We start from the raw sequence: 48,262 nt of genomic DNA, 5'->3' as shown, positions 1-48,262 counted from the left end.
GCTGATGAAAAGAGCCAACTTTGGACAGCTTCTGTCGATACAGCAACAACAACCATTTGGGCACAGTTTAAAAACGTAAACCCCAATAACGAAATAACTGAAATCAACGTTCGTGAAACTGTATTTTATCCCGACCAACCATTTATAAATTTTATTACAGTTCGTGGCTTTACTATGGAACAGGCCGCTACCAACTGGGCACCACCTACAGCAGAACAAATGGGATTAATCGGTACACATTGGAGCCGGGGCTGGATCATAGAGAACAACACTGTTCGTTACTCAAAATGTGTAGGCATAGCATTGGGTAAATATGGCGATGATCATGATAACAATCAGACAGAGTCTGCAGAAGGTTATGTAGGTACCATTAAAAGAGCATTAGCCTTTGGTTGGAACAAAGGAACCATTGGGGGGCACATTGTTCGTAACAACACCATCTCCAATTGCGAGCAAACAGGTATTGTGGGTAGCATGGGCTGTGCGTTTAGTATCATAGAGGGCAACACGATCCATGATATTTTTATTAAGCGCTTATTTAGCGGATACGAACAGGCAGCCATTAAATTTCACGGCGCCGTAGATGTGCAGATTCGTCATAACCATATTTACAGGAGCAACCTGGGAATTTGGCTCGATTGGATGGCCCAGGGAGCCCAGGTAAAGAATAACCTGATGCATGATAATGACGAGGATATTTTCCTGGAGGTAGATCATGGACCTATGCTGGTCAGCAATAATATCTTGCTGTCTAAAACAAACCTTCTTATGAACTCAAGAGGGGCAGCTTTTGTTCATAACATTTTTGCCGGTAAAATAAATGTGATCAACTATGATAGCCGTTTGACACCCTATCATAAACCTCATTCTACTTCCCTTGTCAGCCTGCACGACAATCCAGGTGGTGATGTTCAGTTTGTGAATAACCTGTTTGTGAGAGATGGAAATGCCCGGGAATACAGTAAGGCATTGTTGCCGGTTGTCTTCGATGGTAATGTATACACGAAAGGCGTAATCAGGGCTGGAAGCACCGACAATCAAAAGAGGTTTGGAGAGATGAGTAAAAGCGCAAAAGAGCAAATGAAAAAATATCAGGACCAACAGGCCATAGAAAGGAATGCTTTGGTCATCAATGACTATGATGCCATGGCAAACTTGACAGCCGAAAACGATGGTATGTACCTGGAAATTTCATTGGACAAAAATTGGCTGAACGGGCAAAAAAGAAAGCTGGTGACTACCGAAACTTTGACCAGGGCTCTTGTTCCGGATTTGCCTTTCGAAAACACAGATGGCTCGCCATTAAAGATCGATACAGATTATTTCGGCAAAAAGCGTAATGTGACTAATCCCTCGCCTGGTCCATTTGAAATCAGGAGCAGCGGAAAGCAAAAAATTAAAGTATGGTAAATACTCATATAAAGTTTCAATCAATAATCAATAAGTTATATAATGATCTCCAAAATATTTAAAGGCCAATTATTGCTGATTGCATTATTGGCCGTTACAACTAATTTAGTTGCGCAGGCTGATTTTAAAACCGATTATTTTAAAATCCATATAGATGGTCGTGGTTATATCACCAGCATGAAGAATACAACGGTTCATCCCCATAAGGAATTTAGCCCGGCGGATAAGCCATCACCTTTATTGAGCCTGTACGATGGCGGCAAAAAGGTTTATTATGAGCCGGTTAAAGCAACTTATAGCAAGGCAAAGAAGGAGATCACTTTAACTTTTTCAAACCAATCGGTTGCCCGCATCGGCCTGGTCGCACAGCAGAAATATTTCAGGATGACTCTTTTGTCCCTGGCACCACGCAAAGGGATCGAAGGCATTCAATGGGGTCCTTATCATACCAATATCACCAATCTTTTTGGCGAAATCATCGGTGTTGCCCGCGATACCAGTGATGCGGTAAATTACGCCATAGGTATGCTCGCCCTGAACGATAATACTTTGGGTGGCACTTCTGACCTTCAAGGTGATGCAGCCCCTTTTCAGTATATCATCCACAGTCCGGACCCGAAGCTGTATCCATTGCCCGGAAATTTGTATGAAGGGCAGGTATTTACATTGGGAGGAAATGGCATCAGCGATGTTGCTTTTTATGCGCACAAAGAACCCTATTATCGTACATTGTACGGTAATGCAGCAGGGGTTGATAAAAAAGGACGAATTTCTATTTCTTATCATTCTAGAGACCGGTCGCAGAAGCGGGAAATTTATTTTTCATTGATACCAAATATGCCTGCCAACAAACCCAATCACATCGATGTTCAGCCCTTGCCGGGAGTGGATTATATAGGTTCGTCGGTAGCATTATGGGGCAGCCCCGATAGCACTGCATTGATGAATGTTGTAAAAAACATTGTTTTATCCGAAAAATTACCATATCCCACCATCAACGGTAAATGGGTAAAAGACCCGGCTGCATTTGTTCCCGATGCCATTACCAGCGGAAATATGTACGACAGCATCATTTCCTATACGGACCGCTTAGGCTTTAAGGCAATCAGTTTATACGACCAGGGTTTTTTAAGACCCGACCGTGGCAATGAAGGTTATATCGATGGCAAAAATTTCGGGAAAAAGCCTTTGAAGCTCACATCTGGAAACCTGTCGCACAAAGAGTTTTCGGAAATGGCTGCGAAGTATGGAATTATGATAGGCCGTACGCCTATCACCAATTCACTGGCGCCGGGCACTAAAGACGCCAGCCCTATTCCCAGCGATAGCTTGTGCTATCAGCAAAAACGATTGTTGGTAAAAAGCATTGATGCGGCAGATACGATCATCCTTGTTAATGACCCAAAATATCTGGAGGAAATTGCCAGTTGGGAAGGGCATTGTGCTAACTTAAACATGGTGAAAATCGGAAAAGAGCTAATTCATTATATGGGCGTTTCAGATAAACCACCATACCGCCTTTTAAATGTAAAACGTGGCTATTGGAAAACATCTCCGGAAAGCCATGCTACCGGCGATACGATTTACAAGCTGCAGGTAACAGTTAATTACGGTTACGACGGGCTTATACCCAACATGCAGTTGCAGGATAAAATAGCAGAATATTACGCTGAAGTATGCAAAATCAATGGATTAAGCTACTACGATTTCGACGGGCAGGAGTTTTTGTTCAACAACGGGCATGGCTATTACTCGGCTAAGCGTTTCTTTGGGAAAATGTTTGAAAGGGCGGCTGCACTTGGCGTTCCGTACATCCGTTTTACAGGGGCTACTTTGTCAGAAGGGTCATGGCATTATCAAAGCATTTGGAATGTTGGTGGCGGCAAAAATCTTTACGATGCCGATACCCGGGAGTGGGGCAGCACCACTAGCCAGGGAAAGGACCTGAGAGATGTAACATACGCCAACTTTTTCCCGGCAGGCATGGGCGGCAATTTCCCTATTAAAGCCAATTCAAAAGTTGAACAATACGAGCATATACAAGCAATTTCTGTGGGTGTTGGAACAACATACAGTTTGCATCTGAACCAGAAAGATGTTGAAAGCTGCCCTCAGAAGGATGCTATTTTTAAAACGATAAGAACCTGGGAGAATGCAAGGGCTGCCAATGCTTTTCCAAGGTGGGTTAAAAAAGAGTTGGCAGATGCTTCGCAAAGTTTTCGTCTGGAGGAAGTTGATGCCAATAACTGGAATTTGTATAAAGTGAATGCCGATGGATCTGGTAAGCGATTCTTTGTTGCACTGAAAAGAGATAAAGCATATCCGCTTTCAATCAGTCATGCAACGGCATCAATGAAATAAAATGGCACTCTGGTGGACTCAATGATTCATTGAAAGCCATGTGCAAAGACAAACAGGGGAGTGGTGAGTTGGACAAGCAGGATTTTGACGCTGCATCCAGCCATCACTCCCAATTTGCTTTGAAAATCCCTGTGGCTCGCCCTAAAATAGATACCGACTATTTGCCATCATAGCAAAAAAATCTGACAATCCATGAAAATGAAACTTTTCCCCACATTCCTGTTCCTCGCTGCTGCGATGTCGACCTTTGCCACCGAGTTCCATGTTTCTTCGACCAAAGGCAACGACGCTTCGGATGGCTCTGCCCAAAAGCCCTTCAAGACTATAATGGCCGCTGCCAACAAGGCCATGCCCGGCGATATTATAACTATTCATGCAGGGATCTATCGCGAAACGGTTGCCCCACCGCGTGGTGGCGAATCGCCATCTAAGCGCATTACCTATCAGGCCGCCAAGGGCGAAAATGTCATTATCACCGGCTCGGAACCGGTCACCGGCTGGACCAGGGAGCAAAGTGACACATGGAAAGTAGTCATCCCTAACACCTTCTTTGGTGACTACAATCCCTTTGGTGATTTGATCACAGGCGACTGGTTTCACCCGCAGGGACGCACGGCTCACACTGGTTCTGTTTACATCGACGACCAATGGCTCAAAGAAGCCACCGCTCTCGACCAAGTGCTCCAACCAGCCACTGGCGCTCTACTCTTCTTCGCTGAGGTCGGTTCAGAAAGCACCGTCGTCCACGCCCAGTTTCCCGACAAGGATCCGAACAGGGCGCAAGTTGAAGTGAATGTCCGCCAGACGGTCTTCTACCCCACAAAGAACTTTATCAACTATATCACCGTCCGGGGGTTCATCCTGCAAAACGCCGCGCCCAACTGGGCGCCGCCCACCATTGAGCAAAAGGCGATCATCGGCACCAACTGGAGCAAGGGCTGGATCATCGAGAACAACCTCATCCGCAACTCCGCCTGCGCCGGTCTGTCGCTAGGCAAGTACGGCGATGATTGGGGCAATAACGGCCCGGGTTACAAGGACTGGAACCTGACCATTGAACGCGCCCTTAAAAACGGCTGGAACAAGGACTCCATTGGCCACCACTTAGTGCGTAATAACGAAATCCGCGAGTGCGACGAAGTCGGCATTGTTGGCGCCTTCGGTGGCGCTTTTAGCATCATCGAGCGCAACCACATCCACGATATTGCCGTGCGTGGCCTCTTCGGAGGCGCGGAACTCGCCGGCATCAAATTTCATGGTGCGATCGATACCTACATCCGCGACAATTGGATTCACCACTGTATTCGCGGCATGCACCTGGACTGGATGACGCAGGGTACGCAAATCACCGGTAATCTCATGCACAATAATGATGGCCGGCCTTCCGGCAAGGTCGGGTTCTACGAAGCTGGAGGTGGGCAGGACATTTTCCTGGAGGTCAATCACGGCCCCTGCCTCATCGCCAACAACATCCTGCTGTCTGGCCAATCGATCTTCAATGCCGCCCACGGCACCGCCTTCGTGCACAACCTGATGCGCAAAGTTGATCCATCCTTCGACCGTTGGCTTCCCCGCAAAACTCCCTACCTCCTTCCGCATGGCACTGCTATTGCCGGTCAATACGACAACCGAAGTGGGGATGATCGTTTCCTCAACAATATCTTCATCGCTCCCACTACGCTCGCGCACTACAACACCTCTTCGCTGCCGATGACCATGGAAGGCAACGTCTTCACCAAAGGTTGCCTCCCTTCAGCACAGGAGAAAAAACCGCTGCTCGACTCAGGTTTCGGACCCAAACCCGCCATCGAAATCCGCAATGGCCAAGCCTGGCTCCGCCTTTCTTCCAGCCCCGCGTGGGTGATGGAACAAAAGAGACGCCTTGTGACCACTGAGTTGCTGGGCAAGGCTATCGTTCCGCAACAAGCGTTTGAGTACAGCGATGGTTCGCCGTTGTGTATTGACACCGATTACTTCGACAGAAAACGCAAAGCCTCCAATCCTTTCCCGGGTCCCTTTGAAACACCTGTGAATGGGGAGATTAAGGTATGGCCGAAGTGATCGCATGTAGTATACAGCCAGCCCTTTGCCCAAACTGTTTGAAATGAAATTGAGAAAAAAATAAATTTAAACATTTAGCATGATGAGTCGAACAAAACTGGTTTTGATTGCGTTGCTGCTTTTCAGTACTGCTGGAATGACAGTTTGCGCACAGTCGATTGCTCAAAAAAACAAACTGTCCGTGCCCTTTGAAAAAAACGACAAGGTGAAAGAGATCATTGTCGTCTTTAAAACACATTTCGATATCGGTTATACGCACAGCGTGAAGGACATTGTGCAGTACTACCGTACTGACATGATTGATAAAGCGCTCAAAGCCATGGATGCATCACGGTCCATGCCCACAGAACAACAGTTTAAATGGACCTGCCCCGGATGGGTAATGTCAAAAGTATTGGAGCCCTGGCCTGGACAGACAGAGGAGCGAAGAAAAAAATTGGATGAAGCGTTCAGTAAGGGAAGATTTAACATTCACGCAATGCCTTTTACTGTGGAGACCGATGCATGTGAACCGGAAGTGCTGACACGGGGGCTTGGTTTTGCATCAAGACTTTCAAGGCAATATCATCTTCCGCTTCCACAGGCTGCAAAGGTTTCTGATATGCCTTCTCACTCGGGAGAGTTGGCAACTGTTCTTGGTAATGCAGGGGTAAAGTTCTTACATATAGGATGTAACTGGCCAAGTGGTTTTGTGCAAACGCCAGGTCTTTTCTGGTGGGAAGGACCTGATGGCTCAAGGGTGCTCACTTTATATTCGAGCATTTATGGTACCGCAACCGGGCTTAACTGGCCGCACGATTGGGGAAAAGGCGAACATTTTGTGGGGCGTGGATTGCTGCCGCCTGCCGATTGGCCCTACAAAGTTTGGCCAGCCATCTTAGTGACGATGGACAATAGCGGTCCTCCCAAAGAGAAGGATGTGAAAGCGTTATTTGATGAAGCACAGAAAAGGCTGCCTGGGGTAAAAATACGGGTGGGGACCATGGATGATTTCACCAAAGCCATACTTGCCGAAAATCCTAAGCTTCCTGTTATTAAAAAGGAAATGCCCGATACCTGGATTCATGGTATTATGTGCGATCCGAGTGGCTCGAAACTGTCAAGGGAAGCCGCACCATTATTAGCTTCTGGTGAAGTATTGAACACCCAGTTGAAAACCTGGGGATTACCGGTATCGTCTATTGCCGATTCGGTGGCCAGGGCTTATGAGCAGATGGCCTTGTATGCAGAACACACCTGGGGTGGATCCGCTTCTGTGAATCAGTATGGTGAAGAATTTAAAAAACTGCCAGCTTCAAAAAATGCCAACCTGGAAGCATCCTGGGAAGATAAAACTGATTATGTCCGTAATGCCTGGAATATTTCCAATCACATGAAACAGGAAAACCTGGAATGGTTGGCCCAATCTGTAAAATGTGATCCCAATAGTGTTATTGTTTATAATCCGCTGCCCTGGAAACGTAGCGGTATAGTGGATGTGAACGGGCAACAAGTTTTTGTAAAGAATATTCCAGCCAGTGGATATACTACAGTTTCCCTTCCGGGTAAATTCAACGTGAAAACTCCGGCAAATGATTTCATCGAGAATGGCTTCTATAAAATAACATTTGATGCCGAAAGAGGTGCCATACTGTCTCTTGTGGACAAGCGTACCGGATATGATTGGGCTGCTAATATTTCTGGTTGCCAGACAGGCCAATATTGTAATGAACGATTTACTTACGAGCAAACAGCAAGGTTTACGGAAGCATACCAGCAAAAGCGTGCATGGAATGCATTTGGCGTAAGCGGTGATTGGCTGCATCCAGGCATTGAAAAGCGCGGTATGATTTCCGAAAAAACAATCCCTTATCGCATAGCATCACCTGCAGGTGGGAAACTGAATATTCAGTCCACTTCATTAAAACAAACAGCAATATTGGAAATGCCGGCCGATACTGCCAACCATTTACCTGCCTCAAGATTGACTGTAACCCTCGTTGATGGCCAACCTTATTTGGACATGGAAGTAACCATTCTCGATAAGGCGAAGGACAATTGGCCGGAAGCCGACTGGCTGGCCCTTCCATTCAATATTAAGGATCCTGTTTTTAAAGTGTACCGCCCGTTGGGAATAATGGACCCTGCGAAGGATATTGTAAAAGGAGCGAACAGGCACCTGTATTCAGTTGGGCAAGGTGTTACGCTGACGGATGCAAAAGGTAGGGGCATAGCTGTGGCCCCACTCGACCACCCGTTGATCAGTTTGGATACGCCGGGCTGCTGGAAGTTTTCACTTGATTTTGTTCCTAAAAAGCCGGTAGTGTATATCAATTTATACAACAATCAATGGAATACAAATTACCGGTATTGGTATCCGGGTTCCTGGAGTTCCCGTGTCAGGATCTGGACATTTGATAACAACACACCCAAAGATGAAATGATGTCTGTCCCCGCATTGGAAGCACGCAATCCACTGCAGGTGATAGCCCCTGAAAAGAGCACAAGTAAGTTGCCTTCGGCACAAAAAGGAGTGGAGTGTTCCCGGAAGGGTGTGCTGGTTACAGCATTTGGTGAAGACCCCGATGGTAATAAAGGCACGCTGTTGCGTTTATGGGAAATGGCTGGGCAATCAGGTGCAATCACGATTGCATTGCCCGGGCAGCAGTTCACTAAAGCCACACCAGTAAACCTTCGTGGTGAAGTGACCGGCAAGCCCATCAAGATCATGAACGGAAAATTCAGTTGTTCGATTAAACAATTTGGACCGGCCAGTTTTATCCTGGAATAATGCAAAAACAATTAAATTTCCGCAGGTCCCTGCATTCAGAAGTTCGGTTCGTTTTGTGGTGATCAGCATGCTAAGATGGCACATGGAAAAAGAAAAAGCCGGGAGGTTGCAACCTCCCGGCTTTTTTATGTTAAATGCAACTAAGCTGCTGTTGCTTACTATTCTCTTCTACTCTCAATTGTGTAAATGAAGCTATCTGCTTTATAGAAACCTAAATTATATTCTATGGGACGTTCCACCTGGTCAAAAACAAACCTTTTTCTGAGTAAGATAGGACTTCCCTGGTCGAGTTGCAGTTTACCAGCTATAAATTTGTCAGCAGATCTGGCACTGATTTCTTCCTTGGAGAGATTGGCAACAACGTGATAATCCTTTTCCAGGATTTCATAAAGTGGCCGTTTGAAATCTTCATCTCCGGTAAGTCCAATACGGGGATGAAAATAGGACACAAAATAAACAAATGGTCCTTCTGAACGCCCTCTCAATCTTTCAAGTTTTAATACCTTTTTGTTCCCTTTTATTTCAAAGAAATTAGCAATTTGCTCATCTGGCTTGACCCAACTGATTTTGAGTTCAAAATTTTTAATCGGTATACCCCGTAACGCCATTTCCTGCGAAAAACTTAGCCAATTCAAAGCTTTTGAGCTAACGATATTATTAACCTTAGTTCCCAACCCTTTTTTCCTGACAAGCAAGCCTTCATATACCAACTTGTTGATGGCTTGTCTCAAAGTTCCTCTTGAAATAGTAAGCTTTGTTGCTAACTCGATTTCATTGGGCAGGTTTTTTCCTTTCTGATATTGTGGCTGCCTGATAATTTTTCTCAGCAGTTCCTCTGCCTGGATATGTAACGGGATAGGGCTACTATGATCAATTTTAATTTTCATATGTATTCATGAAGATACAATATTACTTTTTTTGGGGAATTCTAATGAAACGAAACAGAATGCTTGAAAAATGAAAAACCTCAGGTTTTATGTATATATGTATATACATTTGAAATTGCTTTTGATTTAATTAATAAAACATGAAGATTGCTAAGCTGCCTTTTTGGATTTTTCTTTTGGTTGCCTCGGTTTCTGCTGCCCAGGTGAACAACAAAACCTTTAATCCATCTGCATTCGTCGACCCGCAAATTGGCTCTGTGCACGGCAGGTGGTTTTTTTATACGCCTGCTTCATTACCTTTTGGTATGGCAAAGCTGGCACCTCATACCAATGCTTATGGAAGTAAAGGCGGGTGGCAGCCTTGTGGCTACGATGACCGGCATACTTCCATTGAGGGGTTTGGTCATTTTCATGAATTTCAGATTGGCGGACTGGTTGTCATGCCAACCACAGGTGCTTTGCAAACCATTCCAGGTTCGCTTGAAGACCCCGATGCAGGGTATCGTTCCCGGTTTGATAAAAAATCAGAACATGCAGAACCGGGATATTATTCAGTCTATTTAAAAGACTATCGTATTAAAGCCGAGCTCACTGCTACTGAAAGAGTGGGATATCATCGTTATACTTTTCCTCAATCGAAAGAAGCACGGATTATTTTTGATGTAGGGCACCGCCAGGGAGAAAGCAGTGATGTAACCGAATCCATCATCCGTTTATCCGGAAAAAAAGAACTGGAAGGATCCATAGAAACCTATCCTGAATACTTGAAGTTTTGCGATCCCGGGAAAAGAGTGAGGATGTATTTTGTTATTCAGATCAACAAAGAACCTCAGTCTTTCGGAACATTTACCGATTCAGTTGCTTCCTTCAATCAAAAAGAAACAAAAGGGATCGGTAATGGAATGTTTTTAACCTTTTCAACTGTAAAAGATGAAATGATCGAAATGCGGGTTGGTCTTTCGTACACCAGCATCGACAATGCAAGAAAAAATCTGCAAGCCGAAGCTGCAGGACAAAGTTTTGATGCAGTTAGAATAGCAGCCGGCAAAAAATGGAATGAAAAACTGGGCAGGATTAAAGTAGAAGGAAAGGATAGTATCAACAAAGTGAAATTTTATACAGGTCTTTATCATGCACTTCTTGGAAGGGGCCTGGCTAGTGATGTTAACGGACAATATCCCACAAATAATGGCAGCATTGGCCAGATTCCTTTAGATAAAAGTGGAAAACCCACCTATAATCATTACAATACCGATGGCATTTGGGGCGCCTTCTGGAACCTTGGCCAATTATGGGCATTGGTTTACCCGGAATATCAAAGCGAATACATGCAGTCGAACCTCGACTTTGCGCAGGAAACCGGTTGGATGCATGACGGGGTAGCTGCAGGTGCCCATTCCAACGGTGTGCTCACCAATTTCTTCGGGCTCATGCTTGCAGCAACGTACAACTGCGGCATCAGGGATTTTAATATCAACAGCGCTTATGAAACTGCGTACAAAAATGAAATAGGATACATCAACCGGCCCTTTGGTTCCGGTAAATATGATTTGCATTACCTGGTAAATGGGGGCTACATTCCAGCCAGGGATACAACTATATCGAACGGGTGGGTGTTTAATTTCGGCGCATCGCACACACTTGAATTTTGTTTTAGTTCTTACGCTGTCGCGCAATTTGCCAAAGCAATCGGAAAGCAGGATGACTATAACCGCCTGATGAAACAGGCTGCCTGCTGGAAAAACCTTTATGATCCGGAATCAAAATTCATTCGACCAAGATATGAGAATGGAAAATTTATCGACAGCTTTAATGCCATGCAGGCTTGGAGAGGATTCCAGGAAGGAAATGCCTTTCAATATACTTGGTACGTGCCGCAGGATATAGCGGGTTTGATGAATGTGCTGGGTAAAGACACTTTTAATGCACGCCTGGAGAATACCTTTACGGAAAGTCGAAAATCAACCTTTGGTGGCGGAAAGGAAATAAACAGTTTTTCAGGACTTGAAAAATTATACAACCATGGCAACCAGCCTTGCCTCCATCAATCCTGGTTGTTCAATTATTCCGGTAAACCTTGGCTCACCCAAAAATGGACACGTACTATTTGTGATGAGTTTTATGGAGCAGATCCTTTACATGGTTATGGTTTTGGACAGGATGAAGACCAGGGACAGTTGGGCGCCTGGTATGTGATGGCTGCCCTGGGTTTGTTTGATGTGCAGGGCCATGCAGCCATGAACCCTACATTCCAGTTTGGAAGTCCCTTATTCGATAAAGTAACCATTGAACTCGACCCGAAATATTATTCGGGCAAAAACCTGGTTATTGAAACCAGGAATAATGCGAAGCAGAATATGTATATACAATCTGTGTCGCTCAACAAAAAGAAACTGGAAAACTGCTGGATCGATCGCAAAAAATTGACAGAAGGTGGTGTGTTAATGTTTGATATGGGGCCGAAACCGAATACTGCATTCGGTATTCATACGCCTCCTCCTTCGATGAGTACAGACAAATAACCAGCAGTTCTTTCTGTATATAGGAAACAGGTAGTTGGTGATGGTTGTGATTGATGAATACATACAACATTCAAAGAAACGTAGCATTTAATTTCAATATTGATTGTAATGACAAGAGTAAAAGTCTTATTGCTTCTTATGGTATTATCAGCGTCTGCCGCAATAGGGCAGGAGCGAAAGGATAATAACCGAACCAATTCAAAAGTAACCGACATATGGGTGGTATTCAAAACCCATTTCGACCTGGGGTTTACTGATCTGCCGGAAAATGTATTTAAACGGTACCGGGAAGAAATGATGGATAATGCACTGAAGGTGATTGAAAACAGCGAAACGCTGCCAAAGGAAAAACGTTTTGCATGGACCGTTTCCGGCTGGCCCTTACAGGCACAGATACTCGGCCCACTGCAAACGCCTGAACGGAAAGCAAGAATTGAAAAGGCAATAAAAGCAGGAACACTTGTAGTTCACGGCCTTCCTTTTACAATGCATACGGAGTCGCTGGATTATGAAGACCTGGTGCGGGGATTGGGCTTTTCTTCTGCGGTTGCAAGGAAATACGGACTTCCCTTACCCATCAGTGCTAAGATGACGGATGTGCCAAGTCATTCCTGGATCATGCCCACCTTGCTGAAACATGCGGGTATCCAATTTTTACAATTGGGATGTAACCCGGCGAGCCAGTATCCAAGATTCCCGGAACTCTTCTGGTGGGAAGGAGCAGACGGTTCAAGAATACTATGTAATTACACTGCAGACTATGGATCTAGTATTCGGCCTACAACAAACTGGCCTTGTAAAAATTACCTGGCCATGCAAATGACAGGCGACAATCATGGTCCGCCCTCTTCACAGGAAATAGATAAGCTCCTTGCTTATGCAGAAAAGGAACTGCCAGGTGTGAAAATACATTTTGGTACGCTGGATGATTTTGCCAAAGCTGTTTTAGCTGAGAAACCCCAATTGCCTACTGTTAAAGGTGATTGTCCTGATACCTGGATTCATGGCCTGCAATCAAATCCACAGGAAACAAAAATTGCAAGAAATATCCGTCCACTGGAATCAACCCTTGATGGGTTGAACACGCAAATGAAATTTTGGGGTATACCTGTTGCCTCAGTTTCAACAAAGCTGGCAAAAGCTTACGAACAAAGTCTTTTGTATGCAGAACACACCTGGGGAATGAATGCTGAATACGGTCCCCGTTACAGCTATGGTGATGCATGGAATAAATGGATGGCGGAAGCTGCAGCAGAACCTCTTCCGGAAAACGCCAATTATGCAGCGCTGAAAAACAGTAATGCACATAATACAACAACTGGAAGTAAAAGAAAATGGCTTCGTTCTTACGATGATAAACGTCAATACATTTTGACAACAAATGAGATTGTAAGTAAAGATCTCAACTCTGATCTTGACTTATTGGCAGCTTCTGTGAATAAAAAAGGAAAACGTGTTGTTGTATATAATCCCCTGCCATGGAAAAGATCAGGGATGATTGCAAACCCCTGGGAGACAGGAAAATATTTTTATGTGAAAGATGTAGCAGCTTCAGGTTACAGTACGTTCTCTTATGATGAATTGAAGGAAGGAGCTATTACCAATGATGAACAAACTGTTTTCAGCACTCCTTATTTCAAAGTGGTTTTTGATGTAACAAAAGGAGGCATTGCCTCTTTAATTGAAAAATCAACCGGCCGTGAATTGGTTGATCAATCATCGAACTATGTGATCGGTCAGTTTTTACATGAGCGCTTCAGTTCAAATGAAGTTGACAAATGGTTTAATGCATACAGCCGCATCAAGGGCGGATGGGGATTAAATGATCTTGGCAAACCCGGAATGCCTAAGGCTGATAAAATACCTTACTTAGCTTTTACGCCCAATGCTTGGAAACTGAATGTTACACATTCTGATGTTGCAGATATTGCTACGTTAACTGCTGTAACAACAGAGGGCTATGCCAAGGGGTATACTTTGACGTTTACGTTTCCCCGAAATGCTGCTTATGTTGATGTAGATTGGTCGGTGGATTCGAAAACACCCGATAAACAACCGGAAGGAGGATGGCTCTGTTTCCCCTTTAAAGTCGAAAAACCTACGTTCACAGTGGGACGCCTCGGAGGGGCAATCAATCCTGCTACAGATATTGTTCCGGGTACGAACAGGTATCTCATGGCAGCAACTACAGGTGTATCCATTACGCAGGCCGATCAATCGGGTGCAGCAATCGCATCAATAGATGCACCATTGGTGAGCCTTGGTGAACCAGGCCTATGGAAGTATTCGATGGATTATGTACCAACTACTCCATCTGTATTTGTGAACCTGTACAATAACATGTGGAACACCAATTTCCCATTGTGGCAGGATGGCTCATGGACTGAGAAAGTGCGTATCTGGCCGGTGGATCAGCATACCCAAACTGTTGCCAATCTGGCTCAATACGGATGGGAAACCCGCCTGCCATTGTTAACAGGGGTGGCAGAAGGTACACCCGGAAAATTGCCAGCAAATAATAGCGGGGTATCTGTTTCCAGGAAAGGTGTTTTAATAACTGCATTTGGTGAAAACCCTGATGGCGATGGAACAATCCTGCGCTTGTGGGAGCAAGCAGGTGTTTCTGGTAATTGCACTGTGAATTTCGGTAATGGAAGTAAAGTGAAAGCCGTGGTGCCAATTGATTTGCGTGGAAATCAAACAGGTAAAAAAATAACAGTGAAGAACGGAATTTTAAATTTTAACCTGGATAAATATGCGCCTGCATCATTCCTGCTTGTTTATTAAATACTCCACTATGCACAGAATACTATCATTGGGTATCGTTTTCCTGTTCGTGTTTTGCAGCCTTTTCGTTTATGCCGGTCCTGGCAGTATTGCCAACAAGGCAAGGGTTACAGCTTCATCCGAAATGGCCGAAAAAGGAAAAGCTGCAAATGTTATCGACGGAATGATCCGAACCAATGGCAAAGGCGAATGGGTATCAAAAAGCACCGTTACCTTTTGGGGGCATATTGATTATCCATGGATACAGTTAGATTGGGAGAAGCCACAGTCCATCAATAAAATTATATTGTACGACCGGGCTACAGAAACTGCACATAATGCAGGCGGCGTGCTCATTTTTAGCAATGGAACCCGTATACCTGTTTTTGAAATACCCAATAATGGCGCTCCCAAAATAGTTGCTTTCCCGGAACAAACCGTTACCTCGGTTCGTTTCGAAACGACTGATGCGGACGGGCCCGCTATAGGTTTATCTGAGATAGAAGTATACCCATCTCCCTCGCAGATTTCGGATCCTGTTTCCTGGGTTGATCCTTACATTGAATCGGCCCGGGGCCGCTATTTTTTCTTTGTTACCGGGAGCCAGCCCTTTGGCATGATCAGCGCTGCTCCCTTAACGCGGAACAAGAATCAATATGGAGGCGGGTATAATTACAATTCAACAGAAGTACTGGGCTTTCCGCAAGTGCATTGCTGGATGCTTTCGGGTATCACACTGATGCCCACAACAGGGGCTGTTGATCCCAATAAAGGAGAGCAGCAATGGAAGTCTAAATTTTCGCATGAGGCTGAGATTGTGCAGCCCGGTTATCATCGGCTTTACCTCGACAATTATAACACATGGGTGGAACAAACCGCCGGCGACCGGGTAAGCTTTTACCGTTTTACTTATACCAAAGATGTACGCTCCAATATTTTAATTAACCTGGGTGGCTATGTAGGGGAAGCTACGATGAACGATGCAAGAGTGCAAAAAGTAAGCGATACCCGTATTGAAGGCTCCGTGAATACAACCGGCAGGTTATGGGGTGGCCCGGAGAATGTCCGGATATATTTTGCGATCGACTTTGAGAAACCATTTGAAAAACTGAATGGCTGGGATGGTAAGCAAGAGTTGTTGGATGTAAAATCGTTAACAGGTAGCCCTGAGAAAACTGCAAAAAACAGTGGCCGTATGAGTTATTATGATGCGCCTACCACAGGGGTATCAGCTCAATATCATGTAAAGGCCGGGGAAACGGTTCAGATGAAAGTTGCAGTTTCTTTTACCAGTGTTGACAACGCAAGGCGCAATCTGGAATCGGAATGCAGGCACTGGGACTTTGATCAACTTCGTGAACAGTCTCAAAAAGAATGGAACGAAATGCTGGGCCGCATTGCTGTAAAAGGAGGAAGCGCTAATCAAAAAATAAAATTTTATACAGACCTCTGGCATGCCTTGCTGGGACGGCATAAACTCGATGATGTATCTGGCGATTATCCCGATAATACCGAAGGGGAAAGACGGGGAAGTTTTACTGTGAACACTAAGTTCAAAATAAGAACATTGCCCAAAGACCAAAACGGCAAAGTGAAATTTCACATGTACAATTCAGATGCGTTTTGGTTAACCCAATGGAATTTGAATGTGCTTTGGGGATTGGCCTGGCCCGAAGTGCTCGATGATTTTGCAGCATCTTTGATCCAATACGCCGAAAATGGAAAATTATTGCCGAGGGGGCCCTGTGCTGGTGGCTATTCTTATATCATGACGGGGTGCCCGGCCACCAATCTCATCACATGCGCTTACCAGAAAGGAATACTTACAAAGAAACCTGTTGCAACGGCTTATGAAGTAATGAAACAAAATCATGCGCCGGGCGGTATGATGGGCGATAAGGAACCAATGGAGTTTTATATCAAAAACGGTTATTACCCATCAAATGCAGGCATCACACTCGAAATTGCTTTCCAGGATTGGGCATTGGCTCAAATGGCATATAAGTTAGGTAAGAAAAAAGACGCTGAATATTTTACGAAACGATCGCAAGGTTGGACAAAGCTTTTTGACCAGGACCAAAAGTTGATCTTTCCGAAAACAAAGGAGGGAACCTGGGCGCACAAAAATCCATTAGATGGTAATGGCTGGGTAGAGGCGAATGCATGGCAGGCAACATGGTCGGTGTCACATGGCATTGACCAACTGGCTCAAATGATGGGTGGTACAGATACGCTTTGTAAAATGCTGAACTATGCATTTGAAAAAGCACAAAGCCAGGATTTTGTATTTGGTTATAGCTCGGGTTATGTAAGCTATGCTAATCAGCCAGGCTGTTCAAACGCGCATGTGTTTAATTATGCAGGACGTCCTGATTTGACGCAATACTGGGTGAGAAGAGTAAATGAACAGGCCTATGGTGCTGTTACACCAGATAAAGGATATGGAGGGCATGACGAAGACCAGGGGCAGATGAGCGGCGTAAGTGCCTTGACATCTATCGGGTTGTTTAGCTTGAATGGAAATTGCTCCATCAATCCTGTATATGATATTACCAGTCCTGTTTTTGATGAAGTAGTGATCAAGCTCAATAAGGATTACTATTCAGGAAATGAGTTTGTGATCAAAACCAATAACAATTCCAAAGCAAATTGTTACATACAAAAAGCTTCCTTAAACGGAAAGGATCATAACCAGTTCTCCTTTTCACATGCCGATTTTAGTAAAGGTGGGCTATTGGAATTATGGTTGGGCGCACAACCCAATCTATCCTGGGGCAAAGCACCTGCTCCTTCACAGAGTAAGAAAATGTTTTAAACACTGATTGAATAACGCGACGAAAAAAGTATGGATATACGTGATATTTTAAAACAAAGATTAGTTATTGTCATTTTGACTTTGTTGTTAGCGCCGGGAACAATGTTTGCGCAGCACCAGGGAGTAAAGAATGCATTGGCCGTACAATCACCTGCCCCTTTCTTTCCAATACCCAACACAGCACAATTGCGTTGGCATAAGGCCGAATATCTCATGTTCGTGCATTTTGGCATGAAAACATTTTATCCCAGCGAAGATCACATGGGTTATGGCATGGAAGATCCTCAGCGATTTCTTCCTGCCCGCTTCGATGCCCGCCAGTGGACGGCTGCAGCCAAAGCAGGTGGATTCAACGGCATTGTGCTGACCAGCAAACACCATGACGGATTCTGCAATTGGCAAACCCAAACCACCAGCCATAGTGTGAAAGCCTCCCCCTGGAAAAATGGCAAGGGGGACGTGGTCAAAGAAGTGGCCGATGCTTGTCGGAAGGCCAACATGCAATTTGGTCTTTATGTCTCCATCATCGATAAATACTTTGAGCGTAATGGAGCAACAGGTTACGAAACCTATGGGGATTATTATTATGCACAGGTAAAGGAACTGAGCACTCGTTATGGCAAGATTGACGAATATTGGTTTGATGGCTTTAATGCCGATAAGTTGAAGATGGATTATCCAAAAATTGGCCGCATGATCGCAGCCGCCCAACCCGAAGCTGTGGTCTATGATTCCCGGGTGCTTGTCAATACCCTTCCGGACCGCTGCCTGTCCTGGCCGGGAGCCCATGGCGCCATTCAGCCCGACCAGAACTACCGGCAGCTGATAGGCGATACCCTGCGCTGGTACCCCAATGAGCCCTCCATCATCCTGCAGGGCAATTGGTTTCACAATGGCAAGCCTGCCGTAGGCCTTAGGCAGATGCAGGACTACTACCTGGGCTCTGTAGGCTATGGGGTGACGGCCCTGATGAATGTATCGCCCAACAGCGATGGCTTGATGGATGAGGCTACCGTGGATACCCTGAAAGAATTGAAACACTGGGTGGACCAGTTGCACCAGCAGAATCCTGCTTTATTCAAAAAGGCACAGTCATTATCAGGTTGCAGGGGCAACAGTGCGAAATATGCAGCCAGCAAAGTCAATGACAACAACTATGATAGCTATTTTGCCTCCGACGACAGTGTAACCACCGCCACCATTGATATTGAGCTCGGCAAGCCAACAAAGATTGATGGCTTCATTTTGCAGGAATATATCCTCCTGGGTCAACGGGTGGAAGACTACAGTATTGAATGCCGCGTTGACGGCGAATGGAAACCTGTATTTGCAGGCAAAAAGATTGGGTATAAGCGAATTATTCTGGCAGGTAGGGTATCAGCTAAAGATGTAAAATTCCCGGTGTCGGATGCTGTTCGGCTTCGAATCAATAGGGCAGGGGCATCACCCCTGATCAACAATTTCCAGGTCATCAGTTTGTAGGACTAAAACTATTTTAAAATAGGTTGTACGGATATTAGTTAGCAATTCACGTTTCACTACCAAATTACCGCACTATGCAATATAAATCTTCTATTTATCGCTGGGCGATTTGCTTATCAGCAATACTATTACAACAGCAAAGCATGGCCCAAAAAACCGGCATGAACGAAATGTGGAAAGGTGATGCCCGTTTACAATCTACCGATAGTGCCCGTGGCAAAATATTCCGCAACGGACGTTATGCCATGTTTATTCATTTTGGATATTTCTCCCACTTAGCCAACAAGTGGAATGGGAAAACCTATTATGGTATTGGCGAATGGTTGATGAATGAAAATATGGCTAAAATCTCTGTAAAAGATTATATGGCCAATGTGGGAGACTTTAATCCTGCAAACTTTAATGCAGACAGTATTGTGGCGGTGGCGAAAGATGCCGGCATGAAATACATCATCATCACCAGCAAGCACCACGATGGCTTTGCCATGTTTCACTCCAAAGCCACCAAATTTAATATCGTTGACGCCACTCCTTTCCGCCGGGATCCTATGAAAGAACTTGCCCTGGCATGCCAAAAAGCAGGGTTGGGTTTTGGATTTTATTATTCGCAGTATCAGGACTGGACAACCCCCGGCGGTGGAGGCGGCCCTGCCACAGACGAAAACGGCAAAGCTGTAAGCTTCGATGAATATTTTTATAAACGATGCCTGCCCGAAGTGGAACAAATAACCACAGAATATGGGCCTCTGGCATTGGTGTGGTTTGATACACCGGGTGGTATTGGAAAAAAGTATGTAGAGAAGCTGGTAGAAGTGGTGCATAAAAATCAACCGGCAGCTTTTGTATCGGGTCGGGTGGGTCATGGCCTGGGCGATTATTCTACCTTAGGCGATATGGAAGTGCCCAGGAAAAATGTACCCGGCCTTTGGGAATCGGTTGATGTAACGAATGATTCCTGGGGCTATGCCTGGTATGACAACAACTGGAAATCGCCAAAAACGATTCTTACCAATACCCTTTCCACCATTGCAAGAGGCGGTAACTATATGCTCAACATCGGCCCTAAAGATGATGGAACTGTAGCTAAGCAGGCAGCAGCGGCGCTTCGCAGTGCCGGTAGCTGGATCAAACGCTACCCGGAGATTGTATATAAGAGCAGCGCTTCACCCTGGAAACATGCATTGCCCTGGGGCGATGCAGTTGTAAATGGAAACAAAATTTCGTTATTGGTATATGATTGGCCTTCCACAGGCAAATTATATGTGCCGGGTTTGCAAACCGGTATAAAAACCATTCAGCTTGTAAATAACGGCAGAAAAGAACCCCTGAAATATCATAAAGACAATAACTGTGTTGTAATTGATCTGCCTTATAAAGCCCCTGAAAAGCTTGTATCTGTAATTGAGCTTGTAGCCAACGATACACCCAGGGCAGATGAAACACAAAGCATCGATCCGCAACATCCCACACTGCTGGATGCGCTTTTTGCCAAAGCAGATAATGTTGCAAAAAACGGTGAACACTGGATGGAAAAATTTGGCGAATGGAAACATGTGGACAGGTTTATTAATTGGAAACCCAATGCTACAGCTAATTGGACAGTAGATGTTCTGAAGCCGGGATATTATCAATCATCGCTTTTTTATACAGGCAAAAGCAGGTTGGTATGGCGAATAGCGATGAATGGAGATCAGTTTATTCAAAACCAACAGAGCGCATCGGCTGTGTACAACTGGTACCCCATGGGCTGGTTGTATTTTGATAAACCTGGACGTTACACGCTTTCTGTATCGCTGATGGAAGGCGAGGGTAATACCACGAGTCTTGCTGCATTAAAATTGGAGCCCTTAATTTTTTAAAACTAATTAGATTATTGAAGGATGACTCCGGTTTCGTCGGACAATGCTCAAAAATATACCTCTTAATAATAAAAGTTTAGTAAATGATGATAAATACAAGTAGCTGTTTTCAAATGTTTTTAATACGTAAAAAAAGTATTCGCGTTATACCAATTGTTTTATTTGCTTTTCAGGCAAACCTGTATGCGCAGTCACATGCAAAAAATACAATAGCAGTCGGAAACACACACAAACAGTCAGTAAGTGGTGGCGATGTTAAGGATGCAACAGGTCGGTGGGTGGCCTGGTCGGAAAAACCGGCAATTGCCTGGGAGGATGCCTTTGTTACCGGTAACGGCCGTCATGGCACCATGATGACCGGGCCGGCTGGAAACGAACGGCTTATTTGCGTGCACGAAGAATTATTTATACGGGCATGGGATCGTAATAAGATCTCTGTAGCTAATATCGCAGGCTTATTGCCCCAGGTGCGGGCCATGGTTGATTCCGGTAAGCTCACGAACGCAGCACAACTGGCAACGAAAGAAGCAAGAAATCAATTGACCAACATGGGAGCCCCGCAGGTATGGCCGCTTTCGCCTCATCCGGCTTTTGATTTGAATTTTCCGGTACAGCATTCAGGAACGATCACTGCTTATCGCCGCCAGTTGAATATGGAAACGGGAGAAGTGCAGAGCTCTTGGAAAGATAATGAAGGAACAGTTGAACAATCCGTTTTTTCTTCACGCACCAATAATATGAATGTATTACGCATTCGTGGTATTGGTGGCAGAAAACTATCGGTTACACTTAGCCTTGATGAAACTCCGGGCAGGCAGGGCGACATGTATGGCACTGATGTTACAAAAGCTTTTCGTTCTATTAAAAACGGAGCAGATGAAAACGGATGGCTAACATATCATGCGCAATATGCTACTGACTCTGGCGGGTATGAAGGCTTAGCCCGTGTTACTGCTAAAGGGGGGCGATTAACAGTAGTGGATAACCGACTTCAAATTAAGGATGCACAAGAAATTCTGGTAATCTTGCGGGTTACGCCTTTACAATACGGCACAATTACACAGGAAGTAGCGGTACGTAATGAACTGTCTCAATTACCGGCATCGTATGAGCAGCTAATTCAACCGCATGCGAAAGCTCATGGAGAAATGTTTCGCCGTGTAGCACTTGATTTGGGATGTGCTAAACAATGGGCCGCTGTTCCTACCGAAACAATGCTCCATGAAGCACATCAAAAAGGGGCAACGCCATTCTTCCTGGAACAAATGCACGCCATGGGCAGGTATTTGCTGATTTCTTCCTCAGGTAAATTCCCTCCTCCCTTGCAGGGAATTTGGGGTGGTGGCTGGAAACCGGAATGGATCGGTGGCTTTGTGTTCGATTCAAATATCAACCTTGCCATTTCAGCTATTTCAACAGGTGATCTGGCTGAATGTGCCGAATCGTATTTTGGCTATGTGGAACGGCTCTTGCCTGCCTGGCGCCTTAATGCCGCTAACTATCTGGGTTGTCGGGGTTTTCTGGTACCACACTACAGCGACCCTGAAAAAGGTTATCTGAATCATTTTGTGGCAGAATATCCCTGGATGTATTGGCCCTCAGGTGCAGGATGGAACCTGATGCCTTTCTATGAACATGGTATGTTAACCGGCGATACAACTTTTCTTCGGAAAAGAGTGTTGCCTCTTTATTTGGAGATGGCCCAGTTTTATGAAGACTATCTTACAAAAGAGAAAGACGGCTTGTATCATATTTCTCCGGGCATCTCTCCTGAAAATTTTGTTCCCGGCAGCAAAACAATTCTTGCTAAAGATTGCACAATAGATATCGCAGTAGCTCGTGAAGTGTTTGAGCACTTACTTCGAATGGGGAAGATGTTCAACCTGAATAAACAGGATATGGACAAATGGCAGCAGTATTACGATAAGATCATTCCGTACCGCATCAATGCAGATGGTGCCTTGGCAGAATGGGCCGGCGCAAATTATCCCGATGTCTATAATCATCGGCATAACTCTCATCTCTATCCTGTATTTCCTGGAACCGAATTTTTACAACCAAACAGTGACCCTCAATTATTGCAGGCCACACGTGTGGCACTTGCCAAACGGTTAAAGTTTGATACAGAGTCGGCACATGGATTAATTCATATAGCGATGATGGCTGCACGCCTGCACGATACACAAGCTATTGCTACTAACCTTACCCGGTTTGCTCAGCGGAATTATGTATATACGGGGTTAACTACATCCCATAACCCCAACCATGCAATTTTCAACTTGGATGCAGCATTGAGTTTACAGCGTCTTTTTTCGGAGATGGTAGTGTTTTCGCAACCAGGCCGCATTGAGTTTTTACCTGCCTGTCCAAAAGATTTCCCTGCAGGTCAATTGTCCGGCTTGCGCATACACGGTGGACATAAACTGGATATTGCCTGGTCTGGCGGACAACTCAAATCCGCAACAATTTATGCCGGTAAAAACGACAATTGTGAATTCATTTATGGAAGTAAATCAAAAACCATCCGGCTTGTGGCTGGGACCAAATATGTATTGGATAAACAATTTAATTTGATACGTGCCATAAAATAGTTCGAAATAAGTAAAGTTGATGGAATAAAATGTTTGAACATAAAATTGACCAGGGCAAAAAAGGTATCAGTTTAAGTCAAAATAATTGTTGTTGGTAGCCGATGTTAAAATGAACTTCGGTTTTATGCAGTAACCTGCGCCCACATTTATTAATAATAATTGATGATAACTTATAACATGAAATCAGTTGCCCAAAAAATACTTCCGGTATTACTGCTGATAGTATCTTTTCAAGCTTCATCACAAAGCAATCCTGTATCGCCAATTCCAATACCCTCAGCGCCTTCTAGTTTACTGCCTGGAAAAAAAGCACCTGCAGTAACTGATATCTGGGTGGTATTTAAAACCCATTGCGACCTGGGTTATACCATGTCTGCCGGGGAAGTCTTCAAAAAATACCGCGAAGACATGATGGACAATGCCATCAAAATGATTGAAGCTGACCGGTTAAAGCCGGCAGAGGACCGGTTTAAGTGGACCATTGCGGGCTGGCCTATGGCAGGCGCTATATTAGGACCGCTGCAAACACCGGAGCGACGCGCCAAAATAGAACAGGCCCTTCGGGAAGGTTCTTTTGCAGTGCATGGCTTGCCTTGCACAATGCAGACCGATGCTTTTGAGCTGGAAGATTATGTGCGTGGCTTGAACTTTTCTTCCAGTTTAGCACGCCAATTCGGGCATCCTTTACCCATTGCAGCAAAAATGACCGATGTGCCTGCTCACAGCTGGTTGTTACCAACCCTTTTGAAGAATGCTGGTATTAAATTCCTGCAAATTGGGGCCAATTATTCTAACCGAACTCCATTGTTACCACAATTGTTCTGGTGGGTGGGGCCCGATGGATCCCGTATTCTTTGTAACTATACCACTCAATATGGGTCTGATATGACACCGCCTCAAAACTGGCCCTCCAAAAACTACCTGGCTGTTGTGATGACCCATGATAATGAAGGTCCTCCCTCCCCCAAAGAGGTGGAAGCCGTAAAAGCAAAGGTGGCCAGCATGAAAGGTGTAAAGCTGCACCTGGCAACACTGGATGAATATGCAAAGGCGCTGCTGGCCGAAAATCCAGATCTCCCGGTGATTAGAGGCGATATGGCTGACCCTTGGATTCACGGAATGATGTCTATGCCTCAAGAAAGCAAAATAGCCCGTAATATCCGGCCATTACAACCTGCAGTGGATATACTGAATACGCAATTACAGGCATGGGGTGTACACACAAGCCCAATGGCTTCTTCTTTAGCAAAGTCGTACGAGAACAGTTTGTTGTATGGTGAGCATACCTGGGGAGCTATGACGCCAGGCTGGGGCTTCTTTTCAATGGATGGAAAAAACAGGGGCACAGAAAGATATCTGTATGGCGATGCATTTTTGAATGCCCGGAAAAATGGTTTTTACCAAAAGTTTGAAGCCAGCTTTGAAGACCACAAACAGTACATCAAAACGTCTGACAGCATCGTAACAGGGGCATTGTCAGAACGACTGCGCGCCCTTGCACAATCAGTGAAAGCGGCTGCCGGTGAGGTCGTTGTGTACAATCCACTGCCCTGGGCACGGTCAGGAATAGTTGAAGTAGACGGCCGGCAATTAATGGCCGAAAATGTACCGGCAAGTGGCTATAAGACGATTCCCTTGAATCAGTCTGCCACCGCTTCTGCCTTGGATGCCATTACAAACACCTTACAAACACCTTACTTCAAAGTGCAGTTCGATCTGAAGCGCGGTGGAATTGCTTCTCTTATTGAGAAGTCTACCGGAAGAGATTGGGTGGATCAGCAACAGCCTTATGCAATGGGGCAATATCTGCACGAGCAGTTCAGCAATGCCCAGACACTGGATTATTACAATCGCTATTGCACAATGAACAATTCGGCCAATGCTACGTTGAAACCCAATATGCCCAAGGATGTGCCTTATTCCATGAGTAGCCCTGTTGATTGGACACTCACGCATACGCATACATCTGTAGCTGATGTGGTTACGCTTACTTCCAGAAGTTTGCCTTCCATTGCGCAATCGATATCGATCAAATTTACTTTTCCGGCAGAGCAACCTTATATGGAGGCAGAATGGACGATAACGGGTAAAAATCCAAATACCCTTCCCGAAGGCGGTTGGCTCTGTTTCCCCTTTAAGGTAACCCAGCCTCAATACCTGGCGGGCCGCATTGGCGGCGCCATGAACCTGGCTACCGACCAGATCACTGGAGGCAACAGGTATTTGTATGGCATTAATACCGGCACAGCGATAACTGCTCCTGATCACACAGGTATGGGGCTTTGTGCCATTGATGCACCCCTGCTTAGTTTCGGTGAGCCGGGCCTCTGGAAATACGATTATGATTATTTCCCCAAAAAACCAACAGTTTTTGTAAACCTGTACAACAACATGTGGAATACAAATTTCCCTTACTGGACCGAAGGCTCATGGAGCGAGCGGGTGCGCATTTGGGGCATAAAGCCGGAGGAAAAGCCTGCAGAAAACCTGGCGGTGAAATCATGGGAAGCCAGGGTGCCCTTACTGGCGATTGCAGCCAGCGGAAAGGGAGCGACGCTGCCTGCGCAGCAAGCAGGCATTTCTGTGTCGCGTAAAGGCGTACTGGTGACTGCCTTTGGTACCGACCCCGATGGCAATAAAGGAACCCTGCTACGGATCTGGGAGCAGGCCGGCATTACCTCGCAAGTGGATATAAAACTGCCGCAAAATATGCAACTGAAATATGCCACTTTGGTCAACCTTCGTGGAGAACCAACCGGCAAAAAAATATCCATCAGGAAAAATACATTATCTGTTTATTTGCACGCAAATGAACCTTTGAGTTTTATATTAAAATAAATATCTGTCAAACCATACCGCTTGAATATGAAGAGAAACCTTTTATTTACAATCCTGTTAGTAGTATTCGCAATCTCCGTTTTTCAATGCACGGTTACAAATAAAGTGGCTAGTGTTGAAGAACCAAAGCAAAAGTCCCTGCGAAGAGACTCGAGTGGGAGAATTATTATAATGACCAACCCAAGTCCAGCCCATCTTTCCCCACAGGATGGCCTCAATAGTATTTATGTTCCCAAAGGTTATCATTTGGAACTGGTAGCCAGTGAACCAATGATCAAGGAGCCTGTGTCTATTGTCTGGGATGGTAACGGAAAAATGTATGTAACTGAAATGCTCACATACATGCAGGATGTAAACGGATCAAATGAAAACGCCCCTGTTTCCAGGATTTCATTGCTGGAAGATACAAACGGTGATGGCGTGATGGATAAAAACTCTGTTTATATCGATAGCCTTTTGTTACCAAGGATGATGCTTTGTGTAGGAAAGAAATTGCTGGTAAGTGAAACCTATACCAACGATATCTGGTCATACGAAGACCTTGATAACGATGGAAAGGCTGATCGGAAAGAAAAGGCATTCGGCAACAGTACACCCAATACGGCTAATCTGGAACACCAGCGCAGCGGGTTGATTTGGAACCTGGATAACCGCATATATACTACCTATGAAAACCTTCGCTACAGGTATGTAAATGGAAAACTGGAAGCAGATACGCTGCTGACTGGTGCAGGCCAGTGGGGACTGGGTAATGATGATTATGGAAGACTGTTCTACTCTTCAGCAGGTGGTGAAGTGCCTGCTTATAGTTTCCAGCTAAATCCCAGGTATGGCAGTTATGATGTTAAAGAACAGTTGGAAGGCGATTTTAATGCCGTATGGCCAATTATAGCAACGCCCGATGTGCAGGGAGGATATGGTCGGCTGCGCCCAGACTCTACCTTGAATCATTTTACCGCAAGTTGCGGGCAATCTGTTTTCAGGGGAAATGCATTGCCTGCCGACCTGAAAGGCGACCTGCTGATTTGTGAGCCCGTAGGCCGCTTGATCCGCAGGGCAAAAGTGAAGACGAAAGATGGGATAAGCATATTGAGTAATGCTTATGACCACGAGGAATTTATTGCTTCTACAGATATGAACTTCCGTCCGGTGAATACCATTACTGGCCCAGATGGTTGCCTTTATATCGTAGACATGCACAGGGGAATTATCCAGGAAGGTAACTGGACAAAAGAAGGGAGTTACCTGAGGCCGCAGATTGTACATAAAGGGCTGGATAAAAATATCGGCCACGGTAGGATTTACCGTTTGGTACATGATGAATTTAAACCCGGGCCAAAACCTGCTATGCTGCAGCAAAGCAGTTCTGAACTGGTAAATTATTTAGCACATGCCAATGGCTGGTGGCGCGATAATGCACAGAAGGAATTGATTATCAGGGGCGATCGTTCAGTAATTCCCGCATTACAAAAAATGGCAAAAGAAAATACGGATCATCTAGCGCGCATTCATGCTTTATGGACGTTGGAAGGTTTACATGCAATGAACCATGAATTACTTTCACTGGCATTAAAAGACAACGATGCCCGTGTAAGGAAAACAGCCATCCTCCTGGCAGAAGAATTTTTGAAAAAGCAGGATGCTGGTACATTGAATTTATTAAGTGGTTTGGTGAACGATCCTGATGCTGATGTACAAGCGCAATTGGCGGCCACCCTTTCTTATTTTGGCGGAAATGAATCCACTGCCTTACTGGAGAAATTGCTGTCGAATGCGGGAAACAAACTGAATCTGGTAAGTATTTCAAAATCGGTTCAGAACAAAAAGGAACAAAAAATGTATGGATTGAACCTGGCTGGACTGCAGGGGGCTGATAAAACAATGGTTTTACAGGGTCGCGAAATTTTTCAGCAGGTATGCGCTACCTGTCATGGTGGTGATGGCAAGGGCATTTCAATTGGCGGCAATCCCATGCCGGCACCGCCATTGGTCAATTCAAATAGGGCAGGAGATAAAGCTAAACTGATCAACATATTATTAAATGGCTTGACAGGGCCGGTAAATGGCAAAACTTATTCAGATGTGATGGCTCCTTTAGGTGCTGCCAACAGTGACGAATGGGTAGCTAAGGTGTTGAGCTATGTACACTTCCGTTTTAGACCTGCTCAGGCTACATTCAGCACGATCAATCCTGAGGAGGTAAAAAAAGCTAGGACTACTGCGCAAACACGCACAGCGTTTTGGACAATTGAAGAATTGGAAAACAAAAGCACAGTGCCCGCCACATCGGTAGCTAAATCCACACCCGTTACTGCATCCGGGCCGGAAAAGAAAAAATCAACTGTGGTAACATCGGTTGCTAAATCAAAACAATTACCAATGGAAGGAAAGGCTTTAATAGCTAAGCAGGATTGCAGTGCCTGTCATAGGCCGGATGTGAAATTGGTTGGCCCGTCCTATAAATCAATTGCACAGAAATATAAAGCCAGCGACGCTACTGTAAATATGCTTGCAGCCAAGGTAATGAAAGGCGGGGCCGGCAATTGGGGACAAATACCAATGACGCCGCATACAAACCTGTCTGCTGCCGACGCAAAGAAAATTGTACGTTATATTTTATCCCTTTCAGGAAATGGAGGATAGAGGGTAAAAATAGGGGTTGCCAACTTTATGAGGCTTGCTTTTATCTGGCAGCGATGAATAAAGTTGGCAACCTTTTTATCTGTATTATGCTAGAGCCTCTTTTTCTTCTGTTCCTCTATACTGTTTTACAAAATCTCTTGGAGAAAGACCTTTTATGTCTTTGAAATGTTTGTTGAAATTGGAAATATTGTTATATCCACTGTGGTAACATGCTTCAGTTACATTGTGTTTTCCTTCAAGCAATAGTTTGGCCGCATGCCCTATTCTTACTTCCTTGATGAAATCTAATAATGTGCGGTTTGTCTTCGACTTAAAGAAGCGGCAAAACGCGGCTGGTGACATCGGCAGGATGTCGGCAACTTCCTGTAAAGTAATTTCCTCCCTGAAGTTGTTGAAGATATGATCAAATACCTTATTGATTTTCTGTGCTTCACCCGAATTTTCAATGGTATTGAAATAAGGAGAAGATAATACCTTGTATGAGTCGGATTGAGCCAGTATGTCAAGCAATTGTAACATCATTGCGGCCCTGGTCAATCCTGTTTCAAACAGCATTTCCTTCATTAATATTTTTGCTCTTGTCACAGCACTACCCGAAAAAGAAATTCCTTTTGCGGCTTTGATAAACATTTCATTCAGTTGTTTCGCTTCCGGCTTTTCAAGTAATTGCTGTCCCAGGAAATCGGGGAAAAAATGTATAACGGTAGCTTGCGGTTGGTTCATTGGGTCCAGCGCCTTATAATATTGCCAGCAATGAGGCAGGTAACTACCGAGCATCACCAGTTCTGTACCTTCAAACTCCTGTATGTGGTCACCTATAAAACGTTTGCCACTACAATTTTCAAGTAATGCAATTTCAAAGTTAATATGTGATTTCAGCGATGTGTACTTTTTTATTTCTATCACATCCGATCTGACGGTAAAGGATTGATCTGCGGGGAAGGTGAAATTTTCATAAATGTATTGCATAAATCAATGGCATATTAGATGAACAACAAATGCTAGGTTTTCGATCTGTGATAAAATTATGGAAAAATTCAGCAATCTGCTATGATCAATATGGTGTAATTATATGTCTATACATATAAACATACAATGTAGCCTGTACACTTTCCTTCAAATAAACCTCAAAATGTCAAAGCTCTGCAAAAATAGCATCAGTAATTGTTAAAATAGTATTAGTTTGTCGGCGTCTGGTGGCCCATCTTGTACGCTTTTACTGATGGGCTGGTTAACACTGGTTATTCGCTCACAGGAGATGCTGCAGCGAGTGGAACCAACACGGTGACTAAACTTTGGGATAATACTTATGGAAATGCAGCAGCGTCATTTAAAACAGCAAACGGTACATTGCCCCTAAATTTTACTTTTGATATGGGTGTTACCCAAAAATTGAGCAAGCTCGTAACCTGGCAGGCAACCGACCAGCTCTATACTGCTCAAGCTGTGAAAAAATTCGAAGTGTAGTGCTACTACTCCTAATCCTGACGGATCTTGGACCGGCTGGACCTTATTAGGTACATTCCAATCTGTTAAGCCATCAGGTTTGGCGACAGGAACTAATGTAACCGATGTTGAATATGCAGCAGCGGGTGAAACGGTTACAATCCCGAATACAATGCCTGGTGTAAGGTACATTCGGATAAAGGTGCTTGAAACATGGGCTCCTTCACCCACGAATATTACCATGGCAGAATTGGCTTGTTGGACATCTGAAAATTAATTCTTGCTGCGCTCCATCCGCGCATTATAATGAGATGGAATGCAAAATCCTGTGTTACACCAACACAGGATTTTTGCTTTATAATATAACCAGCAATAGGTTGGGAGGGATGCTTTTAAACACAAAAAGCGCATATACATCTTATTTATACGCACGATAAAGTATAAGTGTTAATGCCCTGCAAAAATAACATTGGTATTTGTTAAATTAACATTATAATAGCAGTGTCTGTTGTTTGATCTTTAAGTCGTTAAATGATTGGTGCATAAACAATGGTTGATCACCTTTCATATTTTAAATATTAAACCCCTTATGATGAAGCAAAGACGATTGCTCTTATGGATGCTGGGATTCTTATGCCTGGTATTTCAGGCAAGCAATTCCTACGCCCAGGAATTGATCAATGTACAAGGTACTGTCAAAGACAAGAAAGAGAAAACACCCCTGGCTGGTGTTACGATTACTTCACTTACAGACAAGAGGCAGGCTACTGCCGCAGACGCCAATGGTAATTTTCAGATCAAGGTTCCGCTGAACAGCAAGCTTGCGCTGACTATGACTGGCTATCAGGCAACAACTGTGGTGGTAAAATCCCGTCAGCTAATCATCGAAATGGAGGCAGTTGCCGGCGCATTGGATGATGTCGTTGTCGTAGCTTATGGTAAGCAAAAGAAAACCGAAGTGGTAGGCTCTGTAACGACCATAAAACCCGCTGATCTGAAGATTCCTGCCAGTAACCTTACCCAGGCTTTCGCAGGAAAAATTGCCGGTTTGATTGCTTTCCAAAGCAGTGGCGAACCTGGTAAAGACAATGCCGACTTCTTCATTCATGGTGTGACCACTTTCGGTTACAGGAAATCGCCTTTGATCTTAATTGATAATATCGAGTCATCAACCGACGAACTGGCCCGCTTGCAGATAGACGATGTCTCCAACTTCTCGATCATGAAGGATGCCGCGGCAACTGCCTTGTATGGCGCAAAAGGTGCGAATGGTGTGATCCTGGTCACTACAAAAGAGGGTAAAGAAAGCCCCGTAACAGCTTCTGTAAGGTTGGAAAATTCTTTGTCCACGCCTACACAAAATGTACAACTGGCAGATCCTGTTACCTACATGGAGTTGGCCAATGAAGCCAGTGTTACCCGCAATCCTTTAGCAGGATACCGTTACCAGAAAACAAAGATCGAAAATACCAGGTTGGGTACAGACCCCTTGTTTTTCCCGGCAACAGACTGGCAGCAGATGTTGATCAAAGACTATACAAACAACCAGCGCGCGAACTTAAACTTAAGTGGTGGTGGTAAAGTGGCCCGTTACTATGTGTCTGGTAGCTATAACCAGGATAATGGTATTTTGAAAGTGGATAAAAAATCCAACTTCAGTAGTAATCCTACCTATAAAACCTATTCATTACGCAGTAACATCAATATCAACCTGACGAAAACCACAGAATTAAAAACGATGATCAGCGGTCTGTTCACAGACTATATCGGGCCTGTTACAGGTGGTAGCGCCATTTTCGCAAAAATAATGCAGACCAACCCGGTACTGTTCCCTGCTTATTATGAAACAACCCCTGAAACAAAATATGTAAAACATATTATGTTTGGTAATTCCTATGATGGCCGCTACAACAACCCTTATGCGGATGTGCAAAAAGGTTACCAGCAGCAATCTGCATCTACCATCAATACGCAGATTCAAATCAGCCAGAATTTGGCTTTTATTACAAAAGGCTTGAGCGCCCGCGGCCTTGTTAGTACGCAGCGTTATTCTTATTTTGACCTGAATCGTTCCTATGTTCCTTATTATTACGTGGCGTCCAACTATGATTTTGCTAAAAAAACATACAGTCTGAATCCCATCAACATGGTGGCTACGCCGGGTGTTATTGCCCCTGTGGGTAATCCTACCTTGAACTATGTGCCGGGCGCTAGGAATGCGAGCTCAAACTTTTATAGCGAGTTGGCACTGAATTACAGCAGGGTCTATAAAAACGTACACAGCGTAAGCGGTACTTTGGTGGGGATTGCCAAAAGCAGCCTGTCTGCAAGCGCCGGAAGTCTGCAGGAATCACTTCCTTTCCGCAACTTAGGCGTGTCGGGCAGGCTTACCTATGTGTATGATACCAAACTGGCAAGTGAATTCAACTTCGGTTATAATGGTTCCGAGCGTTTCTATAAAACCCACCGCTACGGTTTCTTCCCTTCTATAGGTGTGGGATATACCATTTCCAATGAACAGTTCTGGGATAATTTAAAACCTGTTATCTCAAAATTGAAGTTGAAAGCAACGCATGGCCTGGTTGGTAATGATGCAATAGGCACCGCAGCGAACAGGTTCTTCTATTTGTCGGATGTTGATATGAATAGTGCAGCCAGGGCCTCCTCTTTCGGGCTTCTTCAGAATGGTTTTGCACTAAACGGTATTTTGGTCAACCGCTATGCCAATAATGACATCACCTGGGAACAGGCACAGAAATCCAATCTGGGTGCAGAAATGACACTCTACAAAAATTGGAACATGAATGTGGATGTGTACAAGGAAAAAAGAACCAATATCTTAATGCAGAGGGCCTCTATCCCTACAACAATGGGATTGCCGGCAAGCGCCCTGGCTTCTACAATGGCCAACGTGGGTGAAGCTTCTTCCCAGGGTGTGGATTTCGATATGGACTACACTTATTATGCAAAGAGGAACTTCTGGGTAAAAGGTATGGCCAACTTTACCTATGCAACCAACCAGTTCGATGTGTATGAAGAACCAGAATACTCTTACGACCTGGATGGTAAAACAGTAGTGCTGGACAACAAAACACATACAGGAAAAAACATAGCCCAGAATTGGGGATACATTGCGGAAAGGTTGTTCGTAGACGACGCAGAAGCTGCCAATTCGCCGAAACAACAATTCCCGCTCATTGTAGCCAATGCAAATACCCAGTATGGCGGTGGCGATATCAAATACAGGGACCTGAACAATGATGGTAAGATTGATGAATTGGACATGGCCCCTATAGGTTATCCTACCACCCCTGAAATTCAATATGGTTTTGGAATGTCTATGGGCTATAAAGGCTTCGACTTTTCTGTGTTCTTCCAGGGTACTGCCCGCAGGTCATTCTGGATCGATCCGGTGGCTACCTCTCCATTTATCGACGACCAGCGTCAGCTCTTACAAGTCTATGCCGATAATCATTGGAGCGAAGACAACAGGGATATTTATGCTTTGTGGCCTAGACTGAGTACAGATCTGCGCAACAACAACCTGCAGCCAAGCACCTGGTTTATGCGCAGCGGTTCCTTCCTGCGTATCAAGCAAGCTGAGGTAGGGTATACCCTTCCTGAAAGTTTGAGAAGAAAATTCAGGCTGTCTAATGCCAGGTTCTACCTGAACGCAAGCAACCTCTTCACATTCAGCAACTTTAAATTATGGGATATCGAAATGGGGGGTAATGGTTTAGGATATCCGATCCAACGGGTCGTGAATGCGGGTGTAACATTTTCCATTCGATAAAAAAATGTCAGCAGCATTGCGCTGACGAACTGTAACAAAAGTTGAATAATTGATTAATAAGTAGTTTATGAAACGAACAAAGAATAAACATTCTCATTATAATAAAGCTTCTTTTACCAGGCTGAAAACCAGCTATGTACATCTAAAATGGACACTGTTGGCAAGTGTCCTGGTACTGGTAGTGAGTTCCTGTAAAAAATACCTGGATATTGTGCCTGACAATATTGCGACCATCGACCAGGCTTTCGATCTGCGGGCCAGCGCCAAAAAGTATTTATTTTCTTGTTATTCCTACCTGCCTATGGCCAATGGGGGCGGTTTTGATAATGCCGGCAACGTCAATCACACAATTATAGCGTCCAGGGAAACATGCACGCCCAATCCGGGGATTTCTCCCATGGACGGCTTCCAGGCTCTTATCAATATGACCTATGGCTTGCAATCCTCAGGCTCGCCGGTAGCTAATTATTGGGATGGCGAAAATGGAGGTACACCCTTATTCGGCGGTATCAGGGATTGTAACATCTTCCTGGCCAATATAGACCGGGTACCAGATATTACAATTGATGAAAAAGCGCAATGGACCGCTGAAGTGAAGTTTTTAAAGGCCTATTATCATTTCTTTTTAATGCGCATGTACGGTCCTGTTCCGGTGATGAGAAAAAATATTGAAGTCTCAGCGGATGTGGATGCGGTAAAAGTAAAAAGAGAACCAGTAGATACCGTGGTCAATTATATTGTGCAACTCCTGGATGAAGCCACACCTGATTTGCCGCTCATGGTATCGAACCAGGTGGAAGAATTGGGTAGGGCTACAAAAACAATGGCATTGGCCGTGAAAGCCCAGACCCTGGTATTGGCAGCAAGCCCATTGTTCAATGGAAATGCGGATTATGCTGGCTTCAAGGATAAAGAAGGGCAGCAGTTGATAAATGCTACTTATGATGCGAAGAAATGGCAAAAAGCAGCCGATGCATGTAAAGCGGCAATCGATATGGCCAAATCTGTGGGCAATCAATTGTTCTATTTTACCAAGCCATTTGATATACCATACATAAGCCCTGCTACCCAAACATGTATGAACATACGCGGGGCCATCACAGAAAGCTGGAACCCTGAAACCATATGGGGGGCTGCCAACCGCACTTGGTCAAATGTTCTTCAGAGTATGGGCTGCCCGCGACATGATTTGAACGGAAATAATGCCGCTCTTCTGGCAGCAAACATCAATACCTGTGAATCGTTCTATACAAAAAATGGCGTTCCCATTGATGAGGATTTCTCCTGGGATTATGCCAACAGGTATACAGCGCTGAAAACGATCCCAAGGTCTGATAGCAGCATTCTAAAACCCAATTATGTTACTTCCAGCTTCAATGTGGATAGGGAATTAAGGTTTTATGCGGATTTGGCTTTTGACGGGTCTTCTTTTTTTACCACAGGTAGAACAGATGAGAAAAATTTAATGTACATCAATACCATGTGGGGCTCTGTGTCTGCTAATTCAGCCTCTCGTGCTTCGTTTACCGGGTACTGGCCCAAAAAATTGGTTAATTATAAAAATAGCGGGACTACGACGCTCTCTTATGTATGGCCCACGATTCGTTTATCTGAATTGTATTTGATGTATGCCGAATCTTTAAATGAAGTGGAAGGTCCTTCCAATAAGGTATACCAATGGGTTGATTCCGTGAGAACCCGTGCAGGATTGAAAGGGGTGGTGGAATCCTGGCAAAATTTCTCCCGCCAGCCAAACAAGCCAGCTTCTAAGGACGGTCTGAGAAGCATTATTCAGCAGGAAACGATGAATGAATTTATGTTCGAAGGCAATAATTTCTGGAATGAGCGCCGCTGGAAAAGGCTGGACCTGATGAACCGCCCGATTACTGCCTGGGATTACCAGCAAAATACACCGCAGACCTTCTATCGTTTAAAAACAATCTATACACCTTCTGATACTTATCGGGATTACTTAACACCAATAAAACAATACAACCTGTTTGTCAACCACAACCTGGTTCAAAATCCTTTGTGGTAATAGGAATAAATCTTTTCAAACTTATTTCAATGCTTGAAAAATGAAAAAAATATATTGTATAGCAGCAATTCTATCGATAGCGTCTATTGCAGGGTTTTTATTTTCCTGCCAAAAGCTTTCCGGCGATGAGCACGAGGCTTTGTTTAAAGACGGTAAAAAACCATTGCCTGTCTCGAATGTACAGGTGAAGAATCTTCCCGGCGGCGCCATGTTGACTTATGATTTGCCCAATGATCCTTCCGTATTATATGTACAGGCCGACTATGCCGTAAACAGCAAAACAAACCAGCAAAAGAAAGTGTCCTATTATGTAGATTCTATGCTGGTAAACGGATTTGAAAAAGTTGGAGCCTATACGGTAACCCTGCGTACCGTGAGCCGGGGCGAGGTGCTATCAGATGCCGTTACCGTTACCGTAAATCCGCAGACCCCTCCTTATGTGAGCATCAGGCAGACTTTACAGTTGTTCGCCGATTTTGGAGGTGTCAATGTTGCCTATCAGAATCCCGATGAAAGTGAAGTGGGGATTGTAACCCTGGTGGATACGGCCGGCAAAGCGGAATATATCTATACGGAATATACCAAGAAGAAAGAGGGGAACTTCTCTGTTAGGGGCTTCTCACCCAAAACAAGAAAATTCGGCGCTTATGTAAGAGACCGTTGGGGAAATTCTTCAGACACAGTGTGGGCAAATATAACATCACTGAATGAAGTGGAACTCAGTAGGACGATCATGAAAGGCCTTTATCTGCCAGGCGACCAAACGGGTTGCTGTGGTGCTACTTTAGCCAGGCTGATCACAAATAATGGAGCTGTCGATGCCGCTCAATGGGGAACGCCATTAGCTACTGATTCTTTGCCTGCACGCATCACATTTGATTTGGGAGCTACCGTAAAACTAAGCCGTATCAGGTGGTGGATGAGGAAAAACGGTACAGCGGAGTTTATCAATGGAACGCCCAAGTTCTATAAAATATATGGAAGCAACAACCCTAACCCCAATGGTGCTTTGGATAATTCGTGGGTGCAGTTGGGTGGCTTATACGAATTGGTGAAACCCTCAGGCTTGCCATACGGGCAACGTAGCGCGGCGGACAACCAGGTGGTAAACGACGGTACCGAAGTGGTATTTCCGCTGCCTGCCGTTTCTATGAGGTATTTCCGGGTGGTAATGCTTCAGAACTATGCGGGTTCTTCTGCTATGGATTTTGCCGCCTTTAAATTCTGGGGCGATCCGAACCAATAGAATGGAAAACATAAAATTTAGGGTATCTAAATGAATTAATGATTAAAAATCAGAGAATGAGAAATAAATTTTTATTACTGTTACTAAGTAGTAGCATGATAATATCCTGCTCAAAAATGGATAGCTCCTATGAAACTTACCTGAAAGACGGGGAGAAGTATTATCCTGGAGTGCCGACTAATATTGAGATCCATACCGGCAGAAATAGGGCAGAGGTGCAATTCACTAAATCTGCAGATCCTAGTGTTGTCAAATATATTATTTATTGGAACAACAGGTTAAACAGCAAGGAAGTGACACCCAAAGCCACGAACACGATTGAAAAAGTAATCATCCCGGACCTTGCTGAAGGGTATTTTAACTTTGAAATGATCGCGGTAGACAACCAGGGAAATAAGTCACTTTCTTCATATGCAGGTGGGAATGTATATGGCGCAAAATATGAAGCTAACTTATACCCTCGTATTACGACAATCACCAACAGTAAGGACGGGTTGATCGTAAACTATGCTGCAGTAGATGCGACAACCATAGCTACAGATTTATCCTACACAACCACCGCGAATACGGCTGCTACCAGGATAATGAAGACCCTCAGCAATGTAAAAGATACATTAAAAGATGCCAAGTCTACAGTTGATGCTATACAGCTAAAAACAGCCTACTTACCAGCCAAAGCAATAGATACTTTTTATGCTATGCAAACGGTCAACGTTAACCTGGCTGCCGGGGAGTATACTTACCAGGGTACCGTTGCCGATTATACAACTGCGGCAATTACAGCACCGGCAACCTGGAATGCAAGATGGCAATACACAGGCGTAGCCCGCCAGTTGGTGTTATTCAGCGTAGATAATAATAGTATCACCCAACGGATCATGAATGGCACGTCTGCGTCTACTTATGGCAATTTTGGCGTGATAGTTAATTTCGATCAGAACTATAATGTGGTGAGCATTATTAATTATTATGGACAGCCGCATTCCACCGCCGTTGGAGGTCGTTCTGCTATTTTGGATCCTTCAGGGGTCAATAAATTCGATCCGGTTACCAAAGTGTTAAAAATTAAATACTGGTTGGATGAAATTGGTACTACATCCTCCCAGGCGCCACACAGGGCTTCGATGGATAACACCTTTACGTTAAAGTAGTCAGATGTTCATTTGATCATTCTTTCGTATTAAAAATTAAAGGCTACCCAAAATCGGGTAGCCTTTAATTTTTATTGGCAATGCCTGTCCATCTGTACCAATATGGATATTCAGAGTATGAACCTGGGTTTTCAGGGAAATCCAAAGCCATTTTACAATAGTCCTTTTTCTGATGGCAAAACAGAAAATGTTAAAGCGCTGCAAAAATAGCATCAATAATAGTCAAATTCGGAGTAGTTAGGCTGCCTCTGCATTTAGACCTTTATTGTGTTAAATGAAGGGTGGATAAACTATGGGTTGATCACCTTTATTTTTTTTGATCACTAAACTATTTATGATGAAGCAAAAACGATTGCTCTTATGGATGCTTGGGTTCCTGATCCTGGTATTCCAGGCCACGAATTCCTTTGCACAGGAATTAATCAGAGTAAAAGGTACTGTCACAGACAAGGCACAGAGATCTCCGCTCGGTGGTGTGACAATTACACCAGTAGGTGGTAGCGGTAAGGCTATTGCTGCCGATGCCAATGGTAATTTCGAGATCAGCGTTCCGCTGAACAGCCGGCTTTCAATCACAATGACCGGTTATCAACCAATTACAGTGCAGGTAAAATCCGCTAAGCTCAGTATCGAACTGGATGTAGCAACCAAAGACCTGGATGATGTAGTAGTAGTAGGTTACAGTAAAGTAAAAAAAGAACTGCTAACCGGTTCTGTTGCAAGTATGAAAATGAAGGAAGTTGATTTGGAAATGCCAACAACATCTGTAAGCAACCTCTTGGCAGGTAGAATGGCAGGTGTAAATGTGGGTACTCCTAACGGTATCCCTGGTTCGGCTGCAGGTATTTCAATTAGAACTGGAAGTTCATTTAATGCACAAAACGTGCTGTTTGTAATTGATGACAAGATCAGCGGGCAAGGTGATTTTAACAACTTAAGCCCTAATGAGATTGACAACATTACAATTCTGAAAGACGCGGCTACTACGGCAGCTTATGGTTCAAGAGCTGCTGGTGGTGTAGTGGTGGTAACCACCAAAAGAGGAAAGGCTGGAAAAGCTACTTTTAGCTATTCCTACAACACCGGTTATGACAAACGCACTAAAAATATGCCCTTGACCAGCGCTGTTGATTTGGGCCGGATGTATAATGTTCAATATGGTTCAGTGAGTGGAACCGTTCTTTGGCAACAATCCGACTTTGACTTTTATAATAAAAATGATTTTGGTGGTGGCTACGGTTATGGCTTTAATATGTTGGACGATATATATAGAGATCCATACACAAGAACACAAAACCTCAGTGTTTCTGGCGGCTCCGATAAAATTAAATATTTCGTGGGCGGCTCTTATGTAAAGCAGGAAGGGTTTATGAAAGGTTTGGATTTCAAAAAATACAACCTCAGGGCCAATGTGACTGCTAATTTGACGAATAACCTTGAGCTTTTTGTAGGCGCTACAGTGAATAACAACCTTACATACGGCATCCCAAATACATGGATAGGCGATGCATCTGGTAATTACGCAAAACTATTGGTATGGCAGCCTTTTTATCCTTTATACACTAAATCGGGAAAGCCGGTTGACTATGGATGGATTGGTAACATGGGAGCTGAAGTAAATGGCTTGGGTGGTTATAGCAATAACAATAACCTGAAGCCTGTATTTACATTAAGTGGTACTTATAAATTACCTATAGCTGGTTTGAAAGCCAAGGCCAATTTTGTAAAATCCTACACCAATTACAGGAGTAAAACTTTCGTGAAGCACTACCAGGTAGCTATAATGAAACAAGTTACCCCTTATGTATGGGGATTGGAAGATAGTGATATTACTGGCTACAGGTTCTCTAATCAGAACTTGGGCGATGAATATCTCTCACAGGAAATGACATGGAGTAATGATCAGCAATTAAACCTGCAGTTAAATTACGACACCACTTTTGGAAGACATCACGTGAGTGGAATGTTGGCTTATGAAAGACAGGAAGCTCAGGGCGCTGGAATGGCTGGCAGTGTTAGTAAATTTCCTTTTTATTTGAATGATCAGTGGTGGTCAACCAGTACGAATTCAGCAGATGATGGCGTTTCAAAAAGCAAAAATTACTCGGACTATTTAAATGGTCGTAAATCATGGATCGGTCAATTCTTCTATGATTATGCCGGCAAATACATGGCAAACTTTACTTATCGTTACGATGGTTCTATGCAGTTTGCTCCTGAAAATCGTTGGGGTTTCTTCCCTTCAGGTTCTGTAGGTTGGATCGTTTCCAAAGAGAACTTCTTCAATGTTAATGGAATTGAAAATTTGAAATTAAGAGCTTCTGCAGGTCTGGTAGGTAATGACATTGTTGGTGGCTGGCAGTGGCAGCAAAGCTATCAACAAGGCTCTTCCTTTTTGTATGGCAACCCAACGGATGTAAGTGCAGGTCTTCAATATGGTGCGATTGTGAACCCTGATCTTACTTGGGAAAAATCGCTCAATAAGAACATTGGCGTTGATGTTAATTTCTTAAAACATTTCAATGCAACCTTGGAGTATTGGTCTACCAATACCTATGACATCTTAGGGGCAAGAAACTTTACCAAACCGCCTACATTTAGCCCGGCTTTGCCTTCGGTAAATTATGGTAAAATGAAAGCGCAGGGATATGAGGCTACCTTAGGTTATAACGATAAATTTGGTAATGTTAATTTCAATACCAACCTGGTCGCTTCTTTCGGTAGTGCAAAATTTGAAACGATAGATGAAGCCCCTACTTATGACTGGCAAAGAAGAACTGGTCGTTATAATAATTACATCGCTGGTTATACAGTTGATAAAATGTTAAGATCACAGGCTGAGGTAGATGCTTTCATGCAGGCGAATCCTACTTATAAAGCATTTGGATCGGTGCCTAAGGCTGGAAACTTTGTATATAAAGATTTGAGTGGACCTAATAGCAAACCTGACGGTATCATTGATAGCTGGGATCAATCAGTTCTTAAGGATAGAAATAACCCATTGGTTATGGGATGGAACTTGTCAGCTGAGTGGAAAGGTCTGAGCCTGTCGGCTAATTTTAGTGGAAGTTTAGGACAATGGAAATCGTACGGCGATTTGACTGGTGGTGTAGATTGGAACCGTGTTTGGAAAAATTGGGCTACCGACAGCTGGACTCCGGAAACGCCAAATGCGACGTTACCTGGTAGAATTTGGGCATACAATAGCCCTCAATATGGTATGAACACCGCCGGCAGTAATTTCTGGTATGCAAATTCCAGTTTCTTACGCTTGAAATTCCTGAATCTTGGTTACAGCATTCCAAGAAATCTGTATAGTAAACTGGGCGTTCAAAACATCAGGTTCTATGCATCCGGAGCCAACTTATTCGTGATCAGCAAGTTCAATAAGAAGTACTACGATCCTGAATTGGGTAATGGCGTAGCATTCCCGATCATTAAATCATTTAATGCTGGATTTAATGTTTCCTTCTAATATTTCAAGTGAAAACAAAGTGTATTATGAAAAGAATATCAAATAAATATATACTCATCCTCTGTTTGCTGGCGATGGCATCAGCTTGCAAGAAAGGATTGGATTACAAGGATCCAAACTCAATTAGCCCTGATAACGTATGGAAGGATGCTAATATGATTAAAGCATACCTGACTGACATTTATGGTATAGCAATGCCGGGTTGGGATCTTTCCAGTGGCAACAACACCGACGAGGCATATAACTCGCCTACAAGCATGACAGCTTTTTCAAGAGGTATAATATCAGTTGATCAGACGAATACGTCAATGAATTATACCGTTATTGATAAATCTAACTTTTTCTTGGATCAGTTAGCCACAGTTCCGGCAACTGTATTGGATCCTGCGGTAAATGCCCGTTATCAGGGCGAAGCCAAGTTCTGGCGCGCATGGACATATTGGAATATGGTAAATGCAATTGGTGGAGTGCCTTTGATTTTGCATACACAGGATGCTACCAATTTTAGTAGCTTAAAGGTGCCGCGCGCAAAAACATCTGAATGTATTGCGCAAATGGTAAAAGATCTGGACAGTGCAGCATCACTGTTGCCGGGTTCCTATACAGGCGCTGATTACGGCAGGATCACCAAGGTGGCCGCTTTAGGTTTGAAAGGCCGCATCCTGATGTGGTGGGCAAGCCCGGTGTTCAATCCAAACAACGATCAGACCAGGTGGCAAAATGCTTACAACGCAACAAAAGCTGCCGTTGATGCCGCTACTGCTGCCGGTAACGGGTTGGTGGATAACTTCCGTTCTATTTGGTACAATAGGAACAAAGAGCAGATTATGGTGCGTCAGTATGATTTTAGTAAGGCGAACGGCTATGTCCCTTTCAATAACGTGCGACCAATACCGTTTACCAATAATGCGACTGATAATAATATGCCTCAGTTGTCTCTCTTAATGGCTTATCCAAAAAAAGACGGAAGCTTTTTACAGCTTTCCGATACGTCAAACTTCGATCAGTTCATGACCGATTTCTATGCCAATCGTGACGATCGCTTTTATGCAACAATATATAGCGGCGGAACCGTTTATCCCACACCGGATATATTTATTGGAGAGACCACCAGGTCAACATATTGGATGGCTTGGGCAATGAAAAATGGAGGAATTAGAACAGATTCCAATATCAACCGGGTAATTTATCCTGCAGGTGCTTCCACAACCAATTACTCTTCTTTCAGATATAGAAGAATTGATACAACGCAAACAGGTCCTCAGTCAGCGACTGGTGTAAATGGAAATACAATGTGGTGGGTGCCTATGCGTTATGCTGAACTGTACCTGAACTATGGCGAATGCGCCAATGAAGTGGGTAAAGGTGCTGAAGTGTTGCAAGTGTTGAAAGACATTCGCAAACGTGCCAATATCATAGCAGGTGCAAATGGCAACTATGGTATTACAGCTTCAACGCAAGCTGAGTTCAGAACAGCGATTATGAAAGAGCGCCAGGTTGAATTAGCATATGAAAATTTCCGTCTGGGTGATTTAAGAAGATGGAAAAGATATGATGTGTTAAATGCACAAGGCACACGGAAGCTGTTGATCTTGACTTTGAAAGAAGGAGCTCCGTTACCTGGAAAAACACAAACCATCATGGAGCCTGCGGTAAGAGCTAATTTTAAGTTTACTTATGTTAGCAATTTGGATGGCGCTGGTTATAGTTACAATTATGACCTGAATCATTGGTTCAATGCATTGAATCCAGCTCAGATGTCAACAGAACCAGACCAATTACCACAAAATAAAGAGTGGGGTGGTACTTTCGATCCGCTACAATAATTTTTTCTTATATGGCAATTTTAGATTGATTAAAAAAACGAAGGGGCTTTCTAGCCCCTTCTCTTTTATGATCAGGGCTTGTTATAATAGTCCCTCCTCATATTTCAATTCTGAAATGATTTATTGGTCCTTTTGCGTCAAGGCAAATGACAGAGAAAACAATAGCGTCTCATGTGTTAATTATAGTTTGAAAAAAGAGAAGGGGCTTTCTAGCCCCTTCTCTTTTTAACACCCTCTGTCATTACTTCAGCTCTAATTCCATGCATTAGATTGATTTATTATGTCCTTTGATTGATACCATTTGCAATTTGATGGTATATTATTTCACCTTTGACGTTTCAACTTTCACCTTTGCCTCCCGTTTTTTCATGACAATACAGGCTTCCTCCTGGTTTCCCGGCCATTTAGAAATGGGACTATTATCATAAACTGCAGGCATCTGTATCGTAAACACCTTGTCCCCAAGCTGTTATTAATAATCAACATGATAATCCTTTTTAAACGGCTGACCATTCCATGCTTTTTTAGAAGTCCAATCAGTAGCCGGATCTGTCCAGAATTTATTATCTGCGGGCAAGCCTAATGGTAAAAAGCCTAAGGTGGCCATATATAAACTTCCCGTAGAAGTATAACCATCAGCAATCATTGGTTGCGAACCACAGAAACCCAATATCAGCCAACCATTACGATCAAAGTTTTGGCCTTGATCGTACATGCGGTGCATCACTGCAGTCAGGGCGCAACGTACCTGTGCAGGCTCTATCTGTTCCGGTAATTTTTCCATCAGTGCTACTTGCCCTAAAGCCTGAAATGCTGCAGTGCGATAGGTAACTGAACGTCCCATAGGAGGATAAGTTCCTTCGGGAGAAATGATGCGTTCTGAAAATTCGGAATAACGAACCATACGCTTCACCGCCTTATCATACTCCTCAACATTAAGCCTTCTTTTATCAGTCAATACTTTGAAAAAGTCAACCAGCATTGGGTGAATCACGTATGAGTTATAATAGTCGATACTTAAACTCGGACCATCGCTGTACCAGCCATCACCCTGATACCATTCTAAAATTTTACGGCGAGCAAATTCAATACGTACGGGATCCGCCTGCTCTCCAATAGTCATTAAAAAAGCTTCGTTGATTCCGGCAAACAATAACCAATTGTTATACGCACCGGTTCTGGTACGAAGGGCTTTAAACTCTTGTGCAATTCTTTTCTTTGTAAGGCTATCCAAAGGCTCCCATAGTGCTTTGGGAGCTCTTAAAAAGGCCTGAGCCATATAAGCAGCATCTACTATTGGCTGGCTCTCTGTTCTGAAATTCAAATAATCAGGATTATTAGGATCAACAGCATTGGCAATGCCCTTTAGCAAGGCTGTACGTAATTCTTTACGCATTTTCCCTTCTTTAGTAACATCATCCGGCAATGCCAGCCACGGAGCTACTCCTGCCATTGTTCGGCCTACAGCTTCCAAATAGGTTACCTTTTTAAAAAAGTCCTGTTTCTGTCCCGGAGGCACTTCTACTGGCATATTTTGTTTTAATGTACTATTCGCCAAATTGAATATTACAGGCGAGGCTATTTTATACAACAAATCACACCAATACTCACGATTCTGAAGTCCTGTTGTGGTAGCAGGTACAACAGATTTAGCTTTTTTCTCTTTTTGGGCATATACTGCAACATTGCTAATACTAAGCAATCCGATCAAAACACCCAGGCTTATTTTTCTTATAGATGCCATAATGCATTAATAATTAACTACAAAAAATTTGAACTCGCGTTAGCTTTTTTTAATCTTGAAGATCTTACTTCCGCCGGGAGTTAATGATGTTTGAAATTCAATTGATACCGGTTTATTTTGGCTGTCATAAACATATTCGAATGGAACTGCTTGTCCTGTGATGGCATCTTCAACAGCAATACGTTTTGCTTTTGCATTCTTGATTTGGGATCTTATTGAAGCCCATTGCACTGTTACTTTTTCGTTCTTTTCAGAAGCAGTAGCGTTAACAATTTCCACCATGCCTGTGTTTTTTTCCTGATCGATGACCATACGCAACATTTCAGAGCCAGCCAATAAAAATGCCCCTACTCCATAAACATCTGTAGCATCATAACTTACTTTATCAGGAGCAGCCCCCTGAGGCTGTACATACCCAAGTTTCCCATCAGGATGTACAGAGGTCGTTAGGGCATTCCATGCTTTGTTAACAACCGCTAAGTATTTTTTATATGGTAAAATACCTTGGTTAATACCCCATGCTAAAGCGTAGCAAAAAAATCCTGTACCACTGGTTTCTTTTATAGGGTAAGAAGCCGGATCTAATAAACTGGCATGCCAACTACCATCAGCCTGCTGTATGCTGGCTATTTTTGCCGACATATCCTTGAAAAGCTGGATAAAACGCTCTCTATCCGGATGATTATTAGGCATTACAGACAATACCCTCACTAATCCTCCCATTACCCAGCCATTACCACGGCTCCAAAACACTTTTGCTCCATTTTTCTCTTTTTTATCGAAATAACGGCTGTCTCTATAGTACAAATGTTCGTCCTTGTCATATAGGTACTCGGTAGATTTCCACCACAGTTTTGATGTACAATCCAAATACTTCATATCTCCTGTAGCTTCAGTCAAGTAACCTAAAGCAGGAGGCCCCATAAATAAGGCATCGCACCACGCCCATTCACGCGTATAAATGCCCTTTTCCCATTTGAGGCTCTCTGTATGAGGCAATATAACTATGCTATCTGCAAGAGACCTAAAATCTTCAATATATTTTGGGTCTTTATAAATAGTATAAAGCTGGGAATATAGCTGCCCCACACAATAATCATCAGCAAATTGGCGATACTTACCTATCTGCCATTTATTATCTTCTCCTACCTGTATAAGCTTTTTATAATAGGTTTCATCATTGGCAACTTTACCCCAGGCCATCATGCCTGCATACATAGCACCACTGGTCCAATCTTTTTTCGGATTTTTCCAACCTTCGGTTTCTAAGCTTGTCCATTGCCAGTCAGCTACCTTTTTCATTTGATAATAGATACTGTCGGCACGTAATCCCGGTAGTTGGGCATGAGCCGTACAAACAATAAAGAGAATGAAAATTAATGATACTTGTTTATTCATTAGATTGATTTATTATGTTCTTTCATTGATACCATTTATGACCATACAGGCATCCTCCTGGTTTCCCCGTCATTTAGAAATGGGTTGATTATCGTAAACTGCAGGCGCCTGTTGCTCTAACCAGATAGTCATCCATGCCGATCCCATCCGGGAGGCAATAGCTTCTTCTCTGCCCGGATAACTGTTTTCATCGTTACCGGTATAGGTATGTCTGTCAGCAAAACGTTTTTGTTGAGCCAGCACTTTATCAACATGCAGTTTTGCCCAATATTTCCCTTTATGGTTTTGCGCAAGACGATCCCAATCATTGGTAAAAGCAGCGATATCCAGGTTAGCAAAAGCGTCATAAATACCAAGGCCCCAATCAGAGCCTTCAGGATAATAAACGTCAGCAGTTCCTTCCCGGTACATCGTACCGCCCGGAGCTTTATAAGGAGGGGAGGAGAACCGGTGGGCAGTTACCGCATAGTAAATTTTATCAAGATTAAAGCGTGCTGCTTCTGGTGTTACTTTTCCAGCCAATGAAAATACGATCGGAGCATTGATCACCGAAGTAAGTGCGTTGTAAAGCGGATGAATGATCCCATGATTGATGACAATACCTGGTTCCTCTAAATTATAGCCTTGCACCCAACTGCTAACGGGCTGTCCATGTATAATTTTTGAGTTATGCAAATCAGAAGGCAGGGAAGTGGCTGCTATCATATATGCAACAGCCTTATTTAACCATTTATTTGAATGGGGATGGCTTGGTAACATTACCGCTGCCAGGTACATTAATTCAGCATTCCAGGCATCCTCTTCAATTTTAGAATCACCCGGGAAAAGTGTTTTCCCTGTACTGTCTTTATAATAAAGTGGGACTGTTGAAAGAAAACGATCTGCTTCTGCAACAATCATTTGTAAGATATTGGTTTGATCTTTCGGTGAAAAATCGTCCCATAAAAGCCAGGCTGAATATCCAGCAAAATAAGCCCAAAGAGCCGCCTGCCAATCGCCCCCCCAAACCTTACGAGTACCATTAGCTTTATGATCATAAGCCACTGACCGGACCAATTGGATAGTCTTATCTTTAGCCTCTTGCAAGGATACTCCTGTTATGGAAGGATCATATATTCCCGTTTTAATGGCAATGGCTAT

General features: G+C 43.9%; 25 protein-coding genes and 1 pseudogene. 21 read left to right on the top strand and 5 right to left on the bottom strand.

Going from position 1 to position 48,262, the window contains the following annotated elements; genetic code table 11:
- The 5 genes from OCK74_RS25735 to OCK74_RS25715 all read left to right on the top strand — a co-directional run.
- Window positions 1–1,410: right-handed parallel beta-helix repeat-containing protein (locus OCK74_RS25735; protein ID WP_279299988.1), on the top strand; the 1,410-nt coding region annotated here is incomplete at its 5' end.
- 42 nt (window positions 1,411–1,452) lie between these two features.
- The gene (locus OCK74_RS25730) at window positions 1,453–3,771 is read left to right on the top strand and encodes a hypothetical protein (RefSeq protein WP_279299987.1); all 2,319 of its coding nucleotides are present in this window, start codon (window positions 1,453–1,455) and stop codon (window positions 3,769–3,771) included.
- A gap of 38 nt (window positions 3,772–3,809) precedes the next feature.
- A complete protein-coding gene (locus OCK74_RS25725) occupies window positions 3,810–3,944 on the top strand; it encodes a hypothetical protein (protein ID WP_279299986.1) in 135 nt (44 codons plus the stop codon).
- A gap of 19 nt (window positions 3,945–3,963) precedes the next feature.
- Window positions 3,964–5,832, top strand: coding sequence for a right-handed parallel beta-helix repeat-containing protein (locus tag OCK74_RS25720; protein ID WP_279299985.1), 1,869 nt, complete (start codon window positions 3,964–3,966; stop codon window positions 5,830–5,832).
- A 79-nt stretch (window positions 5,833–5,911) separates the two neighbouring features.
- The gene (locus tag OCK74_RS25715; RefSeq protein WP_279299984.1) at window positions 5,912–8,602 is read left to right on the top strand and encodes a glycoside hydrolase family 38 N-terminal domain-containing protein; all 2,691 of its coding nucleotides are present in this window, start codon (window positions 5,912–5,914) and stop codon (window positions 8,600–8,602) included.
- A gap of 158 nt (window positions 8,603–8,760) precedes the next feature.
- On the opposite strand, the gene OCK74_RS25710 is transcribed toward OCK74_RS25715, so the two are convergent.
- Window positions 8,761–9,489 (bottom strand): GntR family transcriptional regulator, encoded by a 729-nt coding sequence (locus OCK74_RS25710; protein WP_279299983.1) that lies wholly within the window; start codon window positions 9,487–9,489, stop codon window positions 8,761–8,763.
- Between the two features lie 140 nt (window positions 9,490–9,629).
- Here OCK74_RS25710 and OCK74_RS25705 point away from each other — a divergent pair, with 140 nt between their 5' ends.
- From OCK74_RS25705 to OCK74_RS25670, 8 genes are all read left to right on the top strand, one after another.
- The gene (locus OCK74_RS25705) at window positions 9,630–12,011 is read left to right on the top strand and encodes a GH92 family glycosyl hydrolase (RefSeq protein ID WP_279299982.1); all 2,382 of its coding nucleotides are present in this window, start codon (window positions 9,630–9,632) and stop codon (window positions 12,009–12,011) included.
- 108 nt (window positions 12,012–12,119) lie between these two features.
- The gene (locus OCK74_RS25700) at window positions 12,120–14,798 is read left to right on the top strand and encodes a glycoside hydrolase family 38 N-terminal domain-containing protein (protein ID WP_279299981.1); all 2,679 of its coding nucleotides are present in this window, start codon (window positions 12,120–12,122) and stop codon (window positions 14,796–14,798) included.
- Window positions 14,799–14,808: 10 nt separating this feature from the next.
- Window positions 14,809–17,592 (top strand): GH92 family glycosyl hydrolase, encoded by a 2,784-nt coding sequence (locus OCK74_RS25695; RefSeq protein ID WP_279299980.1) that lies wholly within the window; start codon window positions 14,809–14,811, stop codon window positions 17,590–17,592.
- 30 nt (window positions 17,593–17,622) lie between these two features.
- Window positions 17,623–19,074, top strand: coding sequence for an alpha-L-fucosidase (locus OCK74_RS25690; protein WP_279299979.1), 1,452 nt, complete (start codon window positions 17,623–17,625; stop codon window positions 19,072–19,074).
- 74 nt (window positions 19,075–19,148) lie between these two features.
- A complete protein-coding gene (locus OCK74_RS25685) occupies window positions 19,149–20,933 on the top strand; it encodes an alpha-L-fucosidase (RefSeq protein ID WP_279299978.1) in 1,785 nt (594 codons plus the stop codon).
- An 83-nt stretch (window positions 20,934–21,016) separates the two neighbouring features.
- Window positions 21,017–23,524 (top strand): glycosyl hydrolase family 95 catalytic domain-containing protein, encoded by a 2,508-nt coding sequence (locus tag OCK74_RS25680; protein ID WP_279299977.1) that lies wholly within the window; start codon window positions 21,017–21,019, stop codon window positions 23,522–23,524.
- 177 nt (window positions 23,525–23,701) lie between these two features.
- Complete coding sequence (locus OCK74_RS25675; protein WP_279299976.1) at window positions 23,702–26,362, top strand: glycoside hydrolase family 38 N-terminal domain-containing protein; 2,661 nt, start codon at window positions 23,702–23,704, stop codon at window positions 26,360–26,362.
- A 27-nt stretch (window positions 26,363–26,389) separates the two neighbouring features.
- The gene (locus tag OCK74_RS25670; protein ID WP_279299975.1) at window positions 26,390–29,005 is read left to right on the top strand and encodes a DUF7133 domain-containing protein; all 2,616 of its coding nucleotides are present in this window, start codon (window positions 26,390–26,392) and stop codon (window positions 29,003–29,005) included.
- A gap of 84 nt (window positions 29,006–29,089) precedes the next feature.
- Here the strand turns inward: OCK74_RS25670 and OCK74_RS25665 are convergent, their stop codons facing one another.
- Complete coding sequence (locus OCK74_RS25665; RefSeq protein WP_279299974.1) at window positions 29,090–29,974, bottom strand: AraC family transcriptional regulator; 885 nt, start codon at window positions 29,972–29,974, stop codon at window positions 29,090–29,092.
- Between the two features lie 237 nt (window positions 29,975–30,211).
- Here OCK74_RS25665 and OCK74_RS25660 point away from each other — a divergent pair, with 237 nt between their 5' ends.
- From OCK74_RS25660 to OCK74_RS25625, 8 genes and pseudogenes are all read left to right on the top strand, one after another.
- Complete coding sequence (locus tag OCK74_RS25660) at window positions 30,212–30,472, top strand: DUF5000 domain-containing lipoprotein (RefSeq protein ID WP_279299973.1); 261 nt, start codon at window positions 30,212–30,214, stop codon at window positions 30,470–30,472.
- Window positions 30,473–30,491: 19 nt separating this feature from the next.
- Window positions 30,492–30,728 (top strand): annotated as a pseudogene (locus OCK74_RS25655) (DUF5000 domain-containing lipoprotein); the annotation flags it as partial.
- 312 nt (window positions 30,729–31,040) lie between these two features.
- Window positions 31,041–34,244 (top strand): SusC/RagA family TonB-linked outer membrane protein, encoded by a 3,204-nt coding sequence (locus OCK74_RS25650; protein ID WP_279299972.1) that lies wholly within the window; start codon window positions 31,041–31,043, stop codon window positions 34,242–34,244.
- Between the two features lie 67 nt (window positions 34,245–34,311).
- A complete protein-coding gene (locus OCK74_RS25645; protein WP_279299971.1) occupies window positions 34,312–36,282 on the top strand; it encodes a RagB/SusD family nutrient uptake outer membrane protein in 1,971 nt (656 codons plus the stop codon).
- 40 nt (window positions 36,283–36,322) lie between these two features.
- The gene (locus OCK74_RS25640; protein ID WP_279299970.1) at window positions 36,323–37,528 is read left to right on the top strand and encodes a DUF5000 domain-containing lipoprotein; all 1,206 of its coding nucleotides are present in this window, start codon (window positions 36,323–36,325) and stop codon (window positions 37,526–37,528) included.
- A 116-nt stretch (window positions 37,529–37,644) separates the two neighbouring features.
- Entirely contained in the window at window positions 37,645–38,679 is a 1,035-nt protein-coding gene (locus tag OCK74_RS25635) for a DUF4998 domain-containing protein (RefSeq protein WP_279299969.1), read from the top strand.
- Between the two features lie 334 nt (window positions 38,680–39,013).
- Window positions 39,014–42,154, top strand: coding sequence for a SusC/RagA family TonB-linked outer membrane protein (locus OCK74_RS25630; protein ID WP_279299968.1), 3,141 nt, complete (start codon window positions 39,014–39,016; stop codon window positions 42,152–42,154).
- A 26-nt stretch (window positions 42,155–42,180) separates the two neighbouring features.
- Window positions 42,181–43,980, top strand: a complete 1,800-nt coding sequence (locus tag OCK74_RS25625; protein ID WP_279299967.1) for a RagB/SusD family nutrient uptake outer membrane protein — start codon at window positions 42,181–42,183, stop codon at window positions 43,978–43,980.
- A 472-nt stretch (window positions 43,981–44,452) separates the two neighbouring features.
- On the opposite strand, the gene OCK74_RS25620 is transcribed toward OCK74_RS25625, so the two are convergent.
- From OCK74_RS25620 to OCK74_RS25610, 3 genes are all read right to left on the bottom strand, one after another.
- Window positions 44,453–45,724 (bottom strand): DUF2264 domain-containing protein, encoded by a 1,272-nt coding sequence (locus OCK74_RS25620; RefSeq protein WP_279299966.1) that lies wholly within the window; start codon window positions 45,722–45,724, stop codon window positions 44,453–44,455.
- Window positions 45,725–45,763: 39 nt separating this feature from the next.
- The gene (locus tag OCK74_RS25615) at window positions 45,764–47,122 is read right to left on the bottom strand and encodes a glycoside hydrolase family 88/105 protein (protein WP_279299965.1); all 1,359 of its coding nucleotides are present in this window, start codon (window positions 47,120–47,122) and stop codon (window positions 45,764–45,766) included.
- A 69-nt stretch (window positions 47,123–47,191) separates the two neighbouring features.
- Window positions 47,192–48,262: hypothetical protein (locus OCK74_RS25610; RefSeq protein ID WP_279299964.1), on the bottom strand; the 1,071-nt coding region annotated here is incomplete at its 5' end.

Source organism: Paraflavisolibacter caeni (genome assembly GCF_025628885.1).
GTDB classification, from domain to species: domain Bacteria; phylum Bacteroidota; class Bacteroidia; order Chitinophagales; family Chitinophagaceae; genus Flavisolibacter; species Flavisolibacter caeni.
This window is presented reverse-complemented; position numbering and strand designations above follow the sequence as displayed.

What these genes read in the sequence shown, in the direction of transcription:
- OCK74_RS25730 (WP_279299987.1), top strand. Translation starts at nt 1,453, where the DNA reads ATGATCTCCAAAATATTTAAAGGCCAATTATTGCTGATTGCATTATTG.
- OCK74_RS25725 (WP_279299986.1), top strand. Translation starts at nt 3,810, where the DNA reads ATGTGCAAAGACAAACAGGGGAGTGGTGAGTTGGACAAGCAGGATTTT.
- OCK74_RS25720 (WP_279299985.1), top strand. Translation starts at nt 3,964, where the DNA reads ATGAAAATGAAACTTTTCCCCACATTCCTGTTCCTCGCTGCTGCGATG.
- OCK74_RS25715 (WP_279299984.1), top strand. Translation starts at nt 5,912, where the DNA reads ATGATGAGTCGAACAAAACTGGTTTTGATTGCGTTGCTGCTTTTCAGT.
- OCK74_RS25710 (WP_279299983.1), bottom strand. Translation starts at nt 9,489, where the DNA reads ATGAAAATTAAAATTGATCATAGTAGCCCTATCCCGTTACATATCCAG.
- OCK74_RS25705 (WP_279299982.1), top strand. Translation starts at nt 9,630, where the DNA reads ATGAAGATTGCTAAGCTGCCTTTTTGGATTTTTCTTTTGGTTGCCTCG.
- OCK74_RS25700 (WP_279299981.1), top strand. Translation starts at nt 12,120, where the DNA reads ATGACAAGAGTAAAAGTCTTATTGCTTCTTATGGTATTATCAGCGTCT.
- OCK74_RS25695 (WP_279299980.1), top strand. Translation starts at nt 14,809, where the DNA reads ATGCACAGAATACTATCATTGGGTATCGTTTTCCTGTTCGTGTTTTGC.
- OCK74_RS25690 (WP_279299979.1), top strand. Translation starts at nt 17,623, where the DNA reads ATGGATATACGTGATATTTTAAAACAAAGATTAGTTATTGTCATTTTG.
- OCK74_RS25685 (WP_279299978.1), top strand. Translation starts at nt 19,149, where the DNA reads ATGCAATATAAATCTTCTATTTATCGCTGGGCGATTTGCTTATCAGCA.
- OCK74_RS25680 (WP_279299977.1), top strand. Translation starts at nt 21,017, where the DNA reads ATGATGATAAATACAAGTAGCTGTTTTCAAATGTTTTTAATACGTAAA.
- OCK74_RS25675 (WP_279299976.1), top strand. Translation starts at nt 23,702, where the DNA reads ATGAAATCAGTTGCCCAAAAAATACTTCCGGTATTACTGCTGATAGTA.
- OCK74_RS25670 (WP_279299975.1), top strand. Translation starts at nt 26,390, where the DNA reads ATGAAGAGAAACCTTTTATTTACAATCCTGTTAGTAGTATTCGCAATC.
- OCK74_RS25665 (WP_279299974.1), bottom strand. Translation starts at nt 29,974, where the DNA reads ATGCAATACATTTATGAAAATTTCACCTTCCCCGCAGATCAATCCTTT.
- OCK74_RS25650 (WP_279299972.1), top strand. Translation starts at nt 31,041, where the DNA reads ATGATGAAGCAAAGACGATTGCTCTTATGGATGCTGGGATTCTTATGC.
- OCK74_RS25645 (WP_279299971.1), top strand. Translation starts at nt 34,312, where the DNA reads ATGAAACGAACAAAGAATAAACATTCTCATTATAATAAAGCTTCTTTT.
- OCK74_RS25640 (WP_279299970.1), top strand. Translation starts at nt 36,323, where the DNA reads ATGAAAAAAATATATTGTATAGCAGCAATTCTATCGATAGCGTCTATT.
- OCK74_RS25635 (WP_279299969.1), top strand. Translation starts at nt 37,645, where the DNA reads ATGGATAGCTCCTATGAAACTTACCTGAAAGACGGGGAGAAGTATTAT.
- OCK74_RS25630 (WP_279299968.1), top strand. Translation starts at nt 39,014, where the DNA reads ATGATGAAGCAAAAACGATTGCTCTTATGGATGCTTGGGTTCCTGATC.
- OCK74_RS25625 (WP_279299967.1), top strand. Translation starts at nt 42,181, where the DNA reads ATGAAAAGAATATCAAATAAATATATACTCATCCTCTGTTTGCTGGCG.
- OCK74_RS25620 (WP_279299966.1), bottom strand. Translation starts at nt 45,724, where the DNA reads ATGGCATCTATAAGAAAAATAAGCCTGGGTGTTTTGATCGGATTGCTT.
- OCK74_RS25615 (WP_279299965.1), bottom strand. Translation starts at nt 47,122, where the DNA reads ATGAATAAACAAGTATCATTAATTTTCATTCTCTTTATTGTTTGTACG.